We start from the raw sequence: 51230 nt of genomic DNA, 5'->3' as shown, positions 1-51230 counted from the left end.
GGCGGGCGGGGCCGGCATGGCATCGGCGCGGCCCAGGCCCGGATCCGTCACGGTCGGCGGGGTCGGCTCGGGCGGCACTTTGGGCATGGTCAGCGGCCCGCGGATGCCGCATCCGCCCAGTAGGGGCATCGCAAGGGCGGCGGCAAACGCCGATACAATCGCAACACGACGCAGCATCGGGTCGTCCTTTAGGCTGTTGGCAAGGCGTTGGATGGCCCGCGCGCAACGGCCGGGCATCCGAAGGATTCTTAACAAAAAAGCCGTTCGCGCCACGTACGCCCGGTCCGGGCAGCGGCGGCAACGGCGGTCTCGGAGTTTAGCATGCCCCCCTTGAGCGAAAGCGAGTTCCTGGCCCTGGCCACGCAGGAGCTGGACCGCATCGAAGCCACGGTCGAGGCGGCCGCCGACGCGGCCGACGCCGATATTGAGATCAGCCGCACCGGCAACGTGATGGAGCTGGAGTTCGAGAACGGCACCAAGATCATCATCAACAGCCAGGCGCCGATGCAGGAACTGTGGGTGGCCGCGCGCGCCGGCGGCTTCCACTTCCGCCGCGACGGCGAGCGCTGGATCGACACCCGCAACGGCGGCGAGCTGTACGCGGCGCTGTCGGGCTACGTCAGCGAGCAGGCCGGCGCGGCCCTCACGCTGGGCTGACGCAAAGCCTGCCTCGCGGCAAAAGAAAAGCCGGCCTCGTGGGCCGGCTTTCCGCTGTCTGGCGGCCGTGATCAGGCGCCGCCGAACATCTCCAGGATCTTCTTCTTCTCGGTCTCGGTGTCGGCCGGCGCGTTGGTCGACTCCTCCGGCTTGCCCGGCCACGGATCGCCCAGGCCCACCGAAGCCACCCCGGCGCCGCCGGCATTCTCTTCGAAGGTCCAGTCGCCGCCCACCATCAGCACGCCTTCCGGCGCAGGGCGCTCCGGCGACTCCGGCACGCCCTTGAGCGCCTTGCTCATGTAGCCCACCCAGATCGGCAGCGCCAGGCCGCCACCGGTTTCGCGCACGCCCAGGCTCTTGGGCTGGTCGTATCCCATCCAGGCGATTGCCACCAGGTTGGGCGTGTAGCCGGCAAACCAGGCATCGACCGCGTCGTTGGTGGTGCCGGTCTTGCCCGCCAGGTCGTTGCGGCCCAGGCGCTGCTTGGCGCTGTTGGCGGTGCCTATGCGCACCACGTCGCGCAGCATGGTGTCGGCGAGAAAGGCGGTGCGTGCGTCAAGCACGCGCACGGCGTCGGTGCCGGCGCGCTGCGGCTGGGTTTCGGAGATCACGTTGCCGCGCGCGTCCACCACCTTCTGGATCAGGTACGGGTTGATGCGGTAGCCGCCGTTGGCGAACACCGAGTACGCGCCCGCCATCTGCAGCGGCGTCACGGCGCCCGAGCCCAGCGCCATCGGCAGGTAGGCCGGGTGCTTGTCGGCCTCGAAGCCGAAGCGCGTGATGTAGTCCTGCGCGTACTGCGTGCCGATCGCGCGCAGGATCCGCACCGAGACCAGGTTCTTGGACTTGGCCAGCGCGCGGCGCATGGTCATCGGGCCCTCGAAGCGGCCGTCATAGTTCTTCGGTTCCCACACCTGGCCGCCGGTATCGGGGCCGATCGTCAGCGGTGCGTCGTTGATCACCGTGGCCGGCGAGAAGCCCTTTTCCAGCGCGGCCGAGTAGATGAACGGCTTGAAGCTGGAACCCGGCTGGCGCCAGGCCTGGGTCACGTGGTTGAACTTGTTGCGGTTGAAGTCGAAGCCGCCCACCATCGAACGGATCTCGCCGTCCTGCGGGTTGATCGACACGAACGCCGCGGCCACTTCCGGCAGCTGGGTCACCGACCAGTTGCCTTTCTCGTCCTGGGTCACGCGGATGACCGCGCCGGGGCGCATCTTCATCTTGGGTTGCGCGTTGGACGACAGCGACGGCGCGATAAAGCGCAGCGCCGAGCCCTCGATGGTTGCCACTTCGCCGGACAGCAGCGTCGCCTTCACCTGCTTGGCCGACACGCTGGTGACCACGGCCGAGCGCAGGTCGCCGCTGCCGGGGTGCTCGACCAGCGCATCGTCGATGGCCTGCTCGCGCTCGGCCGGGTCGGAAGGCAGGTCGATAAAGGCCTCGGGGCCGCGGTAGCCGTGCTTGCGCTCGTAGTTCATGATGCCGGTGCGCACCGACTCATAGGCGGCGTCCTGGTCCGGCTTGGTCAGCGTGGTGTAGACCGTCAGGCCGCGCGTGTAGGTTTCTTCGCGGTACTGCGCGTACATCAGCTGGCGCACGATCTCGGCGACGTATTCGGCGTGGGTCGAGAACTCGTTGCCCTCGGTGCGCACCTTAAGCTCGGCATGCACGGCCTGCTCGTACTGGTCGGGCGTGATATAGCCCAGGTCGCGCATGCGCTGCAGGATGTACTCCTGGCGCACCTTGGCGCGGCGCGGGTTGACCACCGGGTTGTACGCCGACGGCGCCTTGGGCAGGCCGGCCAGCATGGCGGCCTCGGCCGGCGTCACTTCGCGCACCGACTTGCCGAAGTACACGCGCGCGGCGCTGTCGAAGCCGTAGGCGCGCTGCCCCAGGTAGATCTGGTTCATGTACAGCTCGAGGATCTGATCCTTGTTCAGGTTGGCCTCGATCTTGTACGCCAGCAGCATCTCGTAGATCTTGCGCGTGTAGGTCTTCTCGCTGGACAGGAAGAAGTTGCGCGCCACCTGCATGGTGATGGTGGAGGCGCCCTGCGACAGCCCGCCGCGCAGGTTGGCCAGCCCGGCGCGCAGCACGCCGACAAAGTCGACGCCGCCGTGCTCGTAGAAGCGGTCGTCCTCGATCGCCAGGACCGCTTTTTTCATCACGTCCGGAATCTCGGCGATGGGCACGAAGTTGCGCCGCTCTTCGCCGAATTCGCCGATCAGCACATTGTCCGCGGTGTAGATGCGAAGCGGGATCTTGGGCCGGTAGTCGGTGATGGTGTCCAGCGAAGGCAGGTTGGGCGCGGCCACCAGCAGCGCGTAGCCGAGCAGCAGCGCAATCACGACGGCACCGGCGACAACCAGTCCGACCGCCCAGAACATGAGCCGCGTCCAGATCGGACGGCGGGCAGGGTGGGACGGCTTGTGTTGTGCGGTGGCCATAAGGGAAATACCTAGTCAGGGGTGCCCGGGATTATATCTTCCGGCATCGGCCCGCCCGGGCGTACAGTGGTGCGGGCGCCGCTATCGCGCTGTTACAAGATGTAATGTGGCGAATGCGTGCATGCACGGCGATGTTGTGTGCAGCTAGAGGGGTACGGGCAGGCGCACAAGCGGGCACGGAAGGGAACCCGACGACCGTGGGGTTTTGGCAACGGATTGGTGAGGGGCTTCTCAAAAAGAACTCGGCGCCAGTTCGGCACATTGCCACCGATGCTGGATTTTGTGAGAATCGACCAACATAAAAGAGCAAAGGTTTCATTCAAGAAACAAGGCTCGCCCGATTAGAGCGTTCAAGCCAGGGGCGAGTTCAAAAGTCAGGGGGTCACCTTGCGTCGGGGCATTTTGTCGGGGCTTCTACGCCGGACTACGGTCGGCGTGGATATCGGGTCGTCCAGTGTCAAGGTAGTCGAGCTGTCCGTAGGGGGCAGCAGGCAAGACTATCGGCTGGAAAAATGCGCCAGCGAACTGCTGGACCGCAACGCCGTTGCCGATGGCAACGTCATCAATATCGAGGCCGTCGGGATCGCGCTCAAACGCGCGCTGGGCAAGGCCGGCATCCGTTCGAAGGACGTGGTGCTGGGCGTGCCGTCCATGCTGACGGAGTCACAGACGGTCAGCCTGCCGGACAACCTGTCCGAAGACGAGCTGTATTCCCAGGTCGAGTCCGAGGCGCACCGGCTTTATCCGCCGTCGCAGGCGGTCAACTTCGACTTCGCCGTGATCGGCCCCAGCGAGACCGAGGGCGGCATCGGCGTGCGCGTCACGGCGGCCAACAGCGACCGCGTGCAGGAGCGCGTGACCGCGGCCGAGATGGCCGGGCTCAAGCCCCAGGTCATGGATGTCGAGGAATACGCGGTGCAGCGCTCGATCGTGCAGATGCTGGGCGTGCCGCACGAGATGCCCGAGGCCGATGCGCGCGCGCTGCCGGTGGTGGCGGTGATCCACCTGGGCGGCAGCCGTTCCAAGGCGATCTTCTACCAGGGCTGGAAGGAACTCTACGAGCAGCCGCTGAACAGCTACGGCGACCAGCTCACGCAGAGTGCGGCGCGCATGTTCACCCTCGACGCGCTCAAGGCCGAGATCAAGAAGCGCAAGAACACGCTGCCTGAAGCCTGGCGCGCGCAGTTGCTCAAGCCGTCGCTGGATGCACTGGCGATGGAAGTGCAGTCCGCGGTCGGCAACTTCATCGCCAGTTCCAGCCTGGGCCGGGTCGACGAGATCCTGCTCTCGGGCGGACATGCGTCGCTGCTCGGCGTGCAATCGGCAATCCAGCACCAGACCAAGATCACCACCACGCTGGCGAACCCGTTCGCCAACATGGCGACCAACGCCAAGGTCAACGAGCGCTACCTGCAGCGCGACTTGCCGGCGTACATCGTCAGTGCCGGCCTGGCCCTGCGCGGCCTGCAATAACGCACCGGAGGCATCAGATGTCTACGAACACACTGCCTTCGGTCAACCTGCTGCCTTACCACGAAGCCCGCAAGGCAGCACGCCGCAAGAAGGTCTATACGATGCTGGCCGGTGCCGCGGTGGCTGGCGCTGCCGTGGTGCTGCTGGGCGGCTTCTATATCGACGGGCGCATCGCTTCGGTGGTCGCGCTCAACCAGGTATTGAGCACTGAGAACGCCAGGCTGGACGGGCAGATCCGCGAGGTCAACAGCCTGAAGAAGGACATCGACGCGCTGCTGCAGCGCCAGAAGGCGGTTGAAAGCCTGCAGACCGAGCGCAACCGCCCGGTGCAGCTGCTTGAGGAACTGGTGCGGCAGGTGCCGGAGGGCGTCTACCTGACCAGCCTGAAGCAGACCGGCGAGGCCTTCACCATCGCGGGCGTGGCGCAGTCCAACGAGCGCATTTCCGAGCTGCTGCGCAACCTGGGCGGGGTGGCCTGGCTGGACAAGGCCGAGCTGGTCGAATCCAAGGCTGTCACCATGACCAACAACCTGCGCGAGCAGCGCCGGTTGTTCGACTTCTCGATGCGTTTCGCGTACCGCGCGCCGGAAGCGGCGGCCGACGGCAAGAAGGCCGTGCCGGGCGCGTCCGCACCCGCAGCCGCCCCAGTTCCCGCACCCGCAGCCGGAAAGGCCTGACCATGGCGCTCAATACTGAAATCAACCTGGCCGACCTGACCGGCCAGTTCCGCGGGCTCAACCTGAACGAACCGGAGACGTGGCCGGCCGCGCCGCGCGTGCTGTTCGCGGTGCTGGCCGCGGCCGTGGTGCTGCTGCTGGGCTGGCAGTTCTACTGGAGCGCCAAGTTCGACGAACTCGACCGCCAGCGCCAGGAGCAGGAAAGCCTGAAGCAGGCGTACCAGTCCAAGGTGGCGCAGGTGGCCAACCTGGACGCACTGCGCGAGCAGAAGAAGCAGGTGGAGCAGCGCGTGGCGCTGCTGGAGCGGCAGCTGCCCAACAAGGCCGAGATGGATGCACTGCTGGCCGACGTCAACCACGCCGGTGTCGCACGCGGGCTGCAGTTCGAGCTGTTCAAGCCGCAGGGGGCGGTGATCAAGCCCTACTTCGCCGAGATCCCGGTGAACCTGCGCGTGACCGGGCGCTACCACGAGGTGGCGCAGTTCAATGCCGACGTTGCGGCCCTGTCGCGGATCGTGTCGATGCAGAACCTGCAGCTGGCCAATACCAAGGAAGGCGGGATGTCGATGGAGGCGGTGGCGATGGCCTACCGCGCGCTCGACCCGGACGAGCAGGCCGCGCAGCGCAAGGCCGCGGCAGCCGCTGCGGCAGCCAAGGCAGGAGGTGCCAAATGAGGCGCACCGCCCGTACCCGCAGCCTCGCGTGGATCACGGCGCCACGCACGTTCGCGGCGGCGGCGCTGGCCGTCGGCCTGCTCGGCGCCTGCGGCGCCAGCGATGAAGACGCCTTGCGCCAGTGGATGGATGCCACACGCAGCGCGCGCGCCAAGCCGCCCGAGCCGCTGCCCGACGCCCGGCCCTATGTGCCGCGCGAGTACGCCGCAGCCAAGGCGCCCGAGCCCTTCGCGCAGGCCAAGATCGGCGAGCTGAACAAGACGCTGGCGGATTCGCCCGAAGCCGGGCGGCGCCGCGAGCCGCTGGAGGACTACCCGCTCGAGAACTTCAAGATGCTCGGGATGATGAAGAAGCACGGGGAGACCTTCGGCATCGTGCGGGTTGATAACAAGATCCACCATATCAAGGTGGGTCAGTATCTCGGCCAGAGCTATGGCCGGGTGGTCCGCATCACCGATCAGGAGATCGTGCTGCGCGAATTGGTCCGGGAGGGGGTATCAGAGTGGAAAGAGAAAATGACCAGCCTGAAGCTGGAGGTGGCGGCATGACCCTCGCGCGCTGGTACCGTGCGCTCGCGGGCGCCGCAAGAATGGCAATGGCGCTGTTGCTGGTGATTGCCGCGCCGGCCGCGCTGGCACAAAGCAACCGCATCAAGTCGGTTGACGTCAGCATGGTCGGGGAGCAGACCGTGTTCACGATCGAGCTCGAACGGCCGCTGGCGCAGAAGCCGGCGGACTTCACCACGCAGAACCCGGCACGGCTCGCGATCGATTTCTTCGATACCGGCTTTGCCAACCGGCGCGCGCAGTACGACTACGGCGGCAAGCTGGTCAAGTCAGCCAACGTGGTGCAGATCGGCGACCGTACCCGCGTGATCCTCGACCTCACGCGCAACGCCACCTATCGCACCGACCAGCGCGGCAACTATTTCGTGGTGGCGCTGGATAATGTGGCGCCGGCGGTCAAGAACGCTGCGCCCACGTTTGCGCCGGCTGCGACGGCGACGTCCACAGCCGCGGCGGCGCGGCCGTCGGTGCGCAATGTCGACTTCCGCCGCGGTGCCGATGGCGCCGGGCGCGTGGTGGTGGACCTGTCCTCGCGCGATTCGGGCATCAACATCGCGCAGCAGGGCAAGAATATCGTGGTCGATTTCCTCGGCACCACGCTGCCTGACAACCTGCGGCGGCGTTTCGACGTCAGCGACTTCGGCACGCCGGTGCAGGGCATGCAGGCCTCGGACACCAACGGCAACGCGCGCCTGACGATCGAGCCGCGCGGCAACTGGGAATACAGCTCGTACCAGACCGATACCCAGTTCGTGGTCGAGGTGCGCCCGGTCAAGGAAGACCCGACCAAGCTGATCAGTGGCCCAGGCTACCGCGGCGAGCGCCTGTCGCTGAACTTCCAGAACATCGACATCCGCTCGCTGCTGCAGGTGTTTGCCGATTTCACCAACCTGAACATCATCACCAGCGAAAGCGTGCAGGGCAACCTGACCCTGCGCCTGAAGGATGTGCCGTGGGACCAGGCGCTGCAGATCGTGATGGATGCCAAGGGCCTGGCCTCGCGCCGCAACGGCAATGTGCTGTGGGTGGCGCCCAAGGCGGAGCTGCAGACCAAGGAGAAGCTGGAACTGGAGTCGCAGCAGCAGATCAATGACCTGGAGCCGATCCGCAGCCAGGTCTTCCAGCTCAATTACCAGCGTGCCGAAGACGTGCGCAAGATGCTGCTGGGCACGGGGGCGGGCGGCGGTGCCGTGGCCGCCGTCAGTACCGCCGGGGCGGCGGGCGCCAGCACGCGCATGCTGTCCAGGCGCGGTTCGTTGACGGCCGATGCGCGCACCAACCAGCTCTTCGTCTCGGATATCGCCAGCAAGCTGGAAGAGGTGCAGAACTTCATCGGCAAGATCGACATCCCGGTGCGCCAGGTGATCATCGAGGCGCGCATCGTCGAGGCCACCGACTCCTTCAGCCGCAACCTGGGTGTGAAGCTGGGCTTTGCCGGGCAGTACAACAATGCCCGCGTCGGCAACACGTACAACAACGTGCTGCCCGGGGCCACCTCCGACAACGGCCCGTTCCTGAGCCTGCCCGCCGGTGCCATCAACGGCACCAACCCGGCCAATGTCGCGGTCAGCCTGTTCAACAGCGCCGCCACCAAATTCCTGGCACTGGAGTTGTCGGCGCTGGAAGCGGATGGCAAGGGCAAGATCATCTCCAGCCCGCGCGTGGTCACGGCCAACAACATCAAGGCGCTGATCGAGCAGGGTACCGAGCTGCCGTACCAGGCGGCGACCTCCAGCGGTGCGACCTCGGTGCAATTCCGCAAGGCCAACCTGAAGCTGGAAGTGACGCCCCAGATCACGCCCGAAGGCAATGTGCTGCTTGATGTGGACGTGAACAAGGACAGCGTCGGCATCCAGACCACTTCCGGCTTTGCCATCGACACCAAGCACGTGCAGACCCAGGTGCTGGTGGAGAACGGCGGCACGGTGGTGATCGGCGGCATCTACACCCAGACCGAGTCCAACGAAACCGACAAGGTGCCGCTGCTGGGTGATATCCCGGTGCTGGGCTACCTGTTCAAGAACAACGCCAAGGTGCGCAACCGCACCGAGCTGCTGGTGTTCCTGACCCCGCGCATCCTGAACGAGAGCGTGTCGCTCCGGTAGGGACATGGCGTCCGGAGGACGCCGGATACAGTAGACTGGCAGGCCGCATCGAGGGATGCGGCCTTTTTTTTGCGCGCCGCGGGGGGCGGAGACGGCCCCGGGACGGGCCAGCCATGTGGGCCATGCCGCATTCGCCACTTGCCGGCCGCGCCACAACATAAGAAGATGATGCAGTTCCCAACCGGGGAGGACGGCCCGCATGCCGCGCTCCCGAACGACAGTCCAGTGACAGCCTCAGCGACAGGCCCGGCGGCACAGCGCCAGGCCCAGGATCGGCGCGATGCCGATCGATCTGACTCCGAGCGACCGGAATCCGATCGACCCAACCTCTTTTTCGTCGGCCTGATGGGCGCCGGCAAGACCACCGTGGGCCGCACGGTGGCGCGGCGCCTGCACTATCCGTTCTTCGATTCCGACCATGAACTGGAGGCGCACTGCGGCGTGCGCATCCCGGTGATCTTCGAGGTCGAGGGCGAAGCCGGCTTCCGCGACCGCGAGGCCGCGATGATCCGCGAGCTGGCCGCGCGCCAGGGCATTGTGCTGGCCACCGGCGGTGGCGCCGTGCTGCGCGCCGAGAACCGCGAGGTGCTGAAGGCCCGCGGCACGGTCGTGTACCTGCGCGCCAGCCCTCACGACCTGTGGCTGCGCACCCGCCACGACCGCAACCGGCCGCTGCTGCAGACCGAGGACCCCAAGGGCAAGCTCGAGGCGCTCTATGCCGAGCGCGACCCGCTCTACCGCGAGGTTGCCGACTTCATCATCGAAACCGGCAAGCCTTCGGTGGCGCAGCTTGCTAATATGGTGTTGATGCAACTTGAAATGGCCGGTTTCCCGATCGATCCCCCGCAGCCGGCCTCCGCGCCGCCGGAAGCGTCGGAGCCGCCGGCGCAGGACCCCAATCCATGATTACGCTTGAAGTCGACCTGGGCGAGCGCAGCTACCCCATCCATATCGGTACCGGCCTGCTGGACAACGCCGAACTGCTGCGCCCGCATGTACGCGGCCAGCACGCCGTCATCGTCACCAACGAAACCGTCGGCCCGCTCTACGCGGCGCGGGTGGAGGCGGCCCTGGCCGCGCTCGGCAAGACCGTGCGCACCGTCACGCTGCCCGACGGCGAAGCCTTCAAGCACTGGGAAACGCTGAACCGGATCTTCGACGCGCTGCTGCAGGCCGGCGCCGACCGCAAGACCACGCTGGTCGCGCTGGGCGGCGGCGTGGTGGGCGACATGACCGGGTTTGCCGCGGCCTGCTACATGCGCGGCGTGCCCTTCATCCAGATGCCGACCACGCTGCTGGCGCAGGTGGATTCGTCGGTGGGCGGCAAGACCGGCATCAACCACCCGCTCGGCAAGAACATGATCGGCGCGTTCCACCAGCCCAACGCGGTGATTGCCGACATCGACACGCTGCGCACGCTGCCCGCGCGCGAACTGGCCGCCGGCATGGCCGAGGTCATCAAGCACGGCGCCATCGCCGATGCCGAGTACTTCGGCTGGATCGAGCGCAATATCAAGCCGCTGAATGCCTGCGACCCGGACCTGATGGCGCTCGCCGTGCAGCGCTCCTGCGAGATCAAGGCCGGCGTGGTGGCCCAGGACGAGCGCGAGGGCGGCCTGCGCGCCATCCTCAATTTCGGCCACACCTTCGGCCATGCGATCGAGGCCGGCATGGGCTACGGCGCCTGGCTGCACGGCGAGGCCGTCGGCTGCGGCATGGTGATGGCCGCCGACCTGTCGCACCGGCTGGGCTTTATCGACACCGAGACCCGCGCCCGCATCCGTGAGCTGACGCAGGCCGCCAACCTGCCCGTGGTGGCGCCGGAACTCGGTGCCGACCGCTATATCGAACTGATGAAGGTCGACAAGAAGGCCGAGGCGGGCAGCATCAAGTTCATCCTGCTGAAGCAGCTCGGCGAAGCGTTCATCACCACCGTGCCGGACGCTGACCTGCGCGCCACGCTCGCGCACGCCGTGCTCAAACCACCCACCGAGGCCCCGGTCGCCTGACCGATCGGTTATGCCTCGCCACCCCGCCCCAGCCACCGGACGCGCCGCATGACCGACTTTGAAAGCCATCTCGCCCCTTACGCCGCCCGCTCTGCGCAGACGCGCGGGCGGGTGCATGCAGAACCCGCATCGCTGTCGCGCAGCGAATTCCAGCGCGACCGCGACCGGGTCATCCACAGCACGGCGTTCCGGCGGCTCGAGTACAAGACCCAGGTCTTCGTCAACCATGAAGGGGACCTGTTCCGCACCCGGCTGACCCACAGCCTGGAGGTGGCGCAGATCGCCCGCTCGATCGCGCGCAACCTGCGCCTCAATGAAGACCTGGTCGAGGCGATCTCGCTGGCGCACGACCTGGGGCACACCCCCTTTGGCCACGCCGGGCAGGATGCGCTCAATACCTGCATGAAGAACCACGGCGGCTTCGAGCACAACCTGCAGAGCCTGCTGGTGGTGGACGAGCTGGAAGAGCGCTACGGCGGCTTCAACGGGCTGAACCTGACCTTCGAGACGCGCGAGGGCATCCTCAAGCATTGCTCGCGGGTCAATGCCTCGGCGCTGGGTGAGCTGGGCCGGCGCTTCCTGGAGGGCACGCAGCCGTCGCTGGAGGCGCAGCTGGCCAACCTCGCCGACGAGATCGCCTACAACAACCACGATATCGACGACGGCTTGCGCTCGGGGCTGCTGACGCTGGAGCAGCTCGACGAGGTGCCGATGTGGGCCCGCCACCGCGCCGAGGTGGCCGAAGTCTTCCCTGGCGTCAACGGCCGGCGCGCCATCAACGAGACGGTCCGGCGCATGATCAATACGCTGATCGTCGACCTGATCGAGACCACCAGCAGCAATATCGCCGCGGCCAACCCGCGCAATATCGACGCGGTGCGCGCCGCCGGCCCGCTGGTCGGCTTCAGCCCGCAGATGCATGAAGAAGCAGCCGAACTCAAGCGCTTCCTGTTCCGGCACCTGTACCGGCACTACCTGGTGATGCGTATGTCGGCCAAGGCGCAGCGCATTGTCGGCGACCTGTTCCAGGCCTTCATGTCCGACCCGCGCCTGCTGCCGCCGCAGTACCAGGCCAGCCATGGCGGCGACCAGTCGCGTCTGATTGCCCACTACATCGCGGGCATGACCGACCGCTACGCGATCCGCGAGCACCACCGCATCTTCGCGGTCAGCGAAGGCAACTGACGGCCGCGTTCCGGCTGGCCGTCCAATCGGCGCGCCAGCCTGCCGCATAAGTGGGGACGGATCAGGCTATGATGCGGGCATCTATGCTCGCATGACTGTCATGGCACGCCTTCCCCGCTTTTCCCCCGCCGGTCTGCCCGCCCTGGTGTTGCAGCGCGGCAACAACCGCCAGCCCGTATTCCTGGGGCCGGACGACTACCTGCACTACCTCGACTGCCTGCGCATGGCCGCGCGCGAGCATGACCTTGCCATCCACGCCTACGCGCTGCGGCCCAACCACGTTCACCTGGTGGCCACGCCCAAGGAGTCAGACTCGCTGAGCCTGACCATGCAGGCGGTGGGGCGGCGCTATGCGCGCTACTTCAACCGGGTGGCCAGCCGCACCGGCACGCTGTGGGAAGGGCGCTTCCGTTCCGCGGTGTTCGACCCGGCCCGGTGGATGCTGCCGGCGATGCTCTATGTCGAGGGCAACGCGCTGCGCGCGGGCGAGGTGAGCGCGCCCGAGGGCGACCGCTGGAGCAGCTACCACCATCACGCCGGCATCGAGGCCAGCCCGTTTGTGAGCGACCACTCCGCGTACTGGGAGCTGGGCAATACGCCGTTCGAGCGCCAGTCGAATTACCGGATGCTGAGCGCCGAGGGCCTGTCGGGCAAGACCCTGGAGACCCTGCGCGCCCATGCCCACAGCGGCTGGCCGCTTGGCGACGAAGCGTTCCTGGCCCAATTGGAGCGGCACGCAACCCGGCGCGTGCAACCGCTGCCGAAAGGGCGCCCCAAAAAGGTGCAAACGGCACCGGTGGATGTGCCAGAGCCGTCGCATAATTAATATGTCCCCATTTAAATGGATCACCGAAACGGTGCGTAACTTAATGTGATCCGACCCCATTTAAAAATTTTGCGAGGCGAACGCGATTCCCATATAGTTGCTCCACCCACAGTCATTGTGCGGCGCGTCACGCTCGTGTACGCCGCTGCGGCCCGCTGACAGCTTCGTCCCCATTTTCCGTCCCGCCGGTTTCCGGTTTGGGTGGAGGAATAAAGAAAACGAGAAAGCGCGCGGTCCCCGTTCCGGTACGCCCAGCCAGTTCGCGCAGCCTTCACCGGAATTCAGCCCGTGGACCAAACGAAAAATCTTTCGGCCCAAGCTCAGGCACAAGCGCAGACCAGCGAGTCTTCCCACGCCATTGACCTGCGCCCGCAAGCGCAGGGCATGTACGATCCCAGCAACGAGCATGACGCCTGCGGCGTCGGCATGGTCGCGCATATCAAGGGCAAGAAGTCCCACGAGATCATCTCGCAGGGCCTGAAGATCCTGGAGAACCTGGACCACCGGGGTGCGGTCGGCGCCGATGCGCTGATGGGCGACGGTGCCGGCATCCTGATCCAGATCCCGGACCAGTTCTACCGCGAGGAAATGGCCGCGCAGGGCGTGAGCCTGCCGCCCGCCGGCGAATACGGCGTGGGCATGATCTTCCTGCCGAAGGAACACGCCTCGCGCCTGGCCTGCGAGCAGGAACTGGAGCGCACGGTCCGCCTGGAAGGCCAGGTCGTGCTGGGCTGGCGCGACGTGCCGGTCGACGCCAAGATGCCGATGTCGCCGACGGTGCGCACCACCGAGCCGGTGATCCGCCAGATCTTCATCGGGCGCGGCCGCGACATCATGACCACGGACGCGCTGGAACGTAAGCTCTACGTCATCCGCAAGACCGCCAGCCACGCCATCCAGGCGCTCAAGCTCAAGCACGGCAAGGAATACTTCGTGCCGTCGATGTCGGCCCGCACCGTGGTGTACAAGGGCCTGCTGCTGGCCAACCAGGTTGGCGAGTACTACCTGGACCTGCTGGACCAGCGCGCCGTCTCGGCCCTGGCCCTGGTGCACCAGCGCTTCTCGACCAACACCTTCCCGGCCTGGGAACTGGCCCACCCGTACCGCATGGTCGCCCACAACGGCGAAATCAACACGGTCAAGGGCAACGTCAACTGGATCAACGCGCGCACCGGCGCGATCTCGTCGCCGGTGCTCGGCGACGACCTGCCCAAGCTGTGGCCGCTGATCTACCCGGGCCAGTCCGACACCGCATCGTTCGACAACTGCCTCGAACTGCTGACGATGGCCGGCTACCCGCTCGTCCACGCGATGATGATGATGATCCCGGAAGCCTGGGAACAGCACACGCTGATGGACGACAACCGCCGCGCCTTCTACGAGTACCACGCCGCCATGATGGAGCCGTGGGACGGCCCGGCCGCGATCTGCTTCACCGATGGCCGCCAGATCGGCGCCACGCTGGACCGCAACGGCCTGCGCCCGGCACGTTTCTACGTGACCGAGGACGACATCGTGGTGCTGGCTTCGGAAGCCGGCGTGCTGCCGTTCCCCGAGTCGCGCATCGTTGAGAAGTGGCGCCTGCAGCCGGGCAAGATGTTCCTGATCGACATGGAGCAGGGCCGCATCATCGACGACAAGGAACTCAAGGACAACCTGGCCAACGCCAAGCCGTACAAGAGCTGGATCGACGCCGTGCGCATCAAGCTGGACGAGCTCGACGCCAAGCCGGAAGACGTTGCCGCCGAGAAGAAGCCCGTGGCCAAGCTGCTGGACCGCCAGCAGGCCTTCGGCTACACCCAGGAAGACGTCAAGTTCCTGATGGCGCCGATGGCGCTGGCCGGCGAGGAAGCCACCGGCTCGATGGGCAACGACTCGCCGCTGGCCATCCTGTCGTCCAAGAACAAGACGCTGTACCACTACTTCAAGCAGCTGTTTGCCCAGGTCACCAACCCGCCGATCGACCCGATCCGCGAGAACATGGTGATGTCGCTGGTGTCGTTCATCGGCCCGAAGCCGAACCTGCTGGAGCTGAACAACATCAACCCGCCGATGCGCCTCGAAGTGTCCCAGCCGGTGCTGGACTTCAAGGACATCGCCAAGATCCGCAACATCGAGCACTACACCGGCGGCAAGTTCCGTTCGTACGAGCTGAACATCTGCTACCCGAAGGCCTGGGGCAAGGAAGGCATCGAAGCGCGCCTGGCCTCGCTGTGCGCCGAAGCCGTGGATGCGGTGCGTTCGGGCTTCAACATCCTGATCGTGTCGGACCGCCGCGTGGATGCCGAGCATGTCGCGATTCCCGCGCTGCTGGCCACGTCCGCCATCCACCACCACCTGGTGGAGAAGGGCCTGCGCACGTCCACCGGCCTGGTGGTCGAGACCGGCACCGCCCGTGAAGTGCACCACTTCGCGCTGCTGGCCGGCTATGGCGCCGAAGCCGTGCATCCGTACCTGGCGATGGAAACGCTGGCCGAAATGGCCCAGGGCCTGTCCGGCGACCTGTCGCCCGAGAAGGCCGTCAAGAACTTCGTCAAGGCGATCGGCAAGGGCCTGTTCAAGGTGATGTCCAAGATGGGCATCTCCACCTACATGTCGTACACCGGCGCGCAGATCTTCGAAGCCATCGGCCTGTCGCGCGAACTGGTGCAGAAGTACTTCCATGGCACCCCGTCGAACGTCGAGGGCATCGGCATCTTCGAGGTGGCCGAGGAAGCCCTGCGCCTGCACCGCGACGCCTTTGGCGACAACCCGGTGCTGGAAAGCATGCTCGACGCCGGCGGCGAATACGCCTTCCGCATCCGCGGCGAAGAGCATATGTGGACCCCGGACTCGGTCGCCAAGCTGCAGCACTCGGTGCGCGCCGACGACGGCAAGGGCGCCTACCAGACGTACAAGGAATACGCCAACATCATCAACGACCAGAGCAAGCGCCACATGACGCTGCGTGGCCTGTTCGAGTTCAAGGTCGATCCGGCCAAGGCGATTCCGCTGGAAGAGGTGGAGTCGGCCAAGGAGATCGTCAAGCGCTTCGCCACCGGTGCGATGTCGCTCGGCTCGATCTCGACCGAAGCCCACACCACGCTGGCGCTGGCGATGAACCGCATCGGCGGCAAGTCCAACACCGGCGAAGGCGGCGAGGACGAGAAGCGCTACCGCAACGAGCTGCGCGGCATCCCCATCAAGCAGGGCGATACCCTCAAGGGCCTGCTGGGCGACAACGTGATCGAACGCGACCTGGAGCTGCAGGAAGGCGATTCGCTGCGCTCGAAGATCAAGCAGGTGGCGTCGGGCCGTTTCGGCGTGACCGCCGAATACCTGGCTTCGGCCGACCAGATCCAGATCAAGATGGCGCAGGGCGCCAAGCCCGGCGAAGGCGGCCAGCTGCCCGGCCACAAGGTCTCGGACTACATCGGCAAGCTGCGTTACTCGGTGCCGGGCGTGGGCCTGATCTCGCCGCCCCCGCACCATGACATCTATTCGATCGAGGATCTGGCACAGCTGATCCACGACCTGAAGAATGTCAACCCAGTGTCGGACATCTCGGTCAAGCTGGTGTCCGAAGTCGGCGTCGGCACGGTGGCCGCGGGCGTGGCCAAGGCCAAGGCCGACCACGTCGTGATCGCCGGCCATGATGGCGGCACCGGCGCTTCGCCGTGGTCGTCGATCAAGCACGCCGGCACGCCGTGGGAGCTGGGCCTGGCCGAAACGCAGCAGACCCTGCTGCTCAACGGTCTGCGCAACCGCATCCGCGTGCAGGCCGACGGCCAGATGAAGACCGGCCGCGACGTCGTCATCGGCGCGCTGCTGGGGGCCGACGAATTCGGCTTCGCCACGGCGCCGCTGGTGGCCGAGGGCTGCATCATGATGCGCAAGTGCCACCTGAACACCTGCCCGGTGGGCGTGGCCACGCAGGATCCGCAGCTGCGCAAGAAGTTCCAGGGCAAGCCGGAACACGTGGTCAACTTCTTCTTCTTCGTGGCAGAAGAGGCCCGCGAGATCATGGCCCAGCTGGGCATCCGCAAGTTCGACGAGCTGGTCGGCCGCGCCGACCTGCTCGACACCAAGCCCGGCATCGAGCACTGGAAGGCGCGCGGCCTGGACTTCGGCCGCATCTTCCACCAGGTGTCGCTGGGCGCGGACGTGCCGCTGTACCACACCGACGTGCAGGACCACGGCCTGTCGGCCGAGGCCGGCAAGGCGCTGGACCACGTGCTGATCGCCAAGGCCCGCCCGGCGATCGAGAAGGGCGAGCGGGTCTCGTTCATCCAGCCGGTGAAGAACGTCAACCGTACCGTCGGCGCGATGCTGTCGGGCGTGGTGGCGCGCCAGCATGGCCACGAAGGCCTGCCGGACGACACCATCCACATCCAGCTGCAAGGCACCGCCGGCCAGTCGTTCGGCGCGTTCCTGGCGCACGGCATCACGCTGGACCTGGTGGGCGACGGCAACGACTATGTCGGCAAGGGCCTGTCGGGCGGCCGCGTGATCGTGCGCGCTCCGCATGAGTTCCGCGGCGACCCGACCCGCAACATCATCGTCGGCAACACCGTGCTGTACGGTGCCATCGCCGGTGAAGCGTTCTTCAACGGCGTGGCCGGCGAGCGCTTCGCGGTGCGCAACTCGGGTGCGGTGGCAGTGGTGGAAGGTACCGGCGACCACGGTTGCGAGTACATGACTGGCGGCACGGTGGTGGTGCTGGGCGGCACCGGACGCAACTTCGCGGCCGGCATGTCGGGCGGCGTGGCCTACGTCTACGACGAGGACGGCCTGTTCGACAAGCGCTGCAACACCTCGATGGTGGCGCTGGAAGCGGTGCTGGCCTCGGCCGACCAGGAGAAGGGCCAGCCCGAGGCTTCGTGGCACAAGGTCGACGGCAAGCGCGTGCTGGATGAAGTCATCCTGCGCAACCTGATCGAGCAGCATTTCCGCTACACCGGTTCCGAGCGCGCCAAGGCGCTGCTGGCCGACTGGACCACGGCACGCCGCAAGTTCGTCAAGGTCTTCCCGACCGAGTACAAGCGCGCGCTGGGCGAGATGTACGCCAAGGAACAGGCCGCCCGCGACAGCGACCGCGAAGCCATCGCGGCCTGAGCGAGCGCAACGCAACCACGCAGAGGGGCCGCGGCAGCCGCCGCGGCCCTGACAAGATTCTGACCCCACCGCAGGGCTGGCGACGCCGCCGGTCCCGCGCAGCATGACCAAGGACGCAACATGGGTAAGGCGACTGGCTTTCTCGAATTTCCGCGCCAGAACGAAGGCTACGAACCGGTAGTCAAGCGCGTGAAGCACTACAAGGAATTCGTGTTCGCGCTGTCCGACAGCGAAGCGAAGATCCAGGGTGCGCGCTGCATGGACTGCGGCATCCCGTTCTGCAACAACGGCTGCCCGGTCAACAACATCATTCCCGACTTCAACGACCTGGTGTACCGCCAGGACTGGAAGTCGGCGATCGAGGTGCTGCACCAGACCAACAACTTCCCCGAGTTCACCGGCCGCATCTGCCCCGCACCATGCGAGGCCGCCTGCACGCTGGGCATCAATGAACTGCCGGTGGGGATCAAGTCGATCGAGCACGCCATCATCGACAAGGCCTGGGAAGAGGGCTGGGTCAGGCCGCAGCTGCCGCGCCACAAGACCGGCAAGACCGTGGCCGTGGTCGGCTCCGGCCCCGCTGGCATGGCTGTCGCGCAGCAGCTGGCACGCGCCGGCCATGACGTGACCGTGTTCGAGAAGAACGACCGCATCGGCGGCCTGCTGCGCTACGGCATCCCCGACTTCAAGATGGAGAAGACGCTGATCGACCGCCGCATCGAGCAGATGCAGGCCGAAGGCGTGACCTTTCGTCCGGGCGTGATGGTGACCGACGGCGAACTGCCGGCCGGCATCAAGAACTACGCCCGTGAAACCATCTCGGCCCAGGCCCTGATGGACCAGTTCGACGCCGTGGTGCTGGCAGGCGGCTCGGAAGTGCCGCGCGACCTGCCGGTGCCGGGCCGCGACCTGGCCGGCATCCACTTCGCGCTGGAATTCCTGATCCCGCAGAACAAGGAAGTGGCCGGCGACGGCGAAAACGAGATCCGCGCCGAGGGCAAGAACGTGATCGTGATCGGTGGCGGCGATACCGGCTCCGACTGCGTGGGTACATCCAACCGCCATGGCGCCACCTCGGTGACGCAGTTTGAACTGCTGCCGCAGCCGCCGGAAGAAGAGGACAAGCCGCTGGTGTGGCCGTACTGGCCGATCAAGCTGCGCACCTCGTCGTCGCACGATGAAGGCTGCGAGCGCGACTGGTCGGTCGCCACCAAGGAATTCATCGGCGAAAACGGCAAGGTCACCGCACTGAAGGCCTGCCGCGTCGAATGGAAGGATGGCCGCATGCAGGAAGTCGAAGGCAGCGAGTTCATCCTGCCGGCCGACCTGGTGCTGCTGGCGATGGGCTTCACCAACCCGGTGGGTTCGATGCTGGAAGCGTTTGGCGTGGATACCGATGCGCGCAAGAACGCCAAGGCCTCGACCGAGGGCGAGCGTGCTTACCACACCAACGTGCCCAAGGTGTTCGCCGCCGGCGACGTGCGCCGTGGCCAGTCGCTGGTGGTGTGGGCGATCCGCGAAGGCCGTCAGGCCGCGCGTTCGGTCGATGCCTTCCTGATGGGCCACACCGAACTGCCGCGCTGATTCACCCCGGCAGGAACAAAAAGCCCGCCTGGCGCAAGCCGGCGGGCTTTTTGTCGTCCTCGCGCCGGCGCAGCGCTCAGTCGGCCAGCGTGCACTCCATCAGCACCGCACTGGCGCCGTAGCTGGCCAGCTTGGCCGCATGGGCGGCGGCCGTGTGGGCCGCCACCGGGGCATACCCGAGCCTGCGCCACCACGGCGCGGCCGACTGCACCGCGATCAGCCGCGAACGCCGCAGCCCCGCCGCGCGCGCGGCCGCCTGTGCCGCGGCGTACAGGCGCGGCGCCAGGCCCGCGCCGCGTCCGGCGGGCGCCACCGCCATGTCGTGCACGAACCAGGTGAGGGCGTCCGGCCCGGCGCCATGGCGCCAGCCATGGTCGAGCAGGCCGTCCAGCGGCGGCAGGGTGGCTTCGGGCCAGGCGTGGGTAAAGAGGTAGGCGGCGAGCGCGCCGGGATGTCCGGGATCGTCCGCGACCCAGCAGGTGGCGGGGGACAGCGCCAGCCGGCTTGCCAGCGCGGCCTGGCTCTCCAGCAGGACTTCGGTATAGCAGCTGGCTTGTACCGCCAGCACGGCCGGCAGGTCGGCTGTGACCATCGGCCGCACGGTGAAAATCGTCATCGGCCGATTATAGCCGGCGAGGTCCGTGCATCCATGCCCGCCATGGCGCGTTTGGCAAGGCCTGGCGGGGCCTTCAGGGTTCTCCCGGCTATGGTTTACGTGCCTGTGGTGCCCTGAGCAATGTCCTTACAATTTTCAAAAAACAACTAACGGAAACTGCCTCGCAAATCCTTTTTCCCCAGAACCAGCTTGCCGCCTCCTCAGGGGACCGGCCGGAGGAAATTGATGCCCGAAGTGCGCAATTTGTCGCGGCTTTGGCGAGGTAAAGCGAAGTTCGCGCCGCGCCCCCCACTGGGCGCAGTCCGGCGCTGGCTCCGGTCTTTCCTGTGCCTGTATGCCCTGGGGTGTGCCACGCTGGCGCTTGCGGTGCCAGCCATGCCGGCGCATGCGGGGACCCAGCAGCTCGCCCGCAGCATGTCGTTCCCCGACCGCCCGATGCGCCTGATCGTGCCATTCCCGGCCGGCGGCGTTGCCGATGCGGTGGCGCGCATGCTGGCCGAGCGCCTCTCCGTGCGGCTGGGCGTGCCGGTGGAGGTCGACAACCGACCTGGCGCCGCCGGCACCATCGCCGGCGACGTGGTCGCCAAGGCCAGCTCCGATGGCCACACCCTGTTGTTGCACCAGGCCAATATGCTGATCCAGCCCGGACTGGAGCCGGTGCCGTACGACGTCGTGCGCGATTTCACGCCGGTTGCGCGCGTGGCCACCACGCCGCTGTTCCTGGTGATCGATGCCCGGCTGCCCATGCGCACGCCGGAGCAATGGATGACCGCGGTCAGGTCGAACCCGGGCTCCTACAGCTATGGCTACGGCCAGCCGGGCAGCCCCTCCCACCTGTACGCCGAGTACGCCGTGCGCGGCATCCGCAGCGGCGTGCCGCTGGTCACCGCCAAGGGTGAGGCCGCCGTGGTCCAGGAGATGCTGGCCGGCCGCGTCAGTGCCTGTTTCTGTTCGTTTGCCGCGGTCCAGGGCCAGGTCAGGAGCGGCGGGCTGCGCCTGCTCGGGGTGACGGGCGTGGCCCGCTCGCCGCTGGCGCCGCTGGTGCCGACGTTGCAGGAGTCGGGGCTGGAAGGCTATGCCGCGGCCGCCTGGTTTGGCGTGATGGCGCCGGCCAAGACCCCGCGCGCGATCGTCGCCAGGCTGGCGGTCGAGCTCGACGCGGTCATGTCCGAGCGCGAGGTGCGTTCGCGCCTGCAGGCGGCGGGGGTCACGCCGCTGCGCGATTCGCCGGAGGCGTTTGCCACCGCGATCCGCTCGGAATCTATCCAATGGCAGGTGATCCTGAAGGACGTCTCGCCGATACAGGAGCCTTGAGCAGCAAAGGGATGGGCAGGTTTGGGGGGCTAGGGCAAGTCTGGGAGGCTCCCCCGACGGGGGCATGTGGCGCGGGGCACACGGGCGCCAGCAGGGCTAGGTAGTACACCTTATAATGCGCGACTGTCCTGACCGGTGCCAACGTGACCGATTCTGCTCAAAACCTCGTCGAACTGACTGCGGTGGACTTCGCCTATGCGGACCACGGCAAGCCGATCCTGTCCGGCCTGACCATGCAATTCCCGCGTGGCAAGGTGATTGCGGTGATGGGCGGCTCGGGTTGCGGCAAGACCACGGTGCTGCGGCTGATCGGCGGCCAGGTCCGTCCGCAGGCAGGCACGGTCAGCTTTGCCGGCACCGATATCCACACGCTGGATACCCGCGGCCTGTACACGGTGCGCCGCCAGATGGGCATGCTGTTCCAGTTCGGCGCACTGTTTACCGATCTGTCGGTGTTCGACAATGTGGCGTTCCCGCTGCGCGAGCACACCGACCTGCCCGACTCGATGATCCGCGATCTGGTGCTGATGAAGCTCAACGCGGTCGGCCTGCGCGGCGCGCGCGACCTGATGCCGGCGCAGATCTCGGGCGGCATGGCGCGGCGCGTGGCGCTGGCGCGCGCGATTGCGCTGGACCCGGCGCTGCTGATGTATGACGAGCCCTTTGCCGGGCTGGACCCGATCTCGCTCGGACTGACCGCGCGCCTGATCCGCAGCCTGAACGACGCGCTGGGCGCCACCACGATCATCGTCTCGCACGACGTGCACGAGACCTTCCAGATCGCCGACTACGTCTATTTCATTGCCGACGGCCGCATCGTCGCGCAGGGCGAGCCCGAGGCGCTGCGTGCCTCCACCGACCCGTTCGTGCACCAGTTCGTCCATGCCGAGGCCGACGGCCCGGTGCCGTTCCACTACGCCGGACCTTCGCTGGCCGAGGATTTCGCCGGAGGAGCGCGGTGACGGACTTCTTTACCACCATCGGCGCGGCCGTGCGCCGCAGCGTGTCGGGGCTGGGCCGCGCCACGCGCATGTTCCTGACGCTGCTGGGCCTGTCGCCGACGCTGCTGCGCCGCTTCCGCCTGGTGACCGACCAGGTCTTCTTTGTCGGCAACCTGTCGCTGGTGATCATCGCGGTGTCGGGCCTGTTCGTCGGCTTCGTGCTTGGCCTGCAGGGCTACTACACGCTGAACCGCTACGGGTCCGAGCAGGCGCTTGGGCTGCTGGTGGCGTTGTCGCTGGTGCGCGAGCTGGGCCCGGTGGTGACCGCGCTGCTGTTCGCCGGCCGCGCCGGCACCTCGCTGACTGCCGAGATCGGCCTGATGAAGGCGGGCGAGCAGCTGACGGCCATGGAAATGATGGCGGTGAACCCGCTGCAGCGCGTGATCGCGCCGCGCTTCTGGGCAGGCGTGATCGCCATGCCGGTGCTGGCGGCGATCTTCAGCGCGGTCGGCATCCTGGGCGGCTACGTGGTGGGCGTGCAGTTGATCGGCGTTGACGCCGGCGCCTTCTGGTCGCAGATGCAGGGCGGCGTCGATGTGCGCGCCGACGTGCTCAATGGCGTGATCAAGAGCTTTATCTTTGGCATTGCCGTGACGTTTATTGCCCTGTACCAGGGCTTCGAGGCCAAGCCCACGCCGGAAGGCGTCTCGCGCGCGACCACCCGCACCGTGGTGATTGCGTCGCTGGCCGTGCTGGGGCTGGATTTCCTGCTGACCGCGCTAATGTTCAGCAACTGACGCGGGCCATACCAACGACAAGACAGCGACAAGAACACTACGGGGTTGAAGAAAGAGATTCCAATGAAAAAGAACGCACTCGATTTCTGGGTGGGGCTGTTCGTGGCGGCGGGGTTCGTCGCCGTGCTGTTCCTGGCCCTCAAGGCGGGGAACATGAGCGCCTTTTCCTTCCAGGACACCTACAGCGTGCAGGCGCGCTTTGACAACATCGGCGGGCTCAAGCCGCGCGCGCCGGTCAAGAGCGCGGGCGTGGTGGTCGGCCGCGTGGCGGCGATCCGCTTCGACGACAAGACCTACCAGGCCACCGTCGAGATGAGCCTGGAGAAGCGCTACCAGTTCCCCAAGGACACCTCGGCCAAGATCCTGACATCCGGATTGCTCGGCGAGCAGTACATCGGCCTTGAAGCCGGCGGCGACGCCGCCATGCTGGCCGAAGGCGCGCGCATCACCATGACGCAGTCGGCCGTGGTGCTGGAAAACCTGATCGGACAGTTCCTGTACAACAAGGCGGCAGATGCCGGCGGCGGTGCGCCGGCCGGTGCCAGCGCGCCGGCGCCGGCAGGGGACCTCAAATGAGCGTTGCGCCATCGTTCTGCAAGGGCCTGGCCGCAGTCGCTGCCGCGGCCGTGCTCGCCGGTTGCGCCACGGGCCCCACCGCCAATCCGAAAGACCCGCTTGAGCCGTTCAATCGCGAAATCTCGAAGATCAACGAAGACTTCGACAAGGGCATCCTGCGCCCGGTGGCCCAGGTCTATGCCGACTACATGCCCACGCCGGTGCAGCGCGCGGTGGAGAACTTCTTCTCCAACGTGAGCGATGTCTACTCGGCGGCGAACAACCTGCTGCAGGGCAAGCCCACCCGCGCCGCCGAGGACACCATGCGGGTGGCCATGAACACCGTGCTGGGGATCGGCGGCCTGATCGACATCGCCACCCCGGCCGGCCTGCCCAAGTACAAGGAAGACTTCGGCCAGACGCTGGGCGTGTGGGGCGTGCCGCCCGGGCCGTACCTGGTGCTGCCGCTGTTCGGGCCGAGCACCGTGCGCGACACCGGCGGCATGCTGGTGGACCGCAGTTTCGACCCGTCGGCCTATCTCTATCCGGTATCGCTGCGCAATTCGCTGACCGGCGTGCGCATCGTTGCCGGCCGGGCGCAGCTGCTCGGCGCCAGCAACCTGCTGGAGCAGGCGGCGCTGGACAAGTACTCGTTCCTGCGCGATTCCTACCTGCAGCGGCGCCAGTACCTGGTCTACGACGGCAACCCGCCTGACGGCGACGAAGATGCAGACAGCGCCCCGGAGACCCCGGCGGCGCGCCCTGAAGCCCCTGCCGGGACCGAAGGTGAAACGCCCGCGACGCCCGCCACGCCGGCTGCGCCGTCGCAGCCTGCAGCACAGGCGCCCGCCGCGCCGCCGGCCGACGCCTCGGCCCCGGCCGCCACCCCGGCGCAGCCTGCGCAGACGCCCTCGGGCGACCTGCAGCCTGAGAGCCAGAGCTTGCCGATACCGCCCATGGATCCGATGCAGCGGATCATGCCGGGGGTGCGTATCCGCTGACCCTGCGCGGCGCGGGCGGCTCCAGGGTCCGCGCCAGGCTGTGAATGCCCTGTGAGGGCTGAAACAATTTGTTTGTAAGTAGCGGGAAAGGCGCTTGCTGGTGCAACCACCGCCCCGCGCTTATGTTCCAATCTCCGCAAGGCCGCGCGCCAGCCTGGCGCCTGGCCAGTTCGCCCTCGGCGAAGAACGTCTTTGATAAAGAAGGAAAATCCATGATAAAGCGACTGTTGGTCCCCTTCCTTACGGTAGTTGCCTTCGCAGGCACGGCGCATGCCCAGGTGGCGGCCCAGGACGCGGCCACCCCGGATGGGCTGGTCAAGGCCGTGGTCAACGACGTGATGACCACCGTCAGGGCCGACAAGGACATGCAGGCCGGCAATATCGCCAAGATCACCGCGCTGGTCGAACAGAAGATCATCCCCAACGCCAACTTCCAGAAGACCACGCAGATCGCCATGGGCCGCAACTGGTCCAAGGCCACGCCCGAGCAGCAGAAGCAGATCACCGAGGAATTCAAGACCCTGCTGATCCGCACCTATGCCGGCGCCATTGCCCAGATCCGCGACCAGACCGTGCAGTACCGCCCGTACCGCGGCACGGCTGACGATACCGATGCCACCATCCGCACCCAGGTCGTCAACAAGGGCGAGCCGATCCAGATGGACTACCGCCTGGAAAAGACCGCCCAGGGCTGGAAGGTCTATGACATCAACGTGCTGGGCGCCTGGCTGACCGAAGCCTACAAGGGCAGCTTCAATACCATCGTCGGCCAGCAGGGCGTCGAGGGCGTGATCAAGACGCTGCAGGACCGCAACCGCCAGCTGGCCAGCGCCAAGAGCTGAGGCGCCTGCCCAACGGTGCGCCGCTGCAATGCAGCACGGCGCACCGATCTGCTCTACAATGGCCGCTCGCGGCACAGACTCCCGCCCGACGTGCGGGAGTCGTCGTTTTTGCCACTGTATTCAAGCTACCGATCCCCAGGCCACGCATCCATGCTCTCGCTAGGTACCTCGCTGACCAACCAGAACGCCGCCGCCGTGCTGCGTGACGGGCTGGCGCGCCTGGCGCAGGGCGAGGTGCAGGTCGACTGCACCGGCCTGGCGCAGGTGGATTCCTCCGCGGTCGCCGTGCTGCTGGCATGGAACCGCGCCGCCGCCGCGCGCAAGCAGGCGCTGTCGCTGCGCGGCGTGCCGCCGCAGCTGTCGCAACTGGCCAGCCTGTACGGCGTGGACGGTCTGCTGGGCCTGGCCCCCGCGGCCGCAGCGCAGGGGCACCACCACCGACATTGATCCGGCATCGCCGGTCGCCAGCACGGCGGCCGCCCGCGATGCCGCGGCGACGGCCCTGCGCGGTCGCCGAGCCCCTGGGGGCGGATCAAGCGGGACCATCCCCGCATCCCCTATAATTCCGGGTTGTTCGCCCATCCCCCCGCCTGCTACCGGTTCATGCCATGCCGGGCCAGGAAGTCCGGGCACGCAGTTGCTCCCCAATTCCCGGCGGCCGGCCCCAAAAATGCCGAACCCGCCACAAACAATCGGCCATGAAAGCCATTGAAATCCACGACGTTCGCAAGCGCTACCGCAACCTGCAGGCGCTCAAGGGCGTCAGCTTCACCGTCGAACGCGGCGAATTCTTCGGCCTGCTCGGGCCCAACGGCGCCGGCAAGACCACGCTGATCTCGATCCTCGCCGGCCTGAACCGCGCCGATTCCGGCCGCGTCAGTGTGCTTGGCCACGATGTCGTTGCCGACTACCGGATGGCCCGGCGTATGCTGGGCGTGGTGCCGCAGGAGCTGGTGTTCGATCCGTTCTTCACGGTGCGCGAGACGCTGCGGCTGCAGTCGGGCTACTTTGGCCTGACCCGCAACGACGACTGGATCGACGAGATCATGGCCAACCTGGACCTGACCGGGAAAGCCGACGCCAATATGCGCCAGCTCTCGGGCGGCATGAAGCGGCGCGTGCTGGTGGCGCAGGCGCTGGTGCACCGCCCGCCGGTGATCGTGCTGGACGAGCCCACTGCCGGTGTGGACGTGGAACTGCGCCAGACGCTGTGGAAATTCATCTCGCGCCTGAACCGGGAAGGGCACACCATCATCCTGACCACGCACTACCTGGAAGAGGCCGAGGCCCTGTGCGACCGCATTGCCATGCTCAAGTTCGGCGAGGTGGTGACGCTGGACCGCACCAGCAACCTGCTGACGCAGTTTGCCGGCCTGCAGCTGGTGCTGACCTTTGCGCGCGGCGTCCTGCCGCCGGCGCTGGAGCCGCTGCGCATGCCGGCCAACCCCGGCGAGCGCGCGGTGCGCCTGCGATTGTCGGGCTACCAGGCGGTTGAACCGATCCTGGCCGCCTGCCGCGAAGCGGGCTGTGACATCGAAAACATGGAAATCAACAAGGCCGACCTCGAGGACGTATTTGTGCAGATCATGCGCCGCGAGGGGCATATGCCCGGTGCGCTGCCCGATCCGGCGATGGAGGCCGTGGCATGAAGCAGCCTGGCGATATCGAGGTCCTGGACGACACCGGCCTCGGGCCGATGGCCGTGGGCGGCCTGGTGGGTTTCCGCACCCTGCTGTACAAGGAAGTGCTGCGTTTCTGGAAGGTGAGCTTCCAGACCGTGGCCGCGCCGGTGCTGACCGCGGTGCTGTACCTGCTGATCTTCGGCCATGTGCTGGAAGACCGGGTCAAGGTCTATGACCAGATCAGCTACACCGCCTTCCTGGTGCCCGGCCTGGTGATGATGAGCGTGCTGCAGAACGCGTTTGCCAACAGCTCGTCATCGCTGATCCAGTCCAAGATCACCGGCAACCTGGTGTTCGTGCTGCTGCCGCCCTTGTCGCACTGGGAAATGTTCGGCGCCTATGTGGTGGCCTCGGTGATCCGCGGGCTGACCGTGGGCCTGGGCGTGCTGCTGGTGACGGCGTGGTTTGCCAACCTGCATTTTGCCAATGTGGGCTGGATCCTCGTCTTTGCGCTGCTGGGTGCGGGCATCCTAGGCACGCTGGGCCTGATCGCCGGCATCTGGGCCGAGAAATTCGACCAGCTGGCCGCGTTCCAGAACTTCCTGATCATGCCGGCGACCTTCCTGTCCGGCGTGTTCTATTCGATCCATTCGCTGCCCGCCTTCTGGCAGGCGGTGTCCCATGCCAATCCGTTCTTCTACATGATCGACGGTTTCCGCCATGGCTTCTTCGGCGTCTCGGACGTGTCGCCGCTGTTCAGCCTGGCGGTGGTCGGATCGGCGTTCGTGGTGCTGGCCGCGCTGGCGCTGCGCTTGCTGAAGTCCGGATACAAGCTGCGCCACTGAACTGTGGCCGGCCATACTGAATCACGCTGAAGAGAACCCCATGCTGCCTACACCGGAACAAGTCAGGGATTACATTGCCCAAGGACTGCCCTGCGAACATCTGCAAGTCGAGGGCGATGGCCAGCACTTCTTTGCCACCATCGTCAGCGCCGAATTTGAAGGCAAGCGGCTGATCCAGCGCCACCAGCGCGTCTACGCCGCGCTGGGCGACCGCATGCGTGCCGAGATCCACGCGCTGTCGATGAAGACGCTGACGCCTGCCGAGTGGCAGGCGGGCGAAGGCAAGTAAGCCCCGCCAATATGCGCCGCGCCACCCGCGCGGCCCCAGAACCATGACGCCGGGCGCGTGCCCGGCTCCAGACGACAGAACATGGACAAATTCCAGATCCACGGCAATGGCCCGCTGAAGGGCGAAATCCGCGTGTCGGGCGCCAAGAACGCAGCCCTGCCGATCCTGTGCGCGGGCCTGCTGACGGCGGATACCGTTTCGCTGGACAACGTGCCTAACCTGCAGGACGTGCGCACCACCCTCAAGCTGCTGCGCCAGATGGGCATGCAGGCCGAGCTGGATGGCGCCCGCGTGACCCTGAACGGCGCCGACGTCAACGTGCTCGAGGCCCCGTACGAGCTGGTCAAGACCATGCGCGCCTCGATCCTGGTGCTGGGCCCGCTGGTGGCCCGCTTCGGCGAGGCCCGCGTGTCGCTGCCCGGCGGCTGCGGCATCGGCGCGCGCCCGGTCGACCAGCACATCAAGGGCCTGCAGGCGATGGGCGCCGAGATCACCATCGAACACGGCTTTATCCATGCGCGGGCCAAGCGCCTGAAGGGCGCGCGCGTGGTCACCGACATGATCACCGTGACCGGCACCGAGAACCTGCTGATGGCCGCCACGCTGGCCGAAGGCGAGACCGTGCTGGAAAACGCCGCGCGCGAGCCCGAGGTGACCGACCTGGCCCAACTGCTGGTCAAGATGGGCGCGAAGATCGAAGGCATCGGCACCGACCGCCTGGTAGTGCAGGGCGTGGAGCGCCTGCATGGCGCCAGCCACAGCGTGATCGCCGACCGCATCGAGGCCGGTACCTTCCTGTGCGCCGCCGCCGCGACGCTGGGCGACCTGGTGCTGCGCGGCGTACAGCCGGACATCCTCGACACCGTGCTCGACAAGCTGCGCGAAGCCGGCGCAAAACTCGAGACCGGCGCCGACTGGATCCGCCTGGCCATGCCCCAACGCGCGAAGGCCGTGAGTTTCCGCACCTCGGAATACCCGGCCTTCCCGACCGATATGCAGGCGCAGTTCATGGCGCTCAATGCCGTGGCCGAAGGCACCGCGCGCGTGACCGAGACCATCTTCGAAAACCGCTTCATGCACGTGCAGGAACTGAACCGCCTGGGCGCCGACATCGCGGTCGAAGGCAATACCGCGGTGGTCAACGGCGTGCCGCGCCTGTCGGGCGCCAACGTGATGGCGACCGACCTGCGCGCCTCGGCCAGCCTGGTGATCGCCGGCCTGGTGGCCGATGGCGAGACCGTGATCGACCGCATCTACCACCTGGACCGCGGCTACGACCGCATGGAAGACAAGCTGTCGGCAGTGGGCGCGAAGATCCGCCGCATTGCCTGAGGAAGTCCGATGAGCCCCACTTTCAACGCATCGCCCAACCAGCTGACGCTGGCGCTGTCCAAGGGCCGCATCTTCACCGAGACGCTGCCGCTCTTGGAAGCCGCCGGCATCCGCGTCACCGAGGACCCCGAGACCTCGCGCAAGCTGATCCTGCCGACCTCCGACCCGGCCGTGCGCGTGGTGATCGTGCGCGCCTCGGACGTGCCGACCTACGTCCAGTATGGCGCCGCCGATTTCGGCGTGGCCGGCAAGGACGTGCTGATGGAAAGCGGCATGGCCGGCCTGTACGCGCCGATCGACCTGAACATCGCGCGCTGCCGCATGTCGGTGGCGGTGCCGGCCGGGTTTGACTATGCCAACGCGGTGCGCCAGGGCGCGCGCCTGGCCGTGGCCACCAAGTATGTGCAGACCGCGCGCGAGCATTTTGCGAAAAAGGGCGTTCACGTCGACCTGATCAAGCTGTACGGTTCGATGGAGCTGGGCCCGCTGGTGGGCCTGTCCGACGCCATCGTCGACCTGGTCAGCACTGGCAGCACGCTGCGCGCCAACAACCTGGTTGAAGTCGAAGAGATCGTGCAGATCTCGTCGCGGCTGGTGGTGAACCAGGCCGCGCTCAAACTCAAGCGCGAGCGGCTTGCGCCGATTCTCGACGCATTCGAACGGGCTTCGGCGGCGCTGGCGTAAGGCCACACCAGGCCCGCGCCGACTGAGAGGAAAGTAGTCATGAACGCAACCGAAATGGAAAACCTGCCGATCCGCCGGCTCGATTCCAGCAAGCCTGGCTTTGCCGAGGCGCTGCGCCAGGTGCTGGCCTTCGAGGCTGGCGAGGACGAGGCCATCGATCGCGCCGCGGCGCAGATCCTGGCTGACGTGAAGGCGCGCGGGGATGCCGCGGTGCTGGAATACACCAAGCGCTTCGACCGCGTGGAAGCGTCGTCGATGGGCGCGCTGGAGGTGTCGCAGCAGCAGCTCGAAGCCGCGCTCGAAGACCTCGAGCCCAAGCGCCGCGCCGCGCTGGAGGCCGCCGCCGCGCGCGTGCGCGCCTACCACGAGAAGCAGAAGATCGAATGCGGCAGCCACAGCTGGGAATACACCGAGGCCGACGGCACCATGCTCGGCCAGAAGGTGACGCCGCTGGACCGCGTCGGCATCTATGTGCCGGGCGGCAAGGCCGCGTATCCGTCGTCGGTGCTGATGAACGCAATCCCGGCGCGCGTGGCGGGCGTGAAGGAAATCATCATGGTCGTGCCCACGCCGGGCGGCGTGCGCAATGAGCTGGTGCTGGCCGCCGCGCAGATCGCCGGCGTGGACCGCGTGTTCACCATCGGCGGTGCCCAGGCGATTGGCGCGCTGGCCTACGGCACGGCGACGCTGCCGCAGGTCGACAAGATCGTCGGCCCGGGCAATGCCTATGTGGCCGCGGCCAAGCGGCGCGTATTCGGCACCGTCGGCATCGACATGATTGCCGGCCCGTCCGAGATCCTGGTGATCTGCGACGGCACCACCGACCCCGACTGGGTGGCGATGGACCTGTTCTCGCAGGCCGAGCACGACGAACTGGCGCAGTCGATCCTGCTGTGCCCGGACGCCGGCTATATCGCCCGCGTCGAAGCCAGCATCCAGCGCCAGCTCGGCACCATGCCGCGGCGCGAGGTGATTGCCGCCTCGATCTCCGGCCGTGGCGCGCTGATCAAGGTTCGCGACATGGAAGAGGCCTGCGAGATCGCCAACGCGATCGCGCCCGAGCACCTGGAGATCTCCGCCGAGAACCCGCGCCAGTGGAGCGAGAAGATCCGCCACGCCGGCGCCATCTTCCTGGGCCCCTATACCAGCGAGTCGCTCGGCGATTACTGCGCAGGCCCGAACCACGTGCTGCCGACCTCGCGCACCGCGCGCTTCTCTTCGCCGCTGGGCGTCTATGACTTCCAGAAGCGTTCGAGCCTGATCGAAGTGAGCGAGGGCGGGGCGCAGATGCTCGGCCAGATCGCCGCCGAGCTGGCCTATGGCGAAGGCCTGCAGGCCCACGCCCGCAGCGCGGAATATCGGTTCACCAAACGCAGTTGATCTACTGACCCACGCTGCCTGATAACGCAGCCAACTTTGGAGTTCCCATGTCAGCCGTAGAGCCCTCCCTGATCGAACGCATCATCCGTGACGACGTGCGCGCCATGGGCGCCTACCACGTGCCGGATTCGCACGGTCTGGTCAAGCTCGACGCGATGGAGAACCCGTACCGGCTGCCTCCCGATCTGCGCCGCGAACTGGCCGAGCGCCTGGGCGAGGTCGCGCTGAACCGCTACCCCGTGCCCAGCAGCGAAGCGCTGCGCGCCAAGCTGAAGACTGTGATGCAGGTGCCCGCCGGCATGGACGTGCTGCTTGGCAACGGCTCCGACGAGATCATCAGCATGCTGGCGCTGGCCGCGGCCAGGCCCGGCGCCAAGGTGATGGCGCCGGTGCCGGGCTTCGTCATGTACGCAATGTCGGCGCAGTTCGCCGGCCTGCAGTTCGTCGGCGTGCCGCTGCGCGCGGACTTCACGCTCGACCGCGCCGCCATGCTGGCGGCGATGGCCGAGCACCAGCCCGCCATCATCTACCTGGCGTACCCGAACAACCCCACCGGCAACCTGTTCGATGCCGCCGACATGGAGGGCATCGTCCGCGCCGCCCAGGGCGAGGTCTGCAACAGCCTGGTGGTGGTCGACGAGGCCTACCAGCCGTTCGCGCAGCACAGCTGGATGCCGCGCCTGACGGAATTCGGCAACCTGCTGGTGATGCGCACCGTGTCCAAGCTGGGCCTGGCCGGCATCCGCCTGGGCTACTTGGCCGGCGCGCCCGAATGGCTGTCGCAGCTGGACAAGGTGCGCCCGCCGTACAACGTCAACGTGCTGACCGAAGCCGCCGCGCTGTTCGCGCTGGAGCACGTGTCGGTGCTGGACGAACAGGCCGCCCAGCTGCGCGACGAACGCACCTGCGTGGCCGAAGGCATGGCCGCGCATGCGGGCGTGACGGTGTTCCCCAGCGCCGCCAATTTCCTGCTCGCGCGCGTGCCGGATGCCGCACAGACGTTCGACCGGCTGCTGGCCCGCAAGGTATTGATCAAGAACGTGAGTAAAATGCACCCGTTGCTGGCCAATTGTCTGCGCGTCACGGTCAGCACCCCCGAAGAAAACGCGCAGTTCCTTGAGGCATTCGCAGCGTCGCTGCAGGATTAACACCATGCGTGTTGCAGAGGTCACCCGCAATACTTCGGAAACGCAAATTCGCGTTTCCCTGAATCTCGACGGCAGCGGCCGCCAGAAACTGGCGTCCGGCGTGCCGTTCCTTGACCACATGCTGGACCAGATCGCCCGGCATGGCATGTTCGACCTGGAGGTCGAAGCCACCGGCGACACGCATATCGACGACCACCATACGGTGGAAGACGTGGGCATCACGCTCGGCCAGGCGGTGGCAAAGGCCATCGGCGACAAGAAAGGCATCACCCGCTACGGCCACAGCTACGTGCCGCTGGACGAATGCCTGTCGCGCGTGGTGATCGATTTCTCCGGCCGCCCCGGCCTGGAATTCCACGTGCCGTTCACGCGTGCGCGCGTGGGCAGCTTCGACGTGGACCTGACCATCGAATTCTTCCGCGGCTTCGTCAACCATGCGGGCGTGACCTTGCATATCGACAACCTGCGCGGCATCAATGCCCACCATCAGTGCGAAACCGTGTTCAAGGCCTTTGGCCGGGCACTGCGCATGGCGGTGGAGCTGGACCCGCGCGCGGCGAACACGATCCCGTCGACCAAGGGTACGCTCTGACCTTTCCACCACGGTAGGCGTGCCGGCTGGTTGCGGCGCCCGCTGACCTTCCAAGCCTGAACCTGGCCAGCGATGCTGGCGACCCGCAACCGATGGATACGCTCAAGTCGTTTATTTCGCTGCTGGCGCTGATCAACCCGATCGGGGCGATCCCGTTCTTCATCAGCCTGACCAGCCTGCAGACGGAAGCGGAAAAGCTGCGTACCATCAAGATCGCATCGGTTTCGGTGGCGATCGTGGTGGCGGTGTCGGCCTTGCTGGGGCAGCAGATCATCGAGTTCTTCAATATCTCGGTGGCGTCGCTGCAGGTGGGTGGCGGGCTCATCATGATCATGATGGCCATGAACATGCTGAACGCGCAGACCAGCCGCACCAAGGCCACGCCGGAAGAAGAGGACGAGGCCGAGGTAAAGTCCAGCATCGCGGTGGTGCCGCTGGCGCTGCCGCTGCTGACCGGGCCGGGCTCGATCAGCACGGTGATCGTCTATGCCGGCAAGACCCAGCACTGGTACCAGTTGCTGATCCTGGTCGGCCTTGGCGTGGTGATCGGTGCGGTGGTGTACCTGGTGTTCCGCGCGGCCGACCCGATCGCCCGGGTCATCGGCCGCACCGGCATCAATATCGGCACGCGCCTGATGGGGCTGATCCTGTCGGCGCTGGCCGTGGAATTCATTGTGGACGGGCTGAAGACATTGTTGCCTGTTTTGAAATCATGACTACCATAGCAATTGTGGATTACGGCATGGGCAACCTGCGCTCGGTGGCGCAGGCGCTGCGTGCCGCGGCGCCGGAAGCGGACGTGCGTGTGGTGGATGCCCCCGAAGGCATCCGCTCGGCCGACCGCGTGGTGCTGCCCGGCCAGGGCGCGATGCCCGACTGCATGTCGGCGCTGGGCGCGTCCGGGCTGCAGGAGGCGGTGGTGCAGGCCGCCGCCAGCAAGCCGATGCTGGGTGTGTGCGTGGGCGAGCAGATGCTGTTCGAGTTCAGCACCGAAAGCCGGGCCGGCGCGGACCGTACGCCGGCGCTGGGCCTGATGCCCGGCCAGGTGGTGCGCTTTGCGCTGGACGGCATGACGCAGCCCGACGGCTCGCGCTACAAGGTGCCGCAGATGGGTTGGAACCGGGTGCGCCAGGCCAGGCCTCACCCGCTGTGGGACGGTATCCCGGACGACAGCTGGTTCTATTTCGTCCACAGTTACTATGTGCAGGCGCAGGACCCGGCCCATGTTGCCGGTGAAACGGAATACGGAGTCGTATTTACCAGCGCGGTAGCGCGCGATAATATTTTCGCGACGCAGTTCCACCCCGAGAAGAGCGCGGCCCTGGGCCTGCAGCTGTACCGGAACTTCGTCCACTGGAATCCCTGACCCGATTCGTTTTTTTACCGATCATCGACCGCTAACTCGACCCGTCACCCGACCTGTTTCCGATCGACTATCGACCCGACCTGACCGGCAGCGCCGGTCTCGCTCAATCTCTATCACTCAACCACGCTCGTCACGCATATGTTGCTCATTCCGGCCATCGACCTGAAGGACGGTCAGTGTGTACGCCTCAAACAAGGCGACATGGACCAGGCCACCGTCTTTTCCGAAGATCCCGCCGCCATGGCACGCCACTGGGTGGAGCAGGGCGCCCGCCGCCTGCACCTGGTGGACCTGAATGGCGCGTTCGTGGGCAAGCCCCGCAACGAGGAGGCCATCAAGGCCATCATCGCCGAGGTCGGCGACGAGATCCCGGTGCAGCTGGGGGGCGGCATCCGCGACCTGAACACCATCGAACGCTGGCTGGATGACGGGCTGTCGTACGTCATCATCGGCACCGCCGCGGTGAAAAACCCCGGCTTCCTGAAGGACGCCTGCTCGGCCTTCGGCGGCCATATCATCGTCGGCCTGGATGCCAAGGACGGCAAGGTGGCGACCGACGGCTGGAGCAAGCTGACCGGCCACGAGGTGGCGGACCTGGCACGCAAGTATGAAGACTACGGCGTCGAGGCGATCATCTACACCGATATTGGCCGCGACGGCATGCTGCAGGGGATCAATATCGATGCCACCGTCAAGCTGGCGCAATCGATGTCGATCCCGGTGATCGCCAGCGGCGGGCTGTCCAACCTGGCCGACATCGACAACCTCTGCGCGGTCGAGGGCGAAGGTGTCGAAGGCGTCATTTGCGGCCGCGCGATCTACTCCGGGGATCTCAACTTTGCCGCCGCGCAGGCGCTGGCGGACAAGCTGCGCGACGGGCAATAAGGCAACGCGCCGCGGGCGCAGCCGCCGCCAGACTGGAGCTGGCGGCGGACAAGGAATCTCATGCTAGCCAAACGTATCATCCCCTGCCTGGACGTGACCAACGGGCGGGTGGTCAAGGGCGTCAACTTTGTCGAGCTGCGCGACGCGGGCGATCCCGTGGAAATCGCGCGCCGCTATGATGAGCAGGGCGCCGATGAAATCACATTCCTGGACATCACCGCGACCAGCGACGGGCGTGACCTGATGCTGCACATCATCGAGGCTGTGGCTTCGCAGGTCTTTATCCCGCTGACGGTGGGCGGCGGCGTGCGCACGGTCGAAGACGTGCGGCGCCTGCTCAATGCCGGCGCGGACAAGATCAGCGTCAACTCGTCGGCCATCGCCAATCCGCAACTGGTCTCGGACGCCACCGCCAGGTACGGCTCGCAGTGCATCGTGGTGGCGATCGACGCCAAGCGCAGCTCCGCCCCGGGCGAAGCGCCGCGCTGGGAAGTCTTCACCCATGGCGGGCGCAAGGCCACCGGGCTGGACGCGGTCGAATGGGCGCGAGAGATGGCCGCGCGCGGCGCCGGCGAGATCCTGCTGACCAGCATGGACCGCGACGGCACCAAGAGCGGTTTCGACCTGGAACTGACCCGCGCCGTCAGCGACGCGGTACCTGTGCCGGTGATCGCCTCGGGCGGCGTCGGCGGCCTGCAGGACCTGGCCGACGGCATCACCCAGGGCCGCGCCGACGCGGTGCTGGCCGCCAGCATCTTCCACTACGGGCAACACACCGTGGGCGAAGCCAAGGCATTCATGGCCCGCGAGGGCATTCCCGTGCGGATCTGATCATGGCAAAGAAGTGGCTCAACAAGGTCAAATGGGACGATAACGGCCTGGTGCCGGTGATCGTGCAGGAAGTCGGCTCGAACGACGTGCTGATGTTCGCGTTCATGAACCGCGACGCGCTGCAGCGCACCGTGGAGCTGGGCGAGGCCGTGTTCTGGTCGCGCTCGCGCAAGCGCCTGTGGCACAAGGGCGAAGAGTCCGGCCACGTGCAGAAGGTGCATGAGATCCGCCTGGACTGCGATGAAGACGTGGTCCTGCTCAAGGTGACCCAGATCGACAATATCGCCTGCCATACCGGGCGCCATTCCTGCTTCTTCCAGAAGTTCGAGGGTGATGTGGAGGCCGGCGACTGGCAGACGGTCGAGCCGGTGCTGAAGGACCCTGCCCAGATCTACACCAAGCCATGAGCGACACCCAACTCAGCAGCAACGATGTCCTGGCGCGCCTGGCCGAAGTGCTGGAATCGCGCAAGCCCGCCAACGGCGGCGACCCTGACAAGTCCTATGTGGCGCGCCTGTTCAGCAAGGGCGACGACGCCATCCTGAAGAAGATCGGCGAGGAAGCCACCGAGACCGTGATGGCCGCCAAGGACGCGCGCGCCGCCGGGCAGACTGGCGCCGAGGCCGGCAAGGTGGTCTACGAAGTGGCCGACCTGTGGTTCCATTGCATGGTATTGCTGGCCAACTTCGGCCTGACCCCTGCGGATGTGGTCAACGAGCTCGCGCGGCGCGAAGGGCTGTCCGGCCTCGAGGAAAAGGCCCGGCGCAAGGACTAGGTGGCCCGCGCAGGCTGGTCTTCCGCCTGCCCAAGGCAGGCTCTTAATAAAAGGGCGATTATGGCGAACGACTACACCGGGCAAGTCACCACCCCCAGCGGCGAACAGTTGAGCAGCCTGCGCAAGCTGCTGCACATCCTGTATGCCCTGTATGCGATCTTCTGGCTGACCGGCGGCATCACCGCGCTGATTGCAATCGTGATCAACTACGTCAAGCGCGACGACGCTCGCGGCTCGCTGTATGCCTCGCACTTCGCCTGGCAGATCCGTTCGTTCTGGTGGTCAGTAGTGTGGGGCGTGCTTGGCGGGGTGCTGTTCGCGACAGTCGTGCTGATGCCGCTGGCCTTTGCCGTCTGGGGCGTGCTGTCGCTGTGGATGCTGTATCGTATCGTCAAGGGCTGGCTGTACCTGAATGACAGCAAGCCGATGTACCCGGATCAGCAGTTCTGATGCCGGGCAGGCCGGGGCGCACGAAGCTGACAGCGGGTGCCGCGGCCGTCGCAATGAAATCTTCATGAACGCTCAGGATAATTGCATCTTCTGCAAGATCGTGGCCGGCCAGCTACCGTCGCGCAAGGTCTACGAAGACGACGACATGGTGGCCTTCCACGATATCCATCCCAAGGCCCCGGTACACTTTCTGGTCGTTCCCAGGTTGCATGTCGACTCGCTGGCCGATTGCGGCGCCGGCGAAGGGGCGGTGCTTGCTAGAATGATGCTGAAGGTGCCTGAACTGGCGCGCGCGGCAGGTTGTGCCAACGGTTTCCGGACGGTGATCAATACCGGCCCGGACGGTGGGCAAGAGGTCTACCACCTGCACCTGCATGTGCTGGGTGGGCCGCGCCACGAGTGGAAAGGACCGCTGCCCTGACCGGGCAGCCTTGGCATGGGAGCGCCCGCGGCGTTAACGCCTCGGGGCAGAAGCTGCGCCGGCAACCGTCGCCCGGCGCGGCCATAACGGGACGGAACAACGGGTCCGGGCATATCTGATTACGCCCGCGGCTTCATCAGGAGCAAGAAATGGGTTCGTTTAGCATTTGGCACTGGCTGATCGTGCTGGTGATCGTCATGCTCGTGTTCGGCACCAAGAAACTGCGCAATATCGGCCAGGACCTGGGCGGCGCGGTCAAGGGCTTCAAGGATGGCATGAAGGACGGCGAGGGCAAGGCTGCCGCCGATCCCGCCCAGTCCAAGGAACTGCGCGACTCCACCACCATCGACGTCGAAGCCAAGGAAAAGACCCGCCAGCAGTAATCCGGCGGTGTGTCATCCCTTCGACGCAAACCTCGCTGCCTGCGTGTCGTCCCGCGCCTGCGCTTTTCCGCATGTTGTCCGCATGATGTGTCCGCATGATTGATCTCGGCATTTCCAAGCTGGCGCTGATCGGCGCCGTGGCACTGATCGTGATCGGTCCCGAACGGCTGCCCAAGGTTGCGCGCACTGTGGGCGCGCTGGTCGGCCGGGCGCAGCGCTACATCAACGACGTCAAGGCCGAAGTCAGCCGCGAGGTTGAACTGGAAGAACTGCGCAAGATGCGCACGGAATTCGAGGACGCCGCGCGCGATGTCGAGCGCACCATTCACAAGGAAGTCAGCGAGCAGACCCAGGCGCTGAACGAAGCCCTGGGCGGTGCCGAGGGAACCAGCGGCGGCAGTAGCGCCGACGCCGGTGGCGGCTTCGTGCCAAGCTGGGATGCGGCCCACAAGGCGCACAACGGGCGCAAGAGCTGGCGCGTCAAGCAGGGCGCCCGCCCGCTCTGGTTCAAGCGCCAGCACAATGTCCGCGTCTGGGTGCAGTCGGGCGCGGCGCGCGTCAAGCGCCACCGGCCGGTCACCCGGCCATCCCGATCCTTCTTCGAGTGAGCATGCGCCGCGGCAACACCTTGCCGGCCGTCGTTCCGGCCGCTGCCGTCGTGGCCGCAGTCCTGGTTGCATTCGCGCGCCGCCGCGTTGCGGCCCCATCGATCCACCTTGCCAGCCCCCGCGGCTGAGCGGTTCACGCCATGAGCGACACCCGGTCCCCAGATCCCCAAGACCCGCAAGACGAGTCGCAGCAGGAAACCTTTATTTCCCACCTGGTCGAACTGCGCCAACGCCTGGTCAAGGCGGTGGCCGGCATCATCCTGGTCTTCGTCAGCCTGGTCTACTGGGCCCCGGTGATTTTCAACCTGTTTGCCGCGCCGCTGATGGAGTCGCTGCCCAAGGGCGGCAAGATGATCGTGACCGATGTCACCGGCTCGTTCTTCGTGCCGATGAAAGTCACCTTGCTGGTGGCCTTCCTGATCGCGCTGCCGTGGGTGCTGTACCAGGTCTGGCAGTTTGTCGCGCCCGGCCTGTACCAGCATGAGAAGCGCCTGATCCTGCCGCTGGTATCGAGCAGCTATTTCCTGTTCCTGTGCGGCGTGGCGTTCGCGTATTTCCTGGTGTTCCCCACGGTGTTCCATTTCATGGCGCACTACAACGCCCCGCTGGGGGCGGAGATGTCGACTGACATCGACAAATACCTCAGCTTTGCCATGACCACTTTCCTGGCCTTCGGCATCACCTTCGAGGTGCCGGTGGTGGTGATCGTGCTGGTGCGCTTTGGCGTGGTGGAGCTGGAAAAGCTCAAGCAGATCCGCCCCTATGTGATCGTGGGGGCCTTCATCATCGCGGCCATCGTGACCCCTCCCGATGTGCTGTCGCAGCTGCTGCTGGCCGTGCCGCTGGTGGCGCTTTATGAACTGGGACTGCTGCTGGCGCGTTTTGTCGGCCGTCCGTCCCCTGAAGCGGCTGCTTCAGGGGAAACGCAGCCCGACTAATTCGGCTGAGGTAGGCCTTTCAGGCCTGCCTAGCCCCGTTTTGCACCAAAACGGGGATTTCCCCATCCATTCCTGTTGCTCCCCCACAACAAAAACCGCCAGTAAGCATGGTTTACGCCGAAAAAGCCTTCTGACGGCCGGGGGGGCTGGCACATAATACGCAGCAGACGTGAATGTAAATGCGTCGCCCAAGTACTTGGGCAACCAAGATTTCCCAATCAGTTGACAAGGAAAGTGTCGATATGAAGATGAAACTGTTTGCTGCTGCCGTCGCCGCTCTGGCCGCTGGTGGCGCGTATGCCCAATCGAGCGTGACCCTGTACGGCGTGGCTGACGTCGGCCTCGAGTACGTCAACAACGCCAACGCCGCTGGCGACGACCTGTTCCGCATGTCGTCGGGTAACCAGTCCGGTTCGCGCTGGGGCCTGCGTGGCGTGGAAGACCTGGGCGGCGGCCTGAAGGGCGTGTTCGTGCTGGAAAGCGGTTTCGACCTGGACAACGGCACGTCGGCTCAAGGTGGTCGTCTGTTCGGTCGTCAAGCCTACGTCGGTCTGCAAAGCCAATTCGGCTCGCTGCTGCTGGGCCGTCAGCAAACGTCGTTCTATGACTTCGGTCTGCAGTTCGACCCGATGGCCATTTCGTCGCGCTACGGCATCCTGTCGCAAGACGCTCAATTCGCTGCGCGCGCTGATAACACCGTCAAGTACATCGGCAAGTTCGGTGGCCTGACCGCTTCGGCCTTCTACAGCTTCAACAACAACGGCCAGGAAGTCGCCGGCGCATTCCGCCGCGGCCAACAGTACGGCGCCCTGGTGAGCTACGCAGCTGGCCCGTTCGCAGTTGGTGCTGCTTATGACGAAATCCACGGCACCGTGTCGGCTGGTGGCGTTGACCAAAGCGGCCAGCGCACTCGCCGCGCTACCGTTGGCGCCAACTACGCCTTCGGTCCGGCCAAGGTCTATGCCGGCTATCGCTGGGCCAAGGCCTTCGACGGCGCTGCGCTGCCTGGCGGCACGACGGTTGACAATGGTATCCTGACCACGTCGACGGCTTCGAACCTGTACTGGCTGGGTCTGGGTTACCAGCTGACCCCGGCGTTCTCGCTGTCGGGCGCTGCTTACTACCAAGACTTCCGCAAGAGCGAAGCGGATCCGTGGCAGTTCGTGATCACGGCCGACTACGCGCTGTCGAAGCGTACCGACGTGTACACCTCGCTGTCGTACACCCTGAACGACAAGGGCTCGGCCCTGGGCGTGAACGGTTTCAACACCGCCACCACCACCAACGTTCAGGCGAACAAGGATCAGTTCGGTGCTGTGGTTGGTCTGCGCCACAAGTTCTAATCTGACGCGGGCGTAAGCTCGCTTAGGATTGGCTTGAACCAAAAGGCCGGCATCCGTAAGGATGCCGGCCTTTTGTCTTGTGCGGCACCAAGTGCTGGTACAGGCTGTTGCGCTGCTATTGTGCTGTGCCAGCCATGCCGTGCCTGGATAGCCGGCCGGAGAACGGGTGGCGTGGGCGCAGCGCGGTGTGCCGGCATTCTGCTTCGCGGCGATTTGGATCGGGCGCGGCGTTGCTCGTGCCGATCGTGACCGGTATGCACGTCGATCACGCCCCCGGGCGTGAGTTGCGCCTACCAGTGACGACCCCTGGTTCCACCGCCGCGATCCGGCAGCGCGGCGCGGCATTCCGTGATCGTTGCCTCGATGCCAAGGGCAGCAACTGCGCCAGGCATAAAAAAACCCCGCCATCCAAGGCGGGGCTTCTTCTTCAGGGCCGTGTCGTCGTGCCCGGCCTCACTCTTCCTCTTCAAACGGCAGCGAGCGGCGCGGCGGCGGAGGCCGTTTGCCGATGGTCACCGTCAGGTCCGTTGGCTTGCCGCGGCGGATCACGGTCATCTTGATGTCCACGCCCGGCTTGAGCTGGGCAATCGCGTTGAGCAGCGCGGTCGTGTCCGTGATCGACAAGCCATCCACCTTGGTCAGCACATCGCCGGGCTTCACGCCCGCCTTGTCGGCCGGCCCACCCTGGACCACCGCGGCGATCAGTGCGCCTTCCTTGGCATCGAGGCCGAACGATTCGGCGATCTCGGGCGTCATGTCCTGCGGCTCGACCCCGATCCAGCCACGCGTCACGCTGCCGGTGGAAATGATCGATTCCATCACCTGCTTGGCGGTCGACACCGGAATCGCAAAGCCGATCCCCAGCGAGCCGCCCGAACGCGAGTAGATCGCCGTGTTGATGCCCAGCAGGTTGCCCTGCGCATCCACCAGCGCGCCGCCGGAGTTGCCCGGGTTGATGGCCGCGTCGGTCTGGATGAAGTTCTCGAAGGTATTGATGCCCAGGTGGCTGCGGCCCAGCGCCGACACAATGCCCATCGTCACCGTCTGGCCGACGCCGAACGGGTTGCCGATGGCCAGCACCACGTCGCCTACCTTTACGTTCTCGAGCCGGCCCAGCGTGATCGCGGGCAGGTCCTTGAGCGTCACTTTCAGCACGGCCAGGTCGGTTTCCGGGTCGGAGCCTACCACCTTGGCGTTGGCTTTGCGGCCGTCGGTCAGCGCGATCTCGATTTCATCGGCGCCGTCGACCACGTGGTGGTTGGTTAGAATGTAACCCTCGGCGCTGACAATGACGCCGGACCCCAGGCTGGAGACCGGCTCCTGCCGCTCAGGCAGGCGGTCGCCAAAGAAGAAGCGGAACCACGGATCCTCGGCCTGCGGGTTGGGCGAGCGCTTGTTGCCGTTCTTGCTGGTAAAGATATTGACGACGGCCGGCATGGCCATCTGGGCGGCTTCGCTGTAAGACCCTTCGGCCGCAGGACCGGACACGTTGGGCACGACTTCCTTGAGCGCCACGATGGGCGAACCGGACTGGACCGCGACGCGCCCCCTCTGCAGCCAATCAGGCTTGAGCGTTGCCACGACGAACCAGACCGCCAGCACGACGGTGACAGCCTGGGCAAAGAACAGCCAAAAGCGCCGCAACATATTGGAGTTTTGAGCAGAAAATGAAAACAAAAGAGCTTGAATTGTACTTGAATGACCTGTTGGAAGTTTCCCGCTACAAGGACTATTGTCCCAACGGGCTGCAAGTGCAAGGTCGCTCAGAGGTCACACACGTCGTGACAGGAGTGACTGCAAGCCTGGCATTGGTCGATGCCGCGATCGAAGCGGGGGCCGACGCCATCCTCGTCCATCACGGCTACTTCTGGAAAAACGAAGATGCTCGCGTGGTCGGGCAGAAGCACGCGCGTCTGAAGCGCCTGCTTGGCGCGGACGTCAACCTGTTCGCCTTCCACCTGCCCCTGGATAACCACCCGGAGTTCGGCAACAACGCCCAGCTCGGCCTGCAGCTCGGCTTCACCCCGACCGGCCGCTTCAGCGACGACCAGCTCGGCTGGACCGGCACGCTGCCTGCGCCGATGCCGCTCTCTGCGCTGGCCGCGCATGTTGGTGGCGTGCTGGGGCGCGAGCCGCTGGCCATCGGTGAGCCGGACCAGATGATCCGCACCGTCGGCTGGTGCACGGGTGGGGCGCAAGGTTATTTCGATGCCGCGGTGGCCGCGGGTGTCGATGCCTACCTGAGCGGCGAAGTCTCGGAGCAGACCACGCACCTGGCGCGCGAAAGCGGCGTGGCTTACCTTGCCGCCGGCCATCACGCCACCGAGCGCTACGGCATCCGCTCGCTGGGCGAGCATGTGGCCGAACGCTTTGGCCTGCGCCATACGTTTATCGATATTCCTAATCCCGTCTGATCTGACGAAAAACAAAACGGCCCCATCGGGGCCGTTTTATCTTCCGGGGTCGGCGCGCAGACGGCGCACCAATCAGCGGGTCTTCAGGCTGTCCCGGATTTCACGCAGCAGCACGACTTCCTCGGGCGGTGCGGCGGGCGCTGCTTCCGGTTCCGCGGCGCGCATCCTGTTAAAGGCACGCACCATCAGGAAGATGATGAAGGCCAGGATCAGAAAGTTGACAACGATGGTCAGGAAATTGCCGTAGGCAAACACGGGCACGCCGGCCTTCTTCAAGGCATCGAGCGTAGTGGGTGTTCCGGGTGGGGGATCCGCCAGCACGATGAACATGCTGGAGAAGTCCAGCTTGCCGATCACGCGGCCTACCAACGGCATGATCAGGTCGTTGACCACTGAATCCACGATCTTGCCGAAAGCCGCGCCGATGATCACACCGACCGCGAGGTCGATGACGTTGCCGCGTACGGCGAAGGTTCTGAATTCCGAGATCATGCCCATGGGGGGTTCTCCTTCTTGTCGCTAGCGATGAACGGTTTCAAGCTCGAAGCCTGCCGCATCACTCACCGGAAAGCAAGCACCGAAGCCGCTTTCCGGGTTGCACGTCCGATAATCGCGCATGGCCGTGGCATTTTCTGCCTATCTAGTGCGCTGGTGTCTAAGGTACACTTTATGGTTGACGCAAAATCTAAATTGACTTCCCCTGGGGTTTGGAATGAGTGACCAGCAAGACGTGAAGAGCGTGGATAAGGGTCGCCGCAATTGGTTGATCGCGACATCCGTCGCTGGCGGCGTCGGAGGCGTAGCGGTAGCGGTTCCTTTCGTCAGTACTTTTGCACCATCGGAGAAGGCCAAAGCCGCGGGTGCTCCAGTCGAGGCGGATATTGGCGCGCTGAAGCCAGGCGAGATGATGACTGTCGAATGGCGCGGCAAGCCGGTCTGGATCATGCGGCGCACGGACGAACAACTGGCGTCGCTGAAGAAGACGGACGGCGAGGTGGCCGATCCCAATTCCGATGTGGCATTCACCATGCAGACGCCTGAGTACTGCAAGAACGAAACCCGTTCGCGCGCAGACCACAAGGACGTCCTGGTCGTGGTGGGTATCTGTTCCCACCTGGGCTGCTCGCCGTCGGGCCCCTTCGCCGCCGGTGCCAATTCCCAGCTCGGCTCCGATCCCGGTTTCCTTTGCCCCTGCCACGGGTCGACCTTCGACCTCGCCGGGCGCGTCTTCAAGAACAAGCCGGCTCCGCAGAATCTCGATGTTCCCCCCTACCAGTTCCTGACCGACAGCAAGATCGTGATCGGCAAGGACGAGAAAGGAGAAGCCTGATCATGGCGGCCGAAAAACAAGTCAAGACGACCGGCCTGCTGGGCTGGATCGACGCCCGCTTCCCCGCAACCCAACTGTGGGAAGACCACCTCTCCAAGTACTACGCGCCGAAGAACTTCAACTTCTGGTACTTCTTCGGTTCGCTGGCGCTGCTGGTGCTGGTGATCCAGATCGTCACCGGCATCTTCCTGGTGATGAACTACAAGCCGGACGCCACGCTGAACGCCGCCGGCATTCCCGTGGCCTTCGCCAGCGTGGAATACATCATGCGCGAAGTCCCCTGGGGCTGGCTGGTGCGCTACATGCACTCGACCGGCGCCTCGGCCTTCTTCGTGGTGGTCTACCTGCATATGTTCCGGGGCCTGCTGTACGGTTCGTACCGCAAGCCGCGCGAGCTGGTCTGGATCTTCGGCTGCCTGATCTTCCTGTGCCTGATGGCGGAAGCCTTCATGGGCTACCTGTTGCCATGGGGCCAGATGTCGTACTGGGGCGCCCAGGTGATCGTGAACCTGTTCTCGGCGATTCCCGTGATCGGCCAGGACCTGTCGCTGTTCATCCGCGGTGACTACGTCGTGAGCGATGCAACGCTGAACCGCTTCTTCTCGTTCCACGTCATCGCCGTGCCGCTGGTGCTGCTGGCGCTGGTCATTGCCCACATCATCGCGCTGCACGAAGTGGGTTCGAACAACCCGGACGGCGTCGAGATCAAGGCCAAGAAGGACGAAAACGGTATCCCGCTGGACGGCATCCCGTTCCACCCGTACTACTCGGTGCACGACACGCTGGGCGTTGCCGGCTTCCTGCTCCTGTTCTCGGCCGTGATCTTCTTTTTCCCGGAAGTGGGCGGCTACTTCCTGGAGCACAACAACTTCTTCCCGGCTGACCCGCTGAAGACCCCGCCGCATATCGCGCCGGTGTGGTACTTCACGCCGTTCTACTCGATGCTGCGTGCCACCACGTCGAACTTCCTGCCGATCCTGTGGGTGTTCTTCGCGCTGCTGCTCGGCATGGTGTTCCTGCGCAGCAAGGATGCGCGCGTGAAGATCGGTGCCGTCGCCATTGCGGTGATCCTGGCCGTGGGCTTCTACTTCATCGACGCCAAGTTCTGGGGCGTGCTGGTGATGGGCGGCTCGGTGGTGATCCTGTTCTTCCTGCCGTGGCTGGACCACTCGCCGGTCAAGTCCATCCGCTATCGTCCCGCTTTCCACAAGACCATCCTGACCGTCTTCGTGGTGGTGTTCCTGGTGCTCGGCTATCTTGGCGTGCAACCGCCGTCGCCGGTCGGTGAGAAGGTGTCGCAGCTCGGTACGCTGCTGTACTTCGCCTTCTTCCTGACCATGCCGCTGTGGAGCCGTGTCGGCGAGTTCAAGCCGGTCCCGGAGCGTGTCACGTTCCACCCGCACTGAGCGAAGCGAACCCCGACAAGAGCACAAGGACACAAGATGAAAAAGCTGCTTTCGATCCTCGCGCTGGCCGGCGCCTGCTTTGCCGGCGCGCCTGCCATGGCATCCGAGGGGGGCTTCCCCCTCGAGCCGGCACCGGTGAACACTGCTGACCTGTCGTCGCTGCAGCGCGGCGCCAAGCTGTTCGTCAACTACTGCCTGAACTGCCACGGCGCATCGATGATGCGTTACAACCGGCTCAAGGACATCGGCCTGACCGACGACCAGATCCGCGAGAACCTGCTGTTCAGCGCGGACAAGGTCGGCGAGACCATGACCATCGCCATGCAGCCGAAGGAAGCCAAGGCCTTCTTCGGTGCGCAGCCGCCGGACCTGTCGGTGATCGCCCGCGCCCGCGGCGACGACTGGCTCTACACCTACCTGCGCACGTTCTACCGTGACGACAGCCGCGCCACCGGCTGGAACAACCTGGTGTTCCCGAGCGTCGGCATGCCGCACGTGCTGTGGGAACTGCAGGGCCAGCGCGCCGCCAAGTTCACGGAAGTGGAAGAGCACGGCGAGAAGGTGCACAAGTTTGCCGGCTTCGAGCAACTGAGCCCGGGCAAGCTGAGCAAGGTCGAGTACGACCAGGCCAGCGCTGACCTGGTCGGCTTTCTGGACTGGATGGCCGAGCCCGCGCAGAACCACCGCAAGCGCCTGGGCGTCTGGGTGCTGCTGTTCCTGGGCGTGTTCACCGTCTTTGCCTGGCGCCTCAACGCCGCGTACTGGAAGGACGTGAAGTAAAGGCATGCCAGGGGCCCGAATCCGGGCCCGGACAAGGCAAAGGCCAGGGGTGGCCGCTGCGAAAGCAGCACCGCCCCTGGCCTTTTCTCTTGGAAAACCTGCCGAAGCGCGCCAATAAAGTGCCCCATTTGCCACAAATTTGCTTTCTGATGGTCGACTTTGGCAGAATGACAGACCTTACTGTCCGACCCTGCTTCGGCTAAGCCCAAGGAATCCAACCATGATGGTGTTGTATTCGGGTACGACTTGCCCGTTTTCCCAACGTTGCCGCCTTGTCCTGTTTGAAAAGGGCATGGATTTTGAAATCCGCGACGTCGACCTGTTCAACAAGCCCGAAGATATTTCGGTGATGAACCCGTACGGCCAGGTGCCCATCCTGGTCGAGCGCGACCTCATCCTGTATGAGTCGAACATCATCAACGAATACATCGACGAGCGCTTCCCGCACCCGCAGCTGATGCCGGCTGACCCGGTGCAGCGCGCCCGCGCCCGCCTGTTCCTGTTCAACTTCGAAAAGGAACTGTTCACCCACGTCTACACGCTGGAGAACGAAAAAGGCAAGGCCGCGGAGAAGAACCACGAACGCGCCCGCGCCGCGATCCGCGACCGCCTGACGCAGCTTGCGCCGATCTTCGTCAAGAACAAGTACATGCTGGGCGAAGAGTTCTCGATGCTCGACGTCGCCATCGCGCCGCTGTTGTGGCGCCTGGACCACTACGGCATTGAGCTGTCGAAGAACGCCGCACCGCTGCTGAAGTATGCTGAACGCATTTTCAGTCGTCCCGCGTACATCGAAGCGCTCACCCCGTCCGAAAAGGTGATGCGCCGCTAACCGGCACCGGCCCGAAGGCATCCGCCCTCGGGCCACCACGGCGCCATTGGAAGCACAATGTCTGAAACCTCCACCAAGCCCTACCTGATCCGCGCCATCTATGAATGGTGCACGGACAACGGCTTCACGCCGTACATCGCCGTCTTCGTCGACGCCAACACCAGCGTGCCGCGCGAGTTCGTCAAGAACAACGAGATCGTGCTCAACGTCAGCTTCGACGCCACCAGCGGCCTGGACATGGGCAACGAGTGGATCACCTTCAGTGCACGCTTTGGCGGCGTCTCGCGCAAGATCGACGTCCCTGTCGAGAACGTGCTGGCCATCTACGCCCGTGAAAACGGGCAAGGCATGGCCTTCCCGGTCGAACGCAGCCTGCCGGAAACCCAGGCCGCCACCGAGCGTGAAAACAACCCGCCGCCCAAGCTGGCCCCGGTGGAAGCCGAGACCTCGGCAACTACCACCGACACTGGCCCCGGCGACGACGACACGCCGCCCCCGGTGCCCCGCATCGGCAGCAAGAAGCCCGCACTGAAAGTGGTGAAGTAAGCCATCCCAAAGCGGACCGCAATGCAGTAGAATCGCGGTCTGCACCAGACATGCCGGCTTAGCTCATCAGGTAGAGCAGTTGATTTGTAATCATCAGGTGGCGGGTTCGAGTCCTGCAGCCGGCACCAGAATTTGAAAACGGGCTACGCAAGATTGCGTAGCCCGTTTTGTTTTTGTGGCAAGGGCGCACAGCCGCATCAATGCCGAAAAAAATGACTTATTCATCTAGTCGTTGTGGGCGTAGATTTCTGACTAGTAGCAATGACTAGAAGGCAATCCATGGCTGGCAGCCTGATTTCCAAGACCGAGTTCAAGGCGTGCGCCCTCGAGTATTTCCGCCAGATCGAAGCCTCGGGCGAGCCGGTCATTGTCACGGACCACGGCAAGCCCACACTCGAGGTGCGTCCCTATCGCGGGCTGGAGCGTGACCCCCTTCAGGTATTACGCGGCACCGTGGTGCGCTACGACGCGCCGACGGAGCCAGTGGACGTTGAGTGGGAGGCCGAGCGGTGATCGTGCTGGATAAGCGTGCCTTATTCCCTTACTGCACCGAGCGCAGCACCCAGCTTTCCAGCAAACCTCGACCCGTCCCCAAACGTCATCACCAACTGCCGCGTAGCCCGCGTCATCGCCACATACATCAGCCGCGCTTCGTCTTCATCCGCCTCATCATGCTTATGCGGCATCCCCGTGGCCGGAATGCATACCAGCGGAAACTCCAATCCTTTGCTGCTATGCATGGTGATCACCTTGACGCTGTCCGCGCCGGGTGTAAATCGCTTGGTGATTTGGGGACATTCGAACGGAATGCCCTTGCGCGTGAGCGCGCTGGTGACGTGTCCGACCGTGTCCCAATGGCGATAGAGCACCGCCATTTCTGACCAGGGCGTACCAGCCCGATTCTCGTCAGTCAGGATCTGCGCAATGCGCTCAGCTTCCGCCTCTACGTTTGGCAATTCGATCAGCAGCGGTTTGTTGCCGCGGCGCCCGGCACCGACAGGTTGCACGGTAGGCGCTTCGTCTTCGGCTGCCTCGGTCGGCCGCAGCAACTCATCCGCAAAGCTGCGCGCGACGGCCAGTATCTCCTGCGTATTGCGGTAGTTAAGCTTGAGGATGGTCGTACGGCCCCGGGCCTGGATGCCCACGCTGGCAAAGGTCATCCCGCGCTTCCTAGCGCCGCCATAAATGGACTGCGCATCGTCGTAGAGCACCAATAGGGAATTGCTCTCCGGATTCACCATCTGCACGACCAGCTTGAACCACTCCGGCCGGAAGTCATGCCCCTCATCGATCAGCACGGCGTCGTACTGGCCGGCCGGGATCGCTTTCCGGTCCACGCCCTGGATGACGCGATTTACCATTTCCTCAAAGAGCGCATCGCTGGGGCGCCCCTTCGGCCTGTCAATGTTGTAAGTCTCTAGTTGGCGCGAGCACCACGCATGGAAGTTGTGGACGTGGACCTTCTCTTCGATGCCTTTCTCGATCATCGTCGCCGCCAGCTTGGCGGCGAGGGTCTTGTTGTAGCAAAGCACGAGGACTGGCCGTGTGACGATCTTTGCAAGATGCTCAGCCCGGTAGCCGAGGATCATCGTCTTGCCAGAGCCGGCGACGCCATGAATGACCCGGTGGCCTTCGCCGAGGCTGCGTGCCAACTGCTCCTGCTGGAGATCCATGACGCGAAGGATGTCAGGCATATTCAGCGGCTCCGCGGCATCCTCCGGAAAGAGCGCGCGTTGCTCCGGCATGCGGATCTGCGGGAACAGGTGCCAGCGAATCCGCTCGATTTGCGGCAGGGAAAGCTTGAAGGTGAACTTGACCGGGAACATCTCCCACAGGCGCTGCTGGAAGCGTTCCGCGTCGACCGCCTCATACATCTCGTCCTGGCAGATCACCAGGTGCGGGGGCAGGACGTCACCGAGGTTGGTCTTGTCGAACTGGGCACGCGTGATGTTGGACAGGACGACGCCGCAGCCGTAGGGAAAGAAGGGTTTGCCCTTCAACGAGCCGCTAGGCCAGACCAACTGCGGATCGCGCTGCAGCAGGTTGGTGACATAGAACATGTACTGGCGGGCTTGCTCGAGGGGATTCATCTCCCGCACCAGCCCGCGATCCGTCAGCAGCGTGACATCGCGCTGGTCGACTTCCCGGATGGTATCCAGCCTCCAGTCTTTCACCTCCAACACCAGCAGACCCCGGCTGGGATGGAAGACGATGAAATCCGGATGCCTGGTTTTCTCTCCGATGGCGACGTCATACCAACACAGGTAGTCGTCCTCCAGCTTTGTCTCCAGACGCTCGGCGAAGCGTCTCTCTCCACTGGTCATGCGCGAAGTGACCGAACCCAGCGCGGGAATCAGCGTGGCCATGCGTTGTTGCTCTTCTTATTGCCCGTTCAGGAACTGCGCTGACCACGGTAGGTGTCGCGGACCCGGTGCGACGGCGGTCAGGCAGGTTTGTTATGCGGCAATTGTAGGCACAAAACGGTAACGGTGGCTATTTCGGTAGTTTTGGTGATTTGCCGGTTGGCGACACTGGCGAGCCGGCGGCTCCGGGGGCTGTCAAGCGGTCTGCGCCGGCTTTCCGGCGATCCGCGCCGCCGATCCGTCGATTCCCGCCACCCCCATATCAGAGCCCGGATCGCAGTGGTAACCTCCCGCTATCTCCGCC

The 51230-nt window shown here is 65.4% G+C and carries 51 protein-coding genes and 1 tRNA gene; 47 read left to right on the top strand and 5 right to left on the bottom strand.

The window, feature by feature from the left end; genetic code table 11:
- The first annotated feature begins 321 nt into the window (after nucleotides 1–321).
- Entirely contained in the window at nucleotides 322–657 is a 336-nt protein-coding gene (cyaY, locus tag AC3WON_RS22725) for an iron donor protein CyaY (protein ID WP_010812358.1), read from the top strand.
- A 71-nt stretch (nucleotides 658–728) separates the two neighbouring features.
- Here cyaY and AC3WON_RS22720 read toward each other — a convergent pair whose 3' ends face one another.
- The gene (locus AC3WON_RS22720) at nucleotides 729–3104 is read right to left on the bottom strand and encodes a penicillin-binding protein 1A (protein ID WP_492352804.1); all 2376 of its coding nucleotides are present in this window, start codon (nucleotides 3102–3104) and stop codon (nucleotides 729–731) included.
- A 402-nt stretch (nucleotides 3105–3506) separates the two neighbouring features.
- On the opposite strand from AC3WON_RS22720, the gene pilM reads away from it, so the two are divergent.
- The 11 genes from pilM to AC3WON_RS22665 all read left to right on the top strand — a co-directional run bounded on the left by pilM (nucleotide 3507) and on the right by AC3WON_RS22665 (nucleotide 19297).
- The gene (gene pilM / locus AC3WON_RS22715) at nucleotides 3507–4577 is read left to right on the top strand and encodes a type IV pilus assembly protein PilM (RefSeq protein ID WP_035820419.1); all 1071 of its coding nucleotides are present in this window, start codon (nucleotides 3507–3509) and stop codon (nucleotides 4575–4577) included.
- 17 nt (nucleotides 4578–4594) lie between these two features.
- A complete protein-coding gene (locus tag AC3WON_RS22710; RefSeq protein ID WP_492320424.1) occupies nucleotides 4595–5254 on the top strand; it encodes a PilN domain-containing protein in 660 nt (219 codons plus the stop codon).
- Nucleotides 5255–5256: 2 nt separating this feature from the next.
- Complete coding sequence (locus AC3WON_RS22705; RefSeq protein ID WP_456806731.1) at nucleotides 5257–5928, top strand: type IV pilus inner membrane component PilO; 672 nt, start codon at nucleotides 5257–5259, stop codon at nucleotides 5926–5928.
- The gene (locus AC3WON_RS22700) at nucleotides 5925–6476 is read left to right on the top strand and encodes a pilus assembly protein PilP (protein ID WP_492320423.1); all 552 of its coding nucleotides are present in this window, start codon (nucleotides 5925–5927) and stop codon (nucleotides 6474–6476) included. The genes AC3WON_RS22705 and AC3WON_RS22700 overlap by 4 nt, the downstream gene beginning before the upstream one ends.
- Complete coding sequence (locus tag AC3WON_RS22695) at nucleotides 6473–8599, top strand: type IV pilus secretin PilQ (RefSeq protein ID WP_492320422.1); 2127 nt, start codon at nucleotides 6473–6475, stop codon at nucleotides 8597–8599. The genes AC3WON_RS22700 and AC3WON_RS22695 overlap by 4 nt, the downstream gene beginning before the upstream one ends.
- Before the next feature lie 345 nt (nucleotides 8600–8944).
- Entirely contained in the window at nucleotides 8945–9505 is a 561-nt protein-coding gene (locus AC3WON_RS22690) for a shikimate kinase (protein WP_211982343.1), read from the top strand.
- Nucleotides 9502–10608, top strand: a complete 1107-nt coding sequence (gene aroB, locus AC3WON_RS22685; RefSeq protein ID WP_010812350.1) for a 3-dehydroquinate synthase — start codon at nucleotides 9502–9504, stop codon at nucleotides 10606–10608. The genes AC3WON_RS22690 and aroB overlap by 4 nt, the downstream gene beginning before the upstream one ends.
- Before the next feature lie 48 nt (nucleotides 10609–10656).
- Entirely contained in the window at nucleotides 10657–11793 is a 1137-nt protein-coding gene (locus tag AC3WON_RS22680; protein WP_492352803.1) for a deoxyguanosinetriphosphate triphosphohydrolase, read from the top strand.
- Between the two features lie 100 nt (nucleotides 11794–11893).
- Entirely contained in the window at nucleotides 11894–12619 is a 726-nt protein-coding gene (locus AC3WON_RS22675; RefSeq protein ID WP_492320421.1) for a transposase, read from the top strand.
- A gap of 288 nt (nucleotides 12620–12907) precedes the next feature.
- Nucleotides 12908–17713, top strand: a complete 4806-nt coding sequence (locus AC3WON_RS22670; RefSeq protein WP_492352802.1) for a glutamate synthase-related protein — start codon at nucleotides 12908–12910, stop codon at nucleotides 17711–17713.
- A gap of 120 nt (nucleotides 17714–17833) precedes the next feature.
- A complete protein-coding gene (locus AC3WON_RS22665) occupies nucleotides 17834–19297 on the top strand; it encodes a glutamate synthase subunit beta (protein ID WP_492352801.1) in 1464 nt (487 codons plus the stop codon).
- A 76-nt stretch (nucleotides 19298–19373) separates the two neighbouring features.
- Here the strand turns inward: AC3WON_RS22665 and AC3WON_RS22660 are convergent, their stop codons facing one another.
- On the bottom strand, nucleotides 19374–19913 hold the full coding sequence (locus AC3WON_RS22660) for a GNAT family N-acetyltransferase (RefSeq protein WP_492352800.1): 540 nt from the start codon (nucleotides 19911–19913) through the stop codon (nucleotides 19374–19376).
- A gap of 225 nt (nucleotides 19914–20138) precedes the next feature.
- Between AC3WON_RS22660 and AC3WON_RS22655 the strand changes: the two genes are divergently transcribed.
- The 27 genes from AC3WON_RS22655 (at nucleotide 20139) to AC3WON_RS22525 (ending at nucleotide 41255) form a co-directional block, all read left to right on the top strand.
- Nucleotides 20139–21227, top strand: coding sequence for a Bug family tripartite tricarboxylate transporter substrate binding protein (locus tag AC3WON_RS22655; protein WP_492320417.1), 1089 nt, complete (start codon nucleotides 20139–20141; stop codon nucleotides 21225–21227).
- A gap of 143 nt (nucleotides 21228–21370) precedes the next feature.
- Nucleotides 21371–22189 (top strand): ABC transporter ATP-binding protein, encoded by an 819-nt coding sequence (locus tag AC3WON_RS22650; protein WP_492320416.1) that lies wholly within the window; start codon nucleotides 21371–21373, stop codon nucleotides 22187–22189.
- Nucleotides 22186–22965, top strand: a complete 780-nt coding sequence (mlaE, locus tag AC3WON_RS22645; RefSeq protein ID WP_492320415.1) for a lipid asymmetry maintenance ABC transporter permease subunit MlaE — start codon at nucleotides 22186–22188, stop codon at nucleotides 22963–22965. The genes AC3WON_RS22650 and mlaE overlap by 4 nt, the downstream gene beginning before the upstream one ends.
- A 63-nt stretch (nucleotides 22966–23028) precedes the next feature.
- Nucleotides 23029–23541, top strand: a complete 513-nt coding sequence (mlaD, locus tag AC3WON_RS22640; RefSeq protein WP_492320414.1) for an outer membrane lipid asymmetry maintenance protein MlaD — start codon at nucleotides 23029–23031, stop codon at nucleotides 23539–23541.
- Nucleotides 23538–24521 carry an MlaA family lipoprotein gene (locus AC3WON_RS22635; RefSeq protein ID WP_492320413.1) on the top strand — a complete coding sequence of 328 codons (984 nt, stop codon included), beginning with the start codon at nucleotides 23538–23540 and terminating at the stop codon, nucleotides 24519–24521. Before mlaD ends, AC3WON_RS22635 begins: the two co-directional genes overlap by 4 nt.
- A gap of 212 nt (nucleotides 24522–24733) precedes the next feature.
- Nucleotides 24734–25363 carry an MlaC/ttg2D family ABC transporter substrate-binding protein gene (locus AC3WON_RS22630; RefSeq protein ID WP_492320412.1) on the top strand — a complete coding sequence of 210 codons (630 nt, stop codon included), beginning with the start codon at nucleotides 24734–24736 and terminating at the stop codon, nucleotides 25361–25363.
- Between the two features lie 114 nt (nucleotides 25364–25477).
- Nucleotides 25478–25810, top strand: coding sequence for an STAS domain-containing protein (locus AC3WON_RS22625; protein WP_492352805.1), 333 nt, complete (start codon nucleotides 25478–25480; stop codon nucleotides 25808–25810).
- 251 nt (nucleotides 25811–26061) lie between these two features.
- Nucleotides 26062–27012 (top strand): ABC transporter ATP-binding protein, encoded by a 951-nt coding sequence (locus AC3WON_RS22620; protein ID WP_010812337.1) that lies wholly within the window; start codon nucleotides 26062–26064, stop codon nucleotides 27010–27012.
- Nucleotides 27009–27830 (top strand): ABC transporter permease, encoded by an 822-nt coding sequence (locus AC3WON_RS22615; RefSeq protein WP_492352799.1) that lies wholly within the window; start codon nucleotides 27009–27011, stop codon nucleotides 27828–27830. The genes AC3WON_RS22620 and AC3WON_RS22615 overlap by 4 nt, the downstream gene beginning before the upstream one ends.
- A 40-nt stretch (nucleotides 27831–27870) precedes the next feature.
- A complete protein-coding gene (locus tag AC3WON_RS22610; protein ID WP_010812335.1) occupies nucleotides 27871–28119 on the top strand; it encodes a BolA family protein in 249 nt (82 codons plus the stop codon).
- Nucleotides 28120–28200: 81 nt separating this feature from the next.
- Nucleotides 28201–29451 (top strand): UDP-N-acetylglucosamine 1-carboxyvinyltransferase, encoded by a 1251-nt coding sequence (gene murA, locus AC3WON_RS22605; protein ID WP_011616142.1) that lies wholly within the window; start codon nucleotides 28201–28203, stop codon nucleotides 29449–29451.
- A gap of 9 nt (nucleotides 29452–29460) precedes the next feature.
- A complete protein-coding gene (hisG, locus tag AC3WON_RS22600; protein ID WP_010812333.1) occupies nucleotides 29461–30135 on the top strand; it encodes an ATP phosphoribosyltransferase in 675 nt (224 codons plus the stop codon).
- A gap of 39 nt (nucleotides 30136–30174) precedes the next feature.
- Nucleotides 30175–31515 (top strand): histidinol dehydrogenase, encoded by a 1341-nt coding sequence (hisD, locus tag AC3WON_RS22595; RefSeq protein WP_035826019.1) that lies wholly within the window; start codon nucleotides 30175–30177, stop codon nucleotides 31513–31515.
- Between the two features lie 47 nt (nucleotides 31516–31562).
- The gene (gene hisC, locus AC3WON_RS22590) at nucleotides 31563–32663 is read left to right on the top strand and encodes a histidinol-phosphate transaminase (RefSeq protein WP_492320411.1); all 1101 of its coding nucleotides are present in this window, start codon (nucleotides 31563–31565) and stop codon (nucleotides 32661–32663) included.
- Between the two features lie 4 nt (nucleotides 32664–32667).
- Complete coding sequence (gene hisB / locus AC3WON_RS22585; RefSeq protein ID WP_013958203.1) at nucleotides 32668–33255, top strand: imidazoleglycerol-phosphate dehydratase HisB; 588 nt, start codon at nucleotides 32668–32670, stop codon at nucleotides 33253–33255.
- Nucleotides 33256–33347: 92 nt separating this feature from the next.
- The gene (locus AC3WON_RS22580; protein WP_010812329.1) at nucleotides 33348–33971 is read left to right on the top strand and encodes a YchE family NAAT transporter; all 624 of its coding nucleotides are present in this window, start codon (nucleotides 33348–33350) and stop codon (nucleotides 33969–33971) included.
- The gene (gene hisH, locus AC3WON_RS22575) at nucleotides 33968–34621 is read left to right on the top strand and encodes an imidazole glycerol phosphate synthase subunit HisH (protein ID WP_035813874.1); all 654 of its coding nucleotides are present in this window, start codon (nucleotides 33968–33970) and stop codon (nucleotides 34619–34621) included. Before AC3WON_RS22580 ends, hisH begins: the two co-directional genes overlap by 4 nt.
- A 138-nt stretch (nucleotides 34622–34759) precedes the next feature.
- Nucleotides 34760–35506, top strand: a complete 747-nt coding sequence (gene hisA, locus AC3WON_RS22570) for a 1-(5-phosphoribosyl)-5-[(5-phosphoribosylamino)methylideneamino]imidazole-4-carboxamide isomerase (RefSeq protein ID WP_427311601.1) — start codon at nucleotides 34760–34762, stop codon at nucleotides 35504–35506.
- Between the two features lie 60 nt (nucleotides 35507–35566).
- Complete coding sequence (gene hisF, locus AC3WON_RS22565) at nucleotides 35567–36337, top strand: imidazole glycerol phosphate synthase subunit HisF (RefSeq protein ID WP_492320410.1); 771 nt, start codon at nucleotides 35567–35569, stop codon at nucleotides 36335–36337.
- A 2-nt stretch (nucleotides 36338–36339) separates the two neighbouring features.
- Nucleotides 36340–36744 (top strand): phosphoribosyl-AMP cyclohydrolase, encoded by a 405-nt coding sequence (gene hisI, locus AC3WON_RS22560; protein ID WP_010812325.1) that lies wholly within the window; start codon nucleotides 36340–36342, stop codon nucleotides 36742–36744.
- Complete coding sequence (locus AC3WON_RS22555; protein ID WP_492352798.1) at nucleotides 36741–37112, top strand: phosphoribosyl-ATP diphosphatase; 372 nt, start codon at nucleotides 36741–36743, stop codon at nucleotides 37110–37112. Before hisI ends, AC3WON_RS22555 begins: the two co-directional genes overlap by 4 nt.
- A 60-nt stretch (nucleotides 37113–37172) precedes the next feature.
- On the top strand, nucleotides 37173–37562 hold the full coding sequence (locus AC3WON_RS22550) for a DUF4870 family protein (protein WP_492320409.1): 390 nt from the start codon (nucleotides 37173–37175) through the stop codon (nucleotides 37560–37562).
- Nucleotides 37563–37626: 64 nt separating this feature from the next.
- A complete protein-coding gene (locus AC3WON_RS22545; protein ID WP_492320408.1) occupies nucleotides 37627–37983 on the top strand; it encodes a histidine triad nucleotide-binding protein in 357 nt (118 codons plus the stop codon).
- Nucleotides 37984–38132: 149 nt separating this feature from the next.
- Nucleotides 38133–38366, top strand: coding sequence for a Sec-independent protein translocase subunit TatA (tatA, locus tag AC3WON_RS22540; protein ID WP_010812321.1), 234 nt, complete (start codon nucleotides 38133–38135; stop codon nucleotides 38364–38366).
- A gap of 95 nt (nucleotides 38367–38461) precedes the next feature.
- Entirely contained in the window at nucleotides 38462–38974 is a 513-nt protein-coding gene (gene tatB / locus AC3WON_RS22535; protein ID WP_492320407.1) for a Sec-independent protein translocase protein TatB, read from the top strand.
- 140 nt (nucleotides 38975–39114) lie between these two features.
- Complete coding sequence (gene tatC, locus AC3WON_RS22530) at nucleotides 39115–39912, top strand: twin-arginine translocase subunit TatC (RefSeq protein ID WP_035826013.1); 798 nt, start codon at nucleotides 39115–39117, stop codon at nucleotides 39910–39912.
- Nucleotides 39913–40154: 242 nt separating this feature from the next.
- Nucleotides 40155–41255, top strand: coding sequence for a porin (locus tag AC3WON_RS22525; RefSeq protein WP_492320406.1), 1101 nt, complete (start codon nucleotides 40155–40157; stop codon nucleotides 41253–41255).
- A gap of 453 nt (nucleotides 41256–41708) precedes the next feature.
- Here the strand turns inward: AC3WON_RS22525 and AC3WON_RS22520 are convergent, their stop codons facing one another.
- On the bottom strand, nucleotides 41709–42902 hold the full coding sequence (locus AC3WON_RS22520; protein WP_492320405.1) for a Do family serine endopeptidase: 1194 nt from the start codon (nucleotides 42900–42902) through the stop codon (nucleotides 41709–41711).
- Nucleotides 42903–42922: 20 nt separating this feature from the next.
- Here AC3WON_RS22520 and AC3WON_RS22515 point away from each other — a divergent pair, with 20 nt between their 5' ends.
- Complete coding sequence (locus AC3WON_RS22515) at nucleotides 42923–43669, top strand: Nif3-like dinuclear metal center hexameric protein (protein WP_013958190.1); 747 nt, start codon at nucleotides 42923–42925, stop codon at nucleotides 43667–43669.
- 72 nt (nucleotides 43670–43741) lie between these two features.
- Here the strand turns inward: AC3WON_RS22515 and mscL are convergent, their stop codons facing one another.
- On the bottom strand, nucleotides 43742–44167 hold the full coding sequence (mscL, locus tag AC3WON_RS22510) for a large conductance mechanosensitive channel protein MscL (protein WP_010812315.1): 426 nt from the start codon (nucleotides 44165–44167) through the stop codon (nucleotides 43742–43744).
- A 214-nt stretch (nucleotides 44168–44381) separates the two neighbouring features.
- Here mscL and petA point away from each other — a divergent pair, with 214 nt between their 5' ends.
- The 7 genes from petA (at nucleotide 44382) to AC3WON_RS22475 (ending at nucleotide 49076) form a co-directional block, all read left to right on the top strand.
- Nucleotides 44382–44999 carry a ubiquinol-cytochrome c reductase iron-sulfur subunit gene (gene petA / locus AC3WON_RS22505; protein ID WP_492320404.1) on the top strand — a complete coding sequence of 206 codons (618 nt, stop codon included), beginning with the start codon at nucleotides 44382–44384 and terminating at the stop codon, nucleotides 44997–44999.
- A gap of 2 nt (nucleotides 45000–45001) precedes the next feature.
- Nucleotides 45002–46405 (top strand): cytochrome b, encoded by a 1404-nt coding sequence (locus tag AC3WON_RS22500; RefSeq protein WP_492352797.1) that lies wholly within the window; start codon nucleotides 45002–45004, stop codon nucleotides 46403–46405.
- A 36-nt stretch (nucleotides 46406–46441) separates the two neighbouring features.
- A complete protein-coding gene (locus AC3WON_RS22495) occupies nucleotides 46442–47185 on the top strand; it encodes a cytochrome c1 (RefSeq protein WP_035826002.1) in 744 nt (247 codons plus the stop codon).
- Between the two features lie 220 nt (nucleotides 47186–47405).
- Nucleotides 47406–48017 carry a glutathione S-transferase N-terminal domain-containing protein gene (locus tag AC3WON_RS22490; protein ID WP_010812311.1) on the top strand — a complete coding sequence of 204 codons (612 nt, stop codon included), beginning with the start codon at nucleotides 47406–47408 and terminating at the stop codon, nucleotides 48015–48017.
- A gap of 57 nt (nucleotides 48018–48074) precedes the next feature.
- Nucleotides 48075–48563 carry a ClpXP protease specificity-enhancing factor gene (locus AC3WON_RS22485; protein ID WP_492320403.1) on the top strand — a complete coding sequence of 163 codons (489 nt, stop codon included), beginning with the start codon at nucleotides 48075–48077 and terminating at the stop codon, nucleotides 48561–48563.
- 52 nt (nucleotides 48564–48615) lie between these two features.
- A tRNA-Thr gene (locus AC3WON_RS22480) sits at nucleotides 48616–48691 on the top strand.
- Between the two features lie 151 nt (nucleotides 48692–48842).
- Entirely contained in the window at nucleotides 48843–49076 is a 234-nt protein-coding gene (locus AC3WON_RS22475; RefSeq protein WP_492320402.1) for a type II toxin-antitoxin system Phd/YefM family antitoxin, read from the top strand.
- A 20-nt stretch (nucleotides 49077–49096) separates the two neighbouring features.
- Here the strand turns inward: AC3WON_RS22475 and AC3WON_RS22470 are convergent, their stop codons facing one another.
- Entirely contained in the window at nucleotides 49097–50929 is a 1833-nt protein-coding gene (locus AC3WON_RS22470) for a DEAD/DEAH box helicase (protein WP_492320401.1), read from the bottom strand.
- Between the last annotated feature and the right edge of the window lie 301 nt (nucleotides 50930–51230).

Source organism: Cupriavidus sp. FW305-46, from assembly GCF_058787075.1.
This window is presented reverse-complemented; position numbering and strand designations above follow the sequence as displayed.

What these genes read in the sequence shown, in the direction of transcription:
- cyaY (WP_010812358.1), top strand. Translation starts at nt 322, where the DNA reads ATGCCCCCCTTGAGCGAAAGCGAGTTCCTGGCCCTGGCCACGCAGGAG.
- AC3WON_RS22720 (WP_492352804.1), bottom strand. Translation starts at nt 3,104, where the DNA reads ATGGCCACCGCACAACACAAGCCGTCCCACCCTGCCCGCCGTCCGATC.
- AC3WON_RS22710 (WP_492320424.1), top strand. Translation starts at nt 4,595, where the DNA reads ATGTCTACGAACACACTGCCTTCGGTCAACCTGCTGCCTTACCACGAA.
- AC3WON_RS22705 (WP_456806731.1), top strand. Translation starts at nt 5,257, where the DNA reads ATGGCGCTCAATACTGAAATCAACCTGGCCGACCTGACCGGCCAGTTC.
- AC3WON_RS22700 (WP_492320423.1), top strand. Translation starts at nt 5,925, where the DNA reads ATGAGGCGCACCGCCCGTACCCGCAGCCTCGCGTGGATCACGGCGCCA.
- AC3WON_RS22695 (WP_492320422.1), top strand. Translation starts at nt 6,473, where the DNA reads ATGACCCTCGCGCGCTGGTACCGTGCGCTCGCGGGCGCCGCAAGAATG.
- AC3WON_RS22690 (WP_211982343.1), top strand. Translation starts at nt 8,945, where the DNA reads ATGGGCGCCGGCAAGACCACCGTGGGCCGCACGGTGGCGCGGCGCCTG.
- aroB (WP_010812350.1), top strand. Translation starts at nt 9,502, where the DNA reads ATGATTACGCTTGAAGTCGACCTGGGCGAGCGCAGCTACCCCATCCAT.
- AC3WON_RS22680 (WP_492352803.1), top strand. Translation starts at nt 10,657, where the DNA reads ATGACCGACTTTGAAAGCCATCTCGCCCCTTACGCCGCCCGCTCTGCG.
- AC3WON_RS22675 (WP_492320421.1), top strand. Translation starts at nt 11,894, where the DNA reads ATGGCACGCCTTCCCCGCTTTTCCCCCGCCGGTCTGCCCGCCCTGGTG.
- AC3WON_RS22665 (WP_492352801.1), top strand. Translation starts at nt 17,834, where the DNA reads ATGGGTAAGGCGACTGGCTTTCTCGAATTTCCGCGCCAGAACGAAGGC.
- AC3WON_RS22660 (WP_492352800.1), bottom strand. Translation starts at nt 19,913, where the DNA reads ATGACGATTTTCACCGTGCGGCCGATGGTCACAGCCGACCTGCCGGCC.
- AC3WON_RS22655 (WP_492320417.1), top strand. Translation starts at nt 20,139, where the DNA reads ATGCCCGAAGTGCGCAATTTGTCGCGGCTTTGGCGAGGTAAAGCGAAG.
- mlaD (WP_492320414.1), top strand. Translation starts at nt 23,029, where the DNA reads ATGAAAAAGAACGCACTCGATTTCTGGGTGGGGCTGTTCGTGGCGGCG.
- AC3WON_RS22635 (WP_492320413.1), top strand. Translation starts at nt 23,538, where the DNA reads ATGAGCGTTGCGCCATCGTTCTGCAAGGGCCTGGCCGCAGTCGCTGCC.
- AC3WON_RS22630 (WP_492320412.1), top strand. Translation starts at nt 24,734, where the DNA reads ATGATAAAGCGACTGTTGGTCCCCTTCCTTACGGTAGTTGCCTTCGCA.
- AC3WON_RS22620 (WP_010812337.1), top strand. Translation starts at nt 26,062, where the DNA reads ATGAAAGCCATTGAAATCCACGACGTTCGCAAGCGCTACCGCAACCTG.
- AC3WON_RS22615 (WP_492352799.1), top strand. Translation starts at nt 27,009, where the DNA reads ATGAAGCAGCCTGGCGATATCGAGGTCCTGGACGACACCGGCCTCGGG.
- AC3WON_RS22610 (WP_010812335.1), top strand. Translation starts at nt 27,871, where the DNA reads ATGCTGCCTACACCGGAACAAGTCAGGGATTACATTGCCCAAGGACTG.
- murA (WP_011616142.1), top strand. Translation starts at nt 28,201, where the DNA reads ATGGACAAATTCCAGATCCACGGCAATGGCCCGCTGAAGGGCGAAATC.
- hisG (WP_010812333.1), top strand. Translation starts at nt 29,461, where the DNA reads ATGAGCCCCACTTTCAACGCATCGCCCAACCAGCTGACGCTGGCGCTG.
- hisD (WP_035826019.1), top strand. Translation starts at nt 30,175, where the DNA reads ATGAACGCAACCGAAATGGAAAACCTGCCGATCCGCCGGCTCGATTCC.
- hisC (WP_492320411.1), top strand. Translation starts at nt 31,563, where the DNA reads ATGTCAGCCGTAGAGCCCTCCCTGATCGAACGCATCATCCGTGACGAC.
- hisB (WP_013958203.1), top strand. Translation starts at nt 32,668, where the DNA reads ATGCGTGTTGCAGAGGTCACCCGCAATACTTCGGAAACGCAAATTCGC.
- AC3WON_RS22580 (WP_010812329.1), top strand. Translation starts at nt 33,348, where the DNA reads ATGGATACGCTCAAGTCGTTTATTTCGCTGCTGGCGCTGATCAACCCG.
- hisH (WP_035813874.1), top strand. Translation starts at nt 33,968, where the DNA reads ATGACTACCATAGCAATTGTGGATTACGGCATGGGCAACCTGCGCTCG.
- hisA (WP_427311601.1), top strand. Translation starts at nt 34,760, where the DNA reads ATGTTGCTCATTCCGGCCATCGACCTGAAGGACGGTCAGTGTGTACGC.
- hisF (WP_492320410.1), top strand. Translation starts at nt 35,567, where the DNA reads ATGCTAGCCAAACGTATCATCCCCTGCCTGGACGTGACCAACGGGCGG.
- hisI (WP_010812325.1), top strand. Translation starts at nt 36,340, where the DNA reads ATGGCAAAGAAGTGGCTCAACAAGGTCAAATGGGACGATAACGGCCTG.
- AC3WON_RS22555 (WP_492352798.1), top strand. Translation starts at nt 36,741, where the DNA reads ATGAGCGACACCCAACTCAGCAGCAACGATGTCCTGGCGCGCCTGGCC.
- AC3WON_RS22550 (WP_492320409.1), top strand. Translation starts at nt 37,173, where the DNA reads ATGGCGAACGACTACACCGGGCAAGTCACCACCCCCAGCGGCGAACAG.
- AC3WON_RS22545 (WP_492320408.1), top strand. Translation starts at nt 37,627, where the DNA reads ATGAACGCTCAGGATAATTGCATCTTCTGCAAGATCGTGGCCGGCCAG.
- tatA (WP_010812321.1), top strand. Translation starts at nt 38,133, where the DNA reads ATGGGTTCGTTTAGCATTTGGCACTGGCTGATCGTGCTGGTGATCGTC.
- tatB (WP_492320407.1), top strand. Translation starts at nt 38,462, where the DNA reads ATGATTGATCTCGGCATTTCCAAGCTGGCGCTGATCGGCGCCGTGGCA.
- tatC (WP_035826013.1), top strand. Translation starts at nt 39,115, where the DNA reads ATGAGCGACACCCGGTCCCCAGATCCCCAAGACCCGCAAGACGAGTCG.
- AC3WON_RS22525 (WP_492320406.1), top strand. Translation starts at nt 40,155, where the DNA reads ATGAAGATGAAACTGTTTGCTGCTGCCGTCGCCGCTCTGGCCGCTGGT.
- AC3WON_RS22520 (WP_492320405.1), bottom strand. Translation starts at nt 42,902, where the DNA reads ATGTTGCGGCGCTTTTGGCTGTTCTTTGCCCAGGCTGTCACCGTCGTG.
- AC3WON_RS22515 (WP_013958190.1), top strand. Translation starts at nt 42,923, where the DNA reads ATGAAAACAAAAGAGCTTGAATTGTACTTGAATGACCTGTTGGAAGTT.
- mscL (WP_010812315.1), bottom strand. Translation starts at nt 44,167, where the DNA reads ATGGGCATGATCTCGGAATTCAGAACCTTCGCCGTACGCGGCAACGTC.
- petA (WP_492320404.1), top strand. Translation starts at nt 44,382, where the DNA reads ATGAGTGACCAGCAAGACGTGAAGAGCGTGGATAAGGGTCGCCGCAAT.
- AC3WON_RS22500 (WP_492352797.1), top strand. Translation starts at nt 45,002, where the DNA reads ATGGCGGCCGAAAAACAAGTCAAGACGACCGGCCTGCTGGGCTGGATC.
- AC3WON_RS22495 (WP_035826002.1), top strand. Translation starts at nt 46,442, where the DNA reads ATGAAAAAGCTGCTTTCGATCCTCGCGCTGGCCGGCGCCTGCTTTGCC.
- AC3WON_RS22490 (WP_010812311.1), top strand. Translation starts at nt 47,406, where the DNA reads ATGATGGTGTTGTATTCGGGTACGACTTGCCCGTTTTCCCAACGTTGC.
- AC3WON_RS22485 (WP_492320403.1), top strand. Translation starts at nt 48,075, where the DNA reads ATGTCTGAAACCTCCACCAAGCCCTACCTGATCCGCGCCATCTATGAA.
- AC3WON_RS22475 (WP_492320402.1), top strand. Translation starts at nt 48,843, where the DNA reads ATGGCTGGCAGCCTGATTTCCAAGACCGAGTTCAAGGCGTGCGCCCTC.
- AC3WON_RS22470 (WP_492320401.1), bottom strand. Translation starts at nt 50,929, where the DNA reads ATGGCCACGCTGATTCCCGCGCTGGGTTCGGTCACTTCGCGCATGACC.